The sequence below is a fragment of the Cryobacterium sp. CAN_C2 genome (genome assembly GCF_015751745.1).
In the GTDB taxonomy this organism is placed as follows: Bacteria; Actinomycetota; Actinomycetes; order Actinomycetales; family Microbacteriaceae; genus Cryobacterium.
Genome location: NZ_JADOUX010000013.1, coordinates 57,672 through 108,306, shown reverse-complemented (window position 1 = coordinate 108,306; position 50,635 = coordinate 57,672). Strand labels below are relative to the sequence as shown.

Genomic DNA, 50,635 nt, shown 5'->3' with positions numbered 1-50,635 from the left:
CGCCGGCACCGCGACAAGTTTTCTGCGCATCCTCACCCACCCGCACACGGGCATCGTGCTCGATGTCAGCGCAACCCCGTTCCGGGTGCCGGCCGCGTTGAAGAAATACCTGCAACTGCGAGATGGCACCTGCCGGTTTCCCGGCTGCAACCGCGCCGCCAGGCACAGCGACCTCGACCACACCCGTGATAAACAGTTCGGCGGCGCGACCAGTGCCACCAATTTGTTTCACCTCTGCCCGGCCAACCATAACCTCAAACACTTCAGCGCGTGGACCCCGACCGCACTGCCCGACGGCACCCTCCACTGGGTCAGCCCCGCCGGTAAGCACTACGCCACCGACCCCGCCACCCGCATCAGCCCACACCCCCAACAAACGGTGCCACCCGACTCAAACGCGCCACCGACGAACCCAGCTAGCCCGCCCGTGCGCGACCCGTGGAACTCTCCCTGCCACTTCGACGACCCCCACCCCCAACCGTTCTAAACGAGGCGGCGCCCCGATCACAGGTTGTTGGTCGCGAGCCAGCTGATCAGTACGCGCTGAAATTCGAGCGGATGCTCCACGCTCGGCAGATGGGCCGCGGCACGGAATGTGCATCCGCTCGCCTGCGGCAGTATCTCTAACAGGAATTCGTAGTGGGCCAGCGACGACGTGACGTCGAGCTCGCCCACGGTCACCAGCGCCGGAACGTCGATGTCACTGACCCTGTCGAATGCGGGCGGCTCAAGCGGAATCGAGATCGGGGCATCCATGGCGTGCACCACGTTGCGCAGGTTGAGTTCCTGCGCGAGGGTCAGAAAGGCCGAGTCGACATCGGCCGCCTTGCGGGTCGGTCCGACCGCCCAGAGCGCAACCTCGAGCCGGGCCAGCCGCGGCCATTGGTGGGCGGTGAACGCCGCATCCAGCTTGTCGAACAGGGCGTCCTCACGCTCGGTGAGCTCCACATCGGGAAACCCGCTCGGCCCTGACCCGATCGTGACCAGGCCGGCGACCCGCTCCGGGCTCTCCACGGCAAGGTCGATCGCGATCGTGCCGCCACGCGAGCACCCGATGAGGGTGGCGCGATCGACGCCGAGATGATCGAGCAGGGCCGTGGCATCCGCTCGGTTGGAGAATTCAACATTCTCGGTCGTCGTCTGGCCGAAACCGCGGGTGTCGAAGCGAATGACGTAATGATTCGCCGCGAGGGCCGCGACCTGGGGATCCCACATGCGCAGGGTCGCGATCCCGGCATGGATCAGCAACAGGGCTGGCGAGCCGGGGTCGCCCTGAGCCTCGTAGTAGAGGGAAGCGCCAGGAACGTCAAGTCGGGGCATGCAACGAGCGTAGCAACGCGGCGTACCCGCCCGAAAGAGCCGCGCGGGCCAACGGCCGGGCGAGGTCCTAGGCTGAGCATAATGGTCGGGGTTTTGGTTGGGTTTTCGATTATCGGATTTGTGATCCTGATCGGGTACTTCGTTGAGCGGTTCGGCATTATCGGGGAGGGCGCCGGTCGGGTGCTCAACCGCATGGCCTTCTTCGTCGCGACTCCCGCGTTGCTGTTCACCGTGCTCGCCCACGCGGATGTCTCGGTGCTGTTCTCCGAGTTCCTGGTCACCATCGTCTGCACCATCGCGGTGGGTGTCCTGCTCTACGTCGCCCTCGCCCGCCTGTTCTTTCGCACGCCGCTGGCCGATACGGTGCTCGGAGCGTCGAGCGCGACCTACGTCAACGCCAACAACATCGGGCTGCCCGTGGCTCTCTACGTGCTCGGCAGCGCCCAGTATGTGGCACCGGTGCTGCTGCTGCAGCTGGTGGTTCTGGCGCCGACCATTTTGGCGGTGCTCGATGTCACGACCCGCGGACGGGCCTCGTTCGTGGCGATCTTGACGCAGCCGTTTCGTAATCCGATGATTCTCGCCTCGCTCGCCGGGGTTCTTGTGGCGCTTTCCGGTACGACACTGCCGGACCCGGTGCTGGCGCCGTTCGAACTGATCGGCGGTGCGGCCATCCCCATGGTGCTGTTGTCGTTTGGCATGTCCCTGCACGGCCAACGCCTGCTCAAAGCCGGCACCGGGCGCAGACAGGTCGTGGCTGCCACCGTGATCAAGGTCGTGCTGATGCCGATCATCGCGTACCTGTTCGGGCATTTCATGTTCGACCTCGACGGCGCCGAGCTCTTCGCCGTGGTCGCCGTGTCGGCGTTGCCGACCGCTCAGAACATCTTCAACTTCGCATCACGCTACGACCGGGCTCTCGTCGTCACCCGGGACACCGTGTTGCTCACCACGATCACGTCGATGCCCGCTTTGCTCGTGATCGCCGCACTGCTTGCCTGACTCCAGAAAGGACCCCATGTCTGCTTCCAGCCCATTCACCGCACCCGAACCCACGAGTTTACCGATCCTGCACTCGACCGAGCGGTACTACCTGAACCGCGTCTATTGCGTGGGACGCAACTACGCCGAGCACGCCCGCGAGATGGGTGACGACCCCGACCGGGAGCCGCCGTTTTTCTTCACCAAGCCGGCTGACGCGGTGTTCGCCATCACCGAGGGTGTTGCCCCGCGCGGCGTTGCTCCGCACTTGGTTCCCTACCCGCCGGCGACCGACAACCTGCACTTCGAGATGGAACTTGTCGTCGCGATCGGCGTCGGTGGCGCCGACATTGCGGCAGCGGATGCCCTCACCCACGTTTTCGGCTACGGCGCCGGCGTTGACCTCACCCGGCGCGACCTACAGGACGCCGCCAAGGCCCTGCGTCGCCCCTGGGACCTCTCCAAAGGGTTCGATTTCTCTGGACCCTGCACCCCCCTCGTCGCCGCGAGCGCTATCGGCCATCCCACTGCGGCCCGCATCTGGCTCGACGTCGACGGCGAGACCCGCCAGGATGGCGACCTCGCGGATCAGATCTGGCCGGTGCCCGACGTGATCGCCGCTCTCTCTCGGTTCGTCACGCTGCGGCCCGGTGATCTCATTTTCACCGGCACGCCCGCAGGCGTCGGCCGGATCGAGCCAGAAAGCGTTGTCACCGCGGGCATCGACGGGGTCGCCGACCTCGCCTTTCGCGTGGCGTGATCTGAGGCCAGCGTCGGCTCAGGCTAGATCGGCAGCAGTGCGCCGAGGGCCGTCGTGGCATGACCGCGATGCTCGTCGAGTAGGCGAATGACGAGCTCGGCGTTGCCGGCGGCGAATGCGTCGACGATTGCCGCGTGCTCGTGTTCGACGCGCTCCCGGTTACCGGACTCTTCGTAGTAGAGCCGGCGGTAGGCCTCGGTTGAATCCCAGAGGGCCCGCAGAATGCGTTCGAGCCGGGGCAGCCCGGATTGGGTCACGAGCACGAAGTGAAATCGCCGGTTGGCTTCGTTCATGGCGAGCAGATCACCGGCCGCGTTGGCCCGTTCCACCTCGGCGCCGGCCGCGCGCAGATCGGCGAGCACCCGAGCGTTGCCGGCGGTGATCGTGGTGCGAACGGCCTCCGCCTCGAGCAGCTGGCGCAGTCGGTACACCTCGAGCAGATCGGCGAGCGACAGCTCAGTCACGCGGTAACCGCGATGTGGCTCGTGCACGACGTGCCCCTCGGATTCGAGCGTGTTCAGCGCTTCCCGCACCGGAACCCGGCTGACGCCGAGGCGTTCAGCCAGGTCTTCCTGCCGCAACGGCTGGCCGGGCACCAACTCGCCGACCGCGATCAGGCGCCGCAGCTCGCCGAGCACGAACGCAGGAACGGTCGGCGGCCGGGGGGTTCGCTCAGAAAATGGCATGCTCAATATCCTTTCTTCAGCAATCCAGGCGTCTCAGCGAAAGGCGGCGATGCCGGTGATGTGCTGACCGAGAATGAGGGTGTGCACCTCGTCGGTGCCCTCGTAGGTCCGCACGCTCTCCAGGTTGTTGGCGTGGCGCATCGGGGAATACTCGAGGGTGATGCCGTTGCCACCGAGCATTGCGCGCGCCTCGCGGCAGATGGCGATGGCTTCGCGGCAATTGTTCAGCTTGCCCACCGAGATCTGGTGCGGAGCGAGAGTGCCGGCGTCCTTGAGGCGGCCGAGCTGCAGCGCGAGCAGGGTGCCCTTGTTGATTTCGAGAGCCATGTTGACGAGCTTCTGCTGGGTCAGCTGGTAGCTGGCGAGCGGCTTGCCGAACTGCATCCGCTCTTGGGAGAATGCCAGCGCCGTGAGGTAGCTGTCGCGGGCTGCGCCCATGACGCCCCAGACGATGCCGTACCGGGCCTCATTGAGGCACTCGAACGGTCCGCGCAGGCCGCGCGCCTTCGGCAGCATGGCCGAATCGGGCAGGCGGAGCTCGGTCAGCTCAATCTCGCACTGAATGGAGGCACGCATCGAGAGCTTCTGCTCGATCGGCGTCGCGGCGAATCCTGGGGTGTTCGTGGGCACGACAAAGCCGCGGATCCCCTCATCCGTCATCGCCCAGATGATCGCGACCTGCGCGACCGATGCGAGGCCGATCCAGCGCTTGGTGCCGTTGATCACCCAATCGGTGCCGTCGCGGCGCGCGAAGGTGGTCATGCTCGCCGGGTCGGAGCCCGCGGTGGGCTCGGTCAGTCCGAAGCAGCCGATGACCTCACCGGCGGCCATGCGCGGCAGCCACTCGTTCTTCTGGTCCTCGGAGCCGTGCTTGTGGATGGCGCTCATCGCCAGCGATCCCTGCACGCTGACGAAGGTGCGTAGCCCGGAGTCGCCGGCTTCGAGTTCGAGCGCGGCGAGGCCGTACTCGACCGAGCTGCGCCCCGGGCAGCCGTAGCCCTGGAGGTGCATGCCGAGCAGGCCGAGCTTGGCCATCTGCGGAATGATTTCGAGCGGAAAGGCCGCCCTCTCGTACCATCCGGCGATGTTCGGCTTGATGGTCGTGTTGACGAAGGCGCGCACATCGTTGCGCAGGGCGATCTCGGTTTCGGTCAGTAGGGAATCGATGCCCACGAGGTCGGCAGCATCGGTGGGGTCGATTTCGGTCAGTTCGGCATTAGTGAGGACTGCAGTAGTCATGAGTCGTCTTTCGGTCAGTGGAGCGGATGATTACGGTCGGCTTTTCGAGATCAAGAAGGGTCGCGAGCTATCACGCGTCGAGAGCGCTCAGCGCGCCCTCTTTATTGAAGAACGTCGCACCGGTGTGCTCGCCGAGCAGGGGCGGCGGGCGCAGATAGCGCGCGGGGGTGTCGGAGAGCCCGATCGGGTTGGCGATTTGGCGGCTCACGCGGGAACCAGCGGCATCCGTGACCGGCACGATGGGGGCCAGGCCGAGTAGAGCGGCCAGATCGAGCGCCTCGGCGATCGAATTCACCTTTCCGGCGGGCACCCGCGCGGCCGACAGCCGGGCAGTCCACTCGACGGCCGGCCGCGTCTCGAGCTGTTCCTCGAGCATCGCCTTCAGCACAGCACGGTGCGCGAGGCGGCTTGCATTGCTGCCGAAGCGCGTGTCGGTCGCGAGTTCGGACACCCCGAGCACCTGAACGAGGGCACTGAACTGTTTGTCGGTGCCGACGGCGACCGCGATGGGGTCGTCCAGGGTGCGGAACGTCTCGTAGGGCGCGATGCTCGGGTGTGCGTTTCCGAGCCGCTTGGGGGCGACGCCGGTGGCGAGGGTGCTCGAGGCCTGGTTGACGAGCCCGGCGAGCAGAGAGGAGAGCAGGTTCACGTCGACCCGCTGGCCGCGGCCGGTCTCGTCGCGGGAGCGCAGCGCGGCGAGAATGCCGATGACCGCGTTCTGCCCGGTGAGAACGTCGACCAGAGCGACGCCGACCTTGCTCGGTTCGGAATCGGGGGAGCCGGTCACGCTCATGAGCCCGCCCACGGCCTGCACGAGCAGGTCGTAGCCGGGCAGTGCGGCGCCGCCGGTGCGGCCGAACCCGGTGATCGAGCAGTAGACCAGTTCAGGGCGCTCGGCTTTCAGCGTCGCGTAGTCCAGGCCGTACCGTTCCATGACTCCCGGGCGAAAATTCTCGATCACGACATCGGCACGCAGCGCGAGAGCGCGTGCCTCGGCCAGTCCGCGGTCGGTGCGCAGGTCACACACGACCGAGCGCTTATTACGGTTGACGCTGGCAAAGTAGCTGCCCATGCCGTTCTCGTCGACCGGTGGTACCCAAGCGCGGGTGTCATCGCCGAGCGGATGCTCAATCTTGATCACGTCGGCGCCGAAGTCCGCGAGTATCATCGTGGCAAATGGCCCCGCCAGCACGCGGGAGAAATCGGCGACACGGATGCCGTCGAGCGGCCCGGAACCGGGTGCCTCACTATCATTCCAACTCATCTGTATACTGTATCCAATTTGCTGGAGAAGCGGAAGAGCCAACTGCTCTCACCCGCCGTCTGTGGTCATCTGGTGCCTTTGTCTGCGCCCCCGTGGTCAGGGTTGGCCTCGGTTTTCAGCTCGCTACAGGGGCAAATGGTTAGTGTCTTTTGGCCACATGACCATATTTCTGCGAGACTGGCTCTTTGAGCTTGCCCGCATCCCGGGCATTCACGTCCTGTACGTCGGGCATCCCAACAAAGGAATCCCATTGACGGATCAAACTTTTCAGATAATTGCGATCGTTTTATATCTCGCTGGCATGGTCGCCATCGGGTACTTCGCCTTCCGGCAGACCAAAGATCTTGACGACTATATGCTCGCCGGCCGCGGCCTCAGACCCGGCACCGCCGCGCTGAGTGCCGGCGCTTCCGACATGTCGGGCTGGCTGCTGCTCGGTCTTCCGGGAGCCATCTACGTGTCCGGTCTCGTTGAGGCCTGGATCGCCATCGGCCTCACCATCGGCGCCTGGCTGAACTGGAAGTTCGTGGCACCGCGGCTGCGCTCGTACACCGAGGTCTCCAACAACTCGATCACCATCCCGAGCTTCTTCGAGAACCGACTCAAGGATACGTCGCGCCTGTTGCGCGTGGTCTCCGGCGTCATCATCCTGGTGTTCTTCACGTTCTACGTCTCTTCTGGCATGGTCGCCGGTGGTGTGTTCTTCGAGAACTCCTTCGGCTCCACATTCCTCACCGGCATGCTCATCGTCGGCGGCGTCACCCTGCTCTACACGCTTTTCGGCGGCTTCCTCGGCGCGACCCTCACCGACGTCGCCCAGGGAATCCTCATGCTCCTCGCGCTCGTCGCGGTGCCCCTCGTGGCCCTCGACGCGACCGGCGGAATCACTGCCACCCTCGACTCGATTCGCGCGTTCAAACCAGACCTGCTCTCCCTGACGGCGGGCGGATCCGTGCTGGGCGTCATCTCCGCAGCAGCCTGGGGCCTCGGCTATGTCGGCCAGCCGCACATCATCGTGCGTTTCATGGCCATGCGTACCCCGCAGGATGCCAAGGCCGGCCGCCGGATCGGCATCGGTTGGATGATCGTCACCGCCCTCGGTGCTGTTGCCACTGCCCTCATCGGCATCGCCTACTTCCAGCAGCACCCCGAGCTCACCCTGGCGAACCCGGAAACGGTATTCCTGCTGCTCTCGCAAACACTGTTCCACCCGTTTATCGCCGGCCTCGTGCTGGCCGCCGTGCTCGCCGCCATCATGAGTACCATCTCCTCGCAGCTGATCGTCTCATCCTCGGCGCTGGTCGAGGACCTGTATAAAATCGTGGGAAAGAAAGACGCTTCGTCCAAGCAGATGGTTATGCTCGGCCGTCTCGGCGTGCTGCTCGTCGCGGTCGTTGCCGGGCTCATCGCGCTGAACCGCGACGCGACCATCCTCGAGCTTGTCGGCTTCGCCTGGGCTGGTTTCGGTGCCGCGTTCGGACCGGTGGTCATTCTCTCCCTGTACTGGAAGAAGCTCTCCACCTGGGGCACGCTCGCCTCCATGGTCACCGGCGCCGTCGTCGTCTTCATCTGGGGTAACTCCCCGCTGAGCGGCATCATGTACGAGATCGTGCCCGGCTTCGCCGCCAGCCTGCTGGTTGCCGTCGTGGTCTCGCTGGCCACGTACAAGCCGAACACCGAGATCGACGCCGAATTCGACGCCGCTGCGGAACAGGCCCATGCGAACTACAAGGTTCCCGAAATGGTTTCCGCCTAAGAGACACCTCGCACGACGGACACCTCGCACACCAAGGGCACCTGCCCTCGGCCAGACGGCCAGGACGGGTGCCCTTGGTGTTGGTACGGGCTCAGCACAATCAGCGGGACCGGGGCTGTCTCTGCAACCAGGGGCGCAGCATCCGTGTCACCCAGGGCAGCACGAAGTAGGCCATCAGCGGCGTGAGAGCGAGGGTGGTCAGCAGTACCTTGAGGGCCGTCGCCAGATCGCTCCAGCCGGGCACGAGCCAGGTCACGAGCAGCGTGAAAATGAGGTTGACCGGAAAGAAACCTAGCCAAATGCTGATCGCCTGCTTCCACCGCGGCGGTGGCAGCAGTGCGGGGGTGCCGGGGGGCGCCTGCTGCACGGTGTCGAACCAGCCCTCGATGCCGGTGCGCTTCTCTACCCGGGCGTCGAGAACGAGGTCCGTGCCCGCTTCGAGCCACTCGGTGCGCTCGTCAGAATTCTCCCAGGCCTCCACACTGTCGCTGTTGGAGAAGCGATACAGCATGTTCCAGGTGGCGGAATCTTCGCTGTCGCGCACCCAGCCCGACCCGAGAAAGCCGGGATATGTGTGGGCGAGGTTGATGCCGAACTGCACCCACTCGCTCGCTTCGGTGAAACGCGCCGGATCGACCGTGCGGGTGATGGAAACGGTCACGGATTCTGACGCGGGCGGGGGTGGTACCGAAGCGTCGGGATCCGACTCTCGTGAAGTCATTGCCCCAGTATCCCTGATTGGCCTAGAAGATCATCGGGCGGTCGTCGTCATCGCCACCGAGGTCGAGGTCGACAAGCACCGGCACGTGGTCGCTCGGTGCGTCACCCTTGCGCTCGTTGCGGTGGATGCTGGCATCCGTCACCAGGTCGGCGAAGGCGGGCGACCCCAGGATGAAATCGATGCGCATACCTTCGTTGCGCGGAAACCGCAGCTGCTTGTAGTCCCAGAAGGTGAACCCCTCCGGCACGATCGGCCGCACGACATCGGCCATCCCGGCGTCCTCGAAGGCGTCAAACGCCGCACGTTCCTCGGGCGAGATGTGGGTCGACTGGCCGGGAACGAAACCCGGGTCGCCCATATCCTCGTCGCGGGGAGCGACGTTCCAGTCTCCCATCATGGCCAGAGCGAGCGCAGGGTGGGCGGTGAGCTCCTCGGCCGCGTGCGCCTTGAGGGCGTTCAGCCAGGCCAGCTTGTAGGCGTAGTGCGGGTCGTCGAGCGACCTCCCGTTCGGCACGTACAGACTCCACAGTCGCAGGTCGTTCACGGTCACCCCGAGCGCGCGCGCCTCGAGTGGCTGGTCGGGGCCAACCGCACCTTTTTGGAAGCCGGGCATATTCGGAAAAGCGGTGACGACATCCGTCATCGGTTCACGGCTGGCAAAAGCCACGCCATTCCACTGGCTCAGGCCGTGAATGGCGAGGTCGTAGCCAGCATCTTCGAACGCCTGCGACGGAAACTGCTCGGGCTTGCACTTGATCTCCTGCATGGCGAGAACGTCGATGTCCTCACGTTCCATCCAGTCGACGACTCGCCCGGATCGGGCACGAATAGAGTTGACGTTCCAGGTGGCAATGCGCATGCCTCCAGCCTATAAGGGGCGAAGCGGATGCCGCCTCCGCGGTATGGGGTGCGGCCTTCCTCGTGGTGCGATTGAATAGACGCAAACTGAATAGGTACAAAACACCGACAGGCAGGAAGTTCACAATGACGGAGTTGCAGATTGGCTACGCGGCCATGTTGGAGCAGTTCGCACCGGCTGAGGCGGTCGCACTCTCGGCCTACGCCGAGGAACACGGCTTCACCGGCGTCATGGCGGCCGATCACTTTCAACCGTGGGTTCCGGCCCAGGGGCAGTCCAGCTTCGTCTGGAGCGTGCTCGCGTCGATCGCCGAGCGCACAACGGGCGACTTCGGTCCCGGTGTTACCGCGCCCACGTTTCGCTGGCACCCGGCCATGGTCGCCCAGGCCTCCGCTACCCTCGCGTCGATGTATCCCGGCCGGCACTGGCTCGGACTCGGCTCCGGCGAGGCCCTGAACGAGCACATCGTGGGTGGCTACTGGCCTGAAGCGCCCGAGCGCATCAACCGCATGTTCGAGGCCATCGAGATCATCTCGAAGCTGTTCGCCGGCTCGATCGCCGGCAAGGACGTCAAACACTCCGGTCAGTTCTTCAAGCTCGAGTCAACCCGGCTGTGGACCATGCCCGAGGTTGCGCCCGAAATTCTGGTCGCCACCGCCGGTCCGGTCACCGCCAAGCGCGCCGGCCGGCTGGCCGACGGCCTGATCACGGTCGGCGCCCCGCTCGAGAAAATCTCGATGCTGTTCGGCAAATTCGATGACGGTGCCCGCGAGGCCGGCAAGGACCCGTCGATCATGCCCAAGGTGCTGCAGTTGCACATGAGCTGGGCCGAGACCTACGAAGAGGCCATGACCAACGCGCTGCACGAGTGGCCGAACGGTGGCATGAAGTTTCCCAAGGGCGACATCCGTTCGCCATTTGAGTTCGAACAGATGGCCAAGCTCGTGCGCCCGGAGGACTTCGAAGGTCGCATGATCATCTCGGCCGACCCTGACGAGCACCGCAAATACATTCAGAAGTTCGTCGACCTCGGCTTCGATCGCATCTACCTGCATAACGTGGGCCGCAATCAGAAACAGTGGATCGACGTCTTTGGCGCATCCGTTCTGCCGAAACTCGTTCGGTAGATGCCGCACGATTCGCTGCCCGACGCGGCGGCCGCCTCGCGCGGGACCACGGAATTGTTCGGCCTCACGGTGTTCACGCTCGGTGGTTTCGGTGAGATCAGGGCCGGTGATGACCTCGCCAGTCTGATCGCAGAGGCAGCACAGTCGCGTCTGCTTGACGGCGACATTGTGGTCGTGACCAGCAAGATCGTCTCTAAAGCCGAGGGGCGTGCCGTCGCGGCTGCAGACCGGGAGCAGGCGATCACCGACGAGACCGTGCGCGTCGTGGCGTCGCGCGCGTACCCCGGCGGGGTCACCCGCATCGTCGAAAACCGGCAGGGCCTGGTGATGGCGGCGGCCGGCGTCGACACGAGCAACGCGCCGGCGGGTGTGGTGTTGTTACTGCCGGTTGATCCGGATGCGTCGGCACGAGCCATCTGCGCTGCAGTGCGCGAGCGCACCGGGCTGCGGCTCGGCGTGCTGGTGACCGATACCGCCGGGCGCCCGTGGCGCGAAGGCCAGACCGATATCGCCATCGGCGCCGCCGGGCTGGCGGTGCTCGATGACCTGCGCGGCACGGCGGATGCCTCCGGTCGCCGCCTCGACGTCACCGTCGCCGCAGTCGCTGACGAGATCGCCGGCGCCGCCGACCTGGTCAAGGGCAAGACCAGTGGCAATCCGGTGGCCGTGGTGCGCGGACTCGACAGGCTGGTCGGTGAGCTGGATGCCGTCGGCGCTCGGGCGCTGCAGCGGCCAAGCGACACCGATATGTTTCGCCTCGGCACGGCAGAGGCCTATGCCGAGGGCTTCGCCGCCGGGCGTGCTGCGGCCGGGTTGGGCTAGATCGAGATGGTGAGGGCTTGGATCAGGCCGCTCTCGGCGTCGAGCTCGAACCGGTAGTTCAGGTCGACGCTGTGGCCCGGAAAGTTACCCGCAACGCGGTTGACGACGGTCGTCGCCGACTCGTCCTTCTCGGTGCGCAGCAGGGTGGTCGTGTACTCGAACGCGGTGGCGGTGCCGGCGAGCCAGGCAGCGATGGCCGCCTCGCCCGTGTAGGTTTTGCCGTCATCGACCACAACCGCGTTCTCGGTGAATGTCTGTCTGGCGGAGGCGGGCTTGGCGCTTGCACTGCGTTCGAGGTAGGTGGTAATCGCCATGGGCAGCGCGCGGGACTGTGCGATGAGGGGCTGTGCAGTGAGGGGCTGTGCAGTGAGGGGCTGTGCAGTGAGGGGCTGTGCGGTGAGTGAATCTGACATGGGACCTCCTGGGTCGTTAATCAAACGTAATCGGGTCGACGGATGTGTGCACTCGACCCTCAAGGCTACCGCGCGCTGGGTGCGCCCGGCGTTGCCCACGATTGCAGCGGGGTTGCAGCAGCCGCGCTGGTAGCGTTTTACCATGGACGAAACCCAGGGCGCCGTGAGCCGAATGGCGTCGCCGAACCCTGCCGCGCCGCGCTGGGCGGTCGTGGTGCCGGTCAAGGGGAGTCCGGGCGCCAAGAGCAGGCTGGGCGCTCTGCCCAAGCGGGCGGCACTCGCCGAGGCGTTCGCGCTCGACACGGTGGCGGCGCTCGTGGCGGCATTCGTTGTGGAGCGCGTGTTTGTGGTGACCGGTAGCACCCACCTCGGCGGACTGCTGGCGGGGCTCGGCGCGGTCATGGTGCCGGAGGCGCCGGGGGATGAAACGGGGCATGCCCGCTTGAACGCCGCGATCGCGCAGGGCATCGCTGCCGCTCGGCGCGCCTGTCCCGACGCGAATCTGGCAGTGATGACCGGGGATCTGCCCTCCCTGCGCCCGGCCGACGTCGAGACCGCGTTGTCGCTCGCCGCCTCACACCCGCGTTCGATGGTGCCCGACGCCGACGGTGTGGGAACGACGACCCTGTTAGCCCGCGCAGGGGTCACGTTCATGCCGCGCTTTGGACCCGGCTCCCGCGCCGCGCACGAGGCCGATGGACACATCGCGCTCGACCTCTCACCGACCTCGTCGATGCGCCGCGACGTCGACACCGCCGCCGATCTCGACGCTGCCCGGGCGCTCGGGCTGGGGCCGCACACGAGCGCGCTGCTGGCACTATCGAAGCGCTGACCCCGCAGTACTCAGCCTTCGGCGGCGAGGCGCAGCACGGCCGCGGCCATCGCGGTCGTGGCGGGCAGGTCGGTCATCCACAGCGGAGCAGCCGCAGAACGGATGCCGGCGGCCGCCAGCGCGGGCAGCGACGCGGCATCCGTTTCATCGATCAGCCACGCATCAAGTACTCCGCCTGAGCTCCGCGACCCATAGTGCACACCCACACCCAGCGCACTCGTCTCGACTCCAATTGTCGACAGGCACGCGTCGGCCATGCCTCGCACCGCCGCACCGCCGATGATCGGGGACACCCCGACGACCCGCGCAGACGTAGAACGCAGGGCCTCACGCACGCCCGGCACCGCCAGAATCGTACCGACCGACACGACCGGGTTCGACGGCGGCAGCACGACGAGGTCGGTCGTGCCGATGGCCTCGAGTACGCCCGGTGCGGCGACCGCTGACGCGAGCCCGCGCTGCTCGAACCCGGTCACGGCCACTCGGGCGCGGTACCGCACCCACCATTCCTCAAAATGGATACAGTCACCCGCAGCGTGCTCATCAGCATTCTCGGCGAGGCATGCGTGGGTTTCGATCGGCTGGTCACTCATCGGCAGAAGTCGAACGCCGGGCTGCCAGCGGCGGCAGAGAAACTCGGTGACCTCCGACAGGGTTGAGCCCGAGCGCAGAAGGTCGGTACGCACGATGTGCGTGGCGAGATCGAGGTCGCCGAGCGTGAACCACGACCAGCCGCGGCCATAGGCGGCGATCTCGGCCGAGGCCCGGCGGGTTTCGTCGGGGCGGCCCCAGCCCTGCTCCTCGTTGATGCCGCCGCCGAGGGTGTACATGATGGTGTCGAGGTCGGGGCAGATGCGCAGGCCGTCGAGCCACATGTCGTCGCCGGTGTTCGCAATGACCGTCACGGCTGCGTCGGGGGCGGCGACGGCGAGCTGGGCGAGCAGTCCGCGGGTGAAGCGAGCTCCGCCGACGCCGCCGGCCAGCACGGTCACGCTCTTCATGATTTGCCCGCCGATACGGCTGCCGCCGAGTACACGATGACCGGATGCCCGCCGCGTGGATGCTCCAGAATGAAGCAATCCACGCCATAGACGGCTCCGATGATCTCGGGGGTGAGTACCTCGGCGGGCGTGCCGACGGCCACGAGCTGGCCACCGTCGAGAAGGAGGATCTGGTCGCAATACGCCGCCGCGAGGTTCAGATCGTGCAGGGCCATGATCGCCGTCACCCCGAGCTCGCGCACCTGCCCGAGCAGCGAGAGCTGGGCACTCACGTCGAGATGGTTGGTCGGTTCGTCGAGCAGCAGCAGGCTCGGCTGCTGCGCCATGGCTCGCGCGATCTGCACGCGCTGCTGCTGTCCGCCGCTCAGCGTGTGCCAGGAACGATCGGCTAACGACGCCGCGCCGACCGCCTCGAGGGCGTCGAAAGCGACGGCGCGATCGTCGTCACCGCCGAACGAGCCCATCAGCTTGGTGCGATGTGGAATGCGCCCGAGGAGCACGACCTCGAGCACGGTCAGTTCCACGCTCGGCGACGCATTCTGTTCGAGCAGGGCGACGCGGCGGGCCGCTTCGCGCCGGGGCAGCGACCCGACCGAGACGCCGTCGAGGGTGACGGTGCCGGCATCCGCTTTGTCGATGCCGGCGACGAGCCGCAGCAGGGTGGACTTACCGGCGCCGTTCGGCCCGAGTAGGCCGGTGACACTGCCGGTCGGCAGCGACGCTGAGACGTCGCGCAGAATTCTGGTGCCGTCGATGGCGAACGACAGTTGGTCGAGGTCTACGCCCACAGGTGCGATTTCTTTCTCTTGATCAGCACAATAAACACCGGCACGCCGATGAACGCGGTGATGATGCCCACCGGCAGCTCGCGCGGGTCGAACACCGTGCGGGCGAGCGTGTCGGCGATGACCAGAAACAGTGCCCCGCAGACCGCCACGAGCGGCAGCAGCCGGCGGTGCCCGGGGCCGCTCACACCGCGCGCGAGGTGCGGCAGAATGAGCCCGACGAACCCGATCGCTCCACTGACGGCGACCATCGCGCCGGTCAGCAGCGCGACCGACCCGAGCAACGCCCAGCGGGTGCGATTGACGTTGATGCCGAGGCTCGCCGCCGAGGTATCGCCGAAGGCAAAGGCGTCCAGCCGGGTCGCCGACAGAAGGATGCCGGTGCAAACGACCAACACGGCCGTCGCTGCGATCGCGACGCTGCTCCAGGTGGCGCCGGCCACCGAGCCGAGCAGCCAGTTGAGAATCTCCCGGTAGGAATCGCCCTTGGCCGCCCAGAAGATGATGAATGAGGTCAGGGCGCCCGCGAGCTGCGCGATGGCGAGCCCCGCGAGTACGGCCCGCACCGGAGTGATCGTTCCGCCGACCCGGGCGATGCTGAGTGTTGCGACGAGGGCGAGCAGCGCGCCGAGAAAGGCGGCGAGGGGCAGGGCGAATCCGATGCCGAGAATGACGACGCCAACCGCACCGACGGATGCCCCGCTCGACAGCCCGAGCAGGTACGGGTCGGCGAGGGGGTTGCGTGTCACGCTCTGCATCACCGCGCCGCTCAGCGCGAGGCCGGTGCCCACCAGCGCGGCCGTGAGCACACGCGGTAGCCGCAACTGCCAGACGATCGAGTCGACCAGCACCGGAACCGGAGAGTCAGTCGGAATGCCGAGGTGAGCGCCGATACTGCCCGCTACCTGGGCCAGACTCACCGCCGCCGGCCCAATGGTCACCGCCACGCCACACACGAGAACGAGGGCAACCGTGGCAATCACGAACCACCCGACGTAACGCCCCCGGGTCACGAGTTCTCCCGATTGTCCCGCGAGATCGGGTACACGGTTGCTTCAACCGTGCTGAAGCAACCATGTACCCGCTCGGGCGGACAGGAGGTGGAGCTCACTCGTTCAGTTCGGCTAGTTGGGTGATGGTGGAGGCGGCAGCCTCGACGTTGCGAATGCCGGCCTCGGTGGCGGCGAACGGCAGAATGATATAGCGCTGGTTCTTCACGGCGTCGAGCACCCGGGTGGCCGGGTCCGATTCGAGCTGGGCGATTTTCGATGCGGCGGTGTTCCAGGTGGCGTCGACGAGCACAATGACGCTCGGGTTGGCCGCGATGATCGATTCCCAGCCCACCGAGGTCCAGGTGTCGCTCACGTCCGCGAAAATGTTGGTGAGCCCGGCGGCCTCCATGATCATTTCCGGCGAGCCGATGCCGGCGCCGACGTAGGGGGAGGTCGTGCCGCTTGAATACCAGAGCGCCGTCGTAGTTTGGGCAGTCGAGGGCGTCAAGCCGGCGAGGTCGTCCTGCAACGTCCTGACCAACTTGGTGGCGGCGGGCTCGGCGCCAAAGATTTTGCCGGCCTCGTCAATTTCGGTGAACACGGAATCGAAGGTGAGGGGGTTGGGCATGAAGTCGCCCTTGCAGGCGGCCGGTGACACGTAGCTGCCGACGCCGAGCGCCGCGAGGGCATTGCGGTCGCCCACTCCGTCGGCGCTGAAGTTGGATTCCCAACCGCCGTAGATGAAGTCGGGGTTCAGGCCAAGCACGGCCTCCTGGCCGGGAAGAAAGTCGCTGATCACGTTCAGGCCGGCGCCGGCCGGGGCGAGCGACTCGGGCAGCGGGCCGTCGAGAAAGGCCGAGCCGACAATGCGGTCGCCGAGGCCGAGGGCGAGCAAGAGCTCCGTCGCCGAGGACTTGATCGACACGATGCGTTTGGGCGCGGCCGTGACGGTGACGTTCGTGCCGCAATTGTCTACGGTGAGCGGGTAGCTCGCGCTCGCGGCGGGGGTCTCGGCCGGTGTGGCGAGGGGAGTCGCCGCGGCGGAGCATCCGCTCAGCACCAGGGTCGCGCAGGTCGTGGCGATGATCATAGATCGGCGCACGGTGATGGGATTCATGAGGTCTCTTTCGACTCTCGCAGGCGAGCGTTGCAGCGCCGTGAACGGCAGAGCGCGGGCGCAGACTGGCGGAATAGTGGTGGACCTCAGCCCAAATCCAGGCCAGCAGGGCCGGTCAAAGCAAACCGGTGGTCTCGCTCAACCCTAGGCCCCCACCAGCGCTACGACCAGCGCGCACCGACCGCGTGCACGGTCGAATCCAGCGGATGTGCCGCCGCGGCGAGTGCCTCCGCCACCGGTCTGACGTTGTCGGTCAGGGCGCCGGCGGTCACCCGAATGAACGCGGGGCCGCCCTCGGTCGCCAGAAACGGCGAGCCGCCGGCCACCCGAATACCGGAGGCGGCGAGGCGCACCATGGCGTCGCGCTCGTTCTGCACGGGTAGCCAGGTATTGATGCCGTCGGCCTGCACCACGTCGAGCCCAAAGGCGGTCAGAGCGTCGGCGAGGGCGCGCTGGCGGGCGAAGTAGATGCGGCGGGCCTCACTCACCTGCGCCATGCTCTCGCCGTTGGTGAGCAGATCGTGCAAAATCGTCTGCAGCATGCGGCTGGTCCAGCCCGGACCGAGCATGCGCCGCGACACAATCGGGTCGATGAGCGCGGCCGGACCGCCGAGCGCGGCCATGCGAAGGTCTGGTCCGTGCGACTTCGAGAAGCTGCGCACGTGCAAGGTGCGGCCCGGCAGCCAGAGGCCGAGACTCACATCGGGGGCGATGCTGATCTCGGCGGAGTGGTCGTCTTCGATGACGATGGTGTCGGCGCTCGCCGACGTGTTCCGCAGTAGGCGGGCCAGTTCCTCGGCCCGATTCGCGGTCATCGACGCGCCGGTGGGGTTCTGCGCGCGCGGCTGCAGAAGAACGGCGGCCGGCCCGAGCTTCAGCGCTGCGGCAAAGTCGGCTGGAATGATGCCGTGCTCGTCAACGGCCACTGGCAGGCGTTCCAAGCCGAGCTGGTCGAGCAGGTCGAAGAACGGCGGAAACGACGGGTTCTCCATGATGACCCGGTCGCCGAACCGGGTCACCGCGTCAAGGCTGCGCGAGATCGCGTCGAGGGCGCCGTCGACGATGGTGATCGTCTCGACCGGGTATGGCCACGATGCCCGCAGCGCCTTGAGCAGCTCCGGAATGATCGGCAGGTCCTGGTAGCTCGGGGTCACCGCGCGCTGCGATACCCGCGAGAGCGCCGGTCCGAGCGCCGGCAGCAGCAGCGGGTCGGGCGTGCCGCGCGAGAGGTCGAGGCGGGCCGGTCCGACCGTACCGATCATGGATTGGCTACGGGCCGGCAACCACTTGGGTGCGGCATCCTGCACGAAGGTACCGCCCCGACCGCGCGACACGATCAGGCCGACCGCCGAGAGCGCCTGCCAGGCGTGACTGACCGTGGCGGGGCTCACGCCGAGCTCACCGGCCAGCACCCGCACGGTGGGCAGGCGGTCGCCGGGTGTGAGCCGACCGGAGGCGATCAGCCGCCCGATGGCCGCGGCGATCCCCGCGGGGGTGCGCTGCTCAATTTCGTCAATAAAGTTCGGCATTGCTCTTGTCCCTGGCTGAGTTGGACGACAGGATGATTAATGCGTGCGTTACACAGAGAAACACATTTGAAATGTTTACGTCAAATAATAACAATACGGACAGCGCGGTTCGTAACGGCCCGACAATGGCCAGGGCAGACCGGTTTTTCACCGACAGCCGGTTGATTCCTTGGCTAACTCACAGTAAGTGGAAGGCACAGCATGAGTACGGTTCCCACTAACACCAACAGCAGCCACGTCGTTCGAACCGCTATCACCCAAGCCACCTGGACCGGCGACGAAGAATCCATGATTCACAAGCACGAGGGCTTCGTGCGCGCCGCAGCCGCTCAGGGCGTGCAGGTGATCTGCTTTCAGGAACTCTTTCACGGACCGTATTTCGGCATCGTGCAAGACGCCAAATACTACGACTATGCGCAGGCCGTGCCCGGCCCGATCGTCGAACGGTTTCAGAAGCTCGCCGCCGAGTACAAGATGGTCATCGTCGTGCCGATGTACGAAGAAGAACAGCCCGGCGTGCTGTACAACACCGCCGCGGTCATCGACGCCGACGGAACCTACCTCGGTAAGTACCGCAAGCATCACATCCCCCATCTGCCGCAATTCTGGGAAAAGTTCTACTTTCGCCCCGGCAACACCGACTACCCGGTCTTCGACACCACGTACGGCAAGATCGGCGTCTACATCTGCTACGACCGGCACTTTCCCGAGGGCTGGCGCGCGCTCGGCCTGAACGGCGCCGAGATCGTGTTCAACCCCTCGGCCACCAAACCCGGCCTGTCCAACCGCCTGTGGGAGCTCGAGCAGCCGGCCGCCGCGGTCGCCAACCAGTATTACGTCGGCGCGAACAACCGCATCGGTAACGAAAAAGCCGAATTCGGCGACGAGGCCGTGACGTTCTACGGCAGTTCCTATTTCGTCGACCCCAAGGGCAACTACGTGGGCGAAGTCGCCTCGACCGACAGCGAGGAGATTCTCGTGCGCGACCTCGACCTCGGCGTAATTCGCGAGGTACGCAACTCCTGGCAGTTCTACCGCGACCGTCGCCCCGACTCCTACGAGACCCTCGTCGCGCCCTAACAGGTCGCGCCCTAACAGCTCAGGCACGGGTTCGGCAGCATCCGCTACCCCCGGACAATTTCAGTGAAGAGGATGCCATGAAGACTTTGATCAAGAACGGCACCGTGGTCAACGCCACGGGTCGAGGGCTCGCCGACGTGCTCATCGACGGCGAAAAAATCGCGGCGGTGCTCGCACCCGGCTCGAATCTGCTCGGCTTCGATGTGGCGGGCAATGTTGACCGCGTCATCGACGCCGGCGGCAAGTACGTCATTCCCGGGGGCATCGACGCCCACACCCACATGGAGATGCCCTTCGGTGGTACCGAGGCCAGCGACACCTTCGAAACCGGCACCCGCGCGGCTGCCTGGGGCGGCACCACGAGCATTGTCGACTTCGTCGTGCAGTATGCCGGCGAGGACGTGCTCGAACGCTACGCCGCCTGGCAGCAGAAGGCCGCCGGCCAGTGTGCCATCGACTACGGCTTTCACCAGATCCTCTCCGATGTGCAAGACAGCTCGCTCACCGCGATGGACGAACTCATCGACGAAGGAGTCTCGAGTTTCAAACTGTTCATGGCCTACAAAGGCGTATTCCTCAGCGACGACGGCCAGATCGTCAAGGCCATGCAGCGCGCGGCCATGAACGGCAGCATGATCATGATGCACGCCGAAAACGGCAGCGTCATCGACCTACTCGTGCAGCAGGCGGTCGCCGCCGGCAACACGAGCCCGCTCTACCACGGACTCACCCGCCCGTGGCAGGCCGAAGAAGAGGCCACCCATCGGGCGATCATGCTCGCCAATCTCACCGGTGCACCCCTCTATATCGTGCATGTTTCGGCCAAGCAGGCCGTGCACCAGATTGCCGAGGCTCGAGACAACGGCCAGAACGTTTTCGGTGAGACCTGCCCGCAGTACCTCTATCTCTCGCTCGAGGACAACCTGGGCGCCCCCGGCTTCGAGGGCGCCAAGTGGGTCTGCTCGACGCCGCTGCGTGCGAAGGCTGAGGGTCACCAGCACCACATGTGGCAGAGCTTGCGCACGAACGACATTCAGATGGTCTCCACCGACCACTGCCCGTTCTGCATGAAGGGCCAGAAAGACATGGGCCTGACCGACTTCTCGAAGATTCCCAATGGTATCGGCTCGGTCGAACACCGCATGGACCTGCTCTACCAGGGTGTTGTCGACGGCAAGATCTCGCTCGAACGCTGGGTCGAGGTGTGCTCCACGACCCCGGCGCGCATGTTCGGCATGTACGGCCAGAAGGGCGTCATCCAGCCCGGCGCCGACGGCGACGTCGTGATCTACGACCCGAACGGGCACACCTCGATCGGGCTCGATAAGACCCATCACATGAACATGGACTACTCCGCCTGGGAGGGCTACGAGATCGACGGCCACGTCGACACCGTCATCTCCCGCGGCAAGGTCGTCGTCGACGACAACGCCTACCTCGGCGCCAAGGGTGACGGTCGCTTCATTAAGCGCGGCCTCAGCCAGTACCTGATCTAAGGGGATGGCATGGATTTCGGAGCAGTACTACAAACCAACCCGCCGTCGGCGCGCACCGTGCAACTGGCCAAACTGGCCGAGGCGCACGGGTTCAGCCACGTCTGGACCTTCGACTCGCACCTGCTTTGGCAGGAACCCTATGTGATCTACAGCCGCATCCTGGCCGAGACCAGCAAGATTATCGTCGGCCCCATGGTCACCAACCCGGCCACCCGCGACTGGACCGTGACGGCGTCGACCTACGCGACCCTGAACGAGATGTACGGCAACCGCACCATCTGCGGCATCGGTCGTGGCGACTCGGCGGTGCGCACCACCAACGGGGCGCCGAGCAACCTCAAGACCCTGCGCGAGTCGGTGCACGTCATTAGGGAACTGGCCAACTCTCGCTCCGTGGAATACAACGGCGCGACCGTGCAGTTTCCGTGGAGCACGGGGTCGACTCTCGACGTCTGGGTCGCCGCCTACGGCCCGCTCGCGCTCAAACTCGCCGGCGAAGTCGGGGACGGATTCATTCTGCAAATGGCCGACCTCGACGTCGCCGAATGGATGATCAACACCGTGCGCACCGCAGCCTCGAACGCCGGCCGCGACCCGGCATCGATCAAGTTCTGTGTCGCCGCGCCCATGTATATCGGCAACGACTGGGAGCACATGCGCGACCAGTGCCGCTGGTTCGGTGGCATGGTCGGCAACCACGTCGCCGACATCGTCGCCAAGTACGGCACGGATTCACAGGTGCCCAAAGCACTCACCGATTACATCAAGGGCCGTGAGGGCTACGACTACAACCAGCACGGCAAGGCCGGTAACGAGCATGCCGCGTTCGTGCCCGACGATATCGTCGACCGCTTCTGCCTGCTCGGCACTGCCAAAGACCACGTCGACAAGCTCGAGGCGCTCAAAGCACTCGGCGTCGACCAGTTCGCCGGCTACCTGCAGCACGACAATAAAGAAGAAACGCTGCGCGTCTATGGCGACACGATCATCCCGGCCATGGCCGAGCACGTCACGGCCACGAAGTAGCCACCGCCAGATGAACGGACGCCCCGCATGACCCCGTTGTCGCCGCCACTCCCGGAGCGGTTCGGCCTGCCTGCCCGCTGGCGGGGCGCGGTCTTCGGCGTTCTGGGCGTCGTGGTGCTCGCCCTGCTCTGGGAACTCTACACAGTGCTCGGGCCCGAGGATGGCGTCGTCATCGGCACCCTCACCGTGTTGCCCCGCACCAGCGACCTCGCCATGCCGCACCTGGCGACGATGTTTGCGCGCATCTTCGAACCGGTCACGGGCGCGGCGAGTGCTCGGCCGCTGTGGCAGGCCGTCGCGGCGGGGTCGCTGTTCACCCTCGGGATCGCCAGCGTCGGCTGGCTGGTTGGGGTCATCGTTGGCCTGGCGCTCGCCCTGCTCCTGCAGCGCTTTCGGCTGGCCGAGTCGGCGATTCTGCCGTGGATCATTTTGAGCCAGACCGTTCCCCTCATCGCCATCGCCCCGCTCGTGCGGCGCTGGGGCGCGCAGCTTCAGTTCGGCGAATTCACCTGGGAGAGCTGGATGTCGGTGGCACTGATCGCCTCCTACCTCGCGTTCTTCCCGGTGTCGATCGGCGCCCTGCGCGGACTTGGCTCGCCCGACGCCAACCACGTCGACCTCATGCACTGCTACGCGGTCGGCTGGTGGAAGACCCTGTGGCGGCTGCGCCTGCCGGCCAGTGTCGGCTACCTGCTGCCTGCGCTGCGGCTCGCCGCGGTCAGCGCCGTGGTCGGCAGCGTGGTCGCCGAGGTCTCCATCGGGCTGCGTGGCGGTATCGGCCGCCTGATCGTCGAGTACGCCGGTTCGGCCGGTGGCGACCCGGGAAAACCCTGGGCTCCCATCTTCGGGTCGATCCTGGTCGGCCTGGTCGCCGCCGGCTTCGTGGGCCTGATCGGCCTGTTCCTTCGTCGTTTTCGCAGGGGAGAGGTCTCGATATGACCGGCAGAAGCACGATCGACAGCACGATTAGCCCCGCCGGTAACAGTTCCGCCGTTGACGTGCGCGGCGTCAGCCGCATTTTCGCCGCCCGCAGGGGTCCTGGCGTCACCGCCCTCGACGACGTGAGCCTCGTGGTCGCGCCCGGCGAATTCGTCTCCCTGATCGGGCCGAGCGGCTGCGGCAAGAGCACCCTGCTGCGCCTCATCGCCGACCTCGACACACCGACTGCCGGCAGCGTAGAGGTCTTCGGCAAGCCGGCCAGGCAGGCCCGTATCGACCAGGACTACGGCATCGCGTTTCAGCAGGCCGGGCTGCTGCCGTGGCGCACCGTCGCCGGCAACATCGAGTTACCGCTCGAACTGCACGGTGTGGGCAAGGCGGCGCGGCGGGCACGGGCAGCCGAACTGATCGAACTGGTGGGCCTGGCCGACTTCGCCGGCCACTACCCCGACCAGCTCTCCGGCGGTATGCAGCAACGCGTCGCGATCGCTCGTTCCCTCGCCGAGAGCCCGAGCCTCCTGCTCATGGACGAACCGTTCGGCGCCCTCGACGAGATGACCCGTGAGCGGATGCAGAATGAGCTCGTGCGCATCTGCGCCGAAACCGAGGCGGCGGTCGTGTTCGTGACCCATTCCATTCCCGAGGCCGTTTTTCTCTCCAACCGTGTCGTCGTCATGTCACCGCGCCCCGGCCGCATCCGCTCGGTCGTCACCGTCGGACTTGGCGACAGGAGCCGCCGCGGCGAAGACCTGCGCGAAGATGAGGGCTTCTTTCAGGCGCTCAGCCAGGTGCGCGACCTGCTGCGCGGCGATGAGGCCGCGAGCACGCCGCAGGGTGCGCAGGGGGTGGAGACCCGATGAGAGGCAGCCCGATGAGAGGCAGCCCGCCGCGTCTGTTGCAGACGGTGCTCGCACCGATCGTCTTCGGCGTGGTCGTGGTGCTGCTCTGGCAGGCTGTTGTTACAGGGCTCGCGATCAAGGCGTTCATTCTGCCTGCCCCCCTCGCGATCGGCGCCGAATTCGGCTCCAACCTGCAGAACGTCGCCAACGGCATGGCGGTTACCGGGCGAAACGCCCTCGTCGGCCTGCTGATCGGGGCTGTCCTGGGCATCCTGCTGGCGATCCTGTCAGCCCTGGCCCGGGTCTTCGATGACATGGCCGCGCCCGTGGTCGGTGCCCTCTCGGTCGTGCCGATCGTCGCCCTCGCCCCGGTGCTGTACACCATGTTTGGGGCCGGAGCCGAGACCGCGCGGCAGCTCGTCGCAGCGCTCGCCGTGTTCGTGCCGGTGTACTTCACTACCCTCAAGGGCCTGCGCCAGGTGCGCCCGGTGCACCGCGACCTCATGCGCTCCTACGCCGTCTCAAGCGCCCAGGCGACCCGGGCGGTGACCCTCCCAACGGCGCTGCCGTTCGTGTTCACCGGGCTGCGCATCGCGTCGTCGCTCGCGGTCATCTCGGCGCTCATTGCCGAGTACTTCGGTGGTCCGGTCGGCGGTCTCGGCAAGTCCATCACCTCGGCGGCGGCGAGCAGCAATTATGGTCTGGCCTGGGCTTACGTGCTCGGCTCGATCATCCTCGGACTGGTGTTTTTCTGCGCGGCGCTCGGTGTCGAGAAGCTGGTCAGCAGGCGCACCGGCTAGGAAGCGCCGCCTAGACGTTCCATCGGCAGCAGCACCACCTTTCTCTGCATCAGCAATCAAGGAGGCAAACATGAAACACCGCACCACACGACTCGGCACCATCGCAACAGTCGCCGCGCTCGGCGCGCTGGTTCTCAGCGGATGCAGCACCTCCGGCGGCACAGGTGGCATGACCGACGCCGCTTCGGCCGGGCTCACCCCGATCACCCTGCAACTGCAGTGGGTAGCGCAGGCCCAGTTCGCGGGCTACTACGCCGCGGTCGACCAGGGCTATTACAAAGACGAAGGCCTCGACGTCACCATCGAAGAAGGTGGCCCCGACATCGTTCCGCAAGACGTGCTCGCGGCCGGCGACGTCGACTACGCCATCTCCTGGGTGCCCAAGGTGCTCGGCTCGATCGAACAGGGTGCCAACATCACCGACGTCGCGCAGATCTTCGAGCGCAGCGCCACCACGCAGATCTCCTTCACAAACAAGGACATCACCACGGCCGCCGACCTCACTGGCAAGAACGTGGGTAGCTGGGGCTTCGGCAACGAATGGGAGCTTTTCGCGGGCATGCAGCAGGCCGGTGTCGAGGTCGGCGATATCTCGCTGATTCAGCAAGCCTTCGACATGAACGCGTTCCTCTCGGGTGACATCGATGCGGCGCAGGCAATGACCTACAACGAGTACGCGCAGGTGCTGGAGACCGAAAACCCCGACACCGGTGAGCTCTACCAGCCCGAGGACCTCAACGTCATCGACTGGAACGACGAGGGCACCGCGATGCTCCAGGACGCCATCTGGGCCAACGCCGACAAGCTGGCGAGCGACCCGGACTACGCCGACAACACCGTGAAATTCATCAAGGCTTCGATCCGCGGCTGGATCTACGCGGCGAACAACGCCGAAGAGGCCGCCGGCATTGTTACCGCGGCCGGCTCCTCGCTCGGCCAGAGCCACCAGCTGTGGATGACCAACGAGGTCAGCAAGCTGATCTTTCCGTCCACCAACGGCGTCGGCCTGATCGACGAAGCCGCCTGGGCGAACACTGTCGATATTGCGATGAACACCAAGAACGAGACCGGAGCGACCATCATCACTGCAGAACCTCCGGCAACCGCGTTCTCGAACGAATACGTACAGAAAGCTCTCGACGAGCTGACCGCCGACGGTGTCGACGTGATGGGTGCCGATTGGGCCCCGATCGATGTCACCCTGAATAAGGGCGGCAACTAGCCGCACCGCCTGGCTCGCGACCGATTGGCTGGCCGGGCGGCGGTATCCGCTACCCGGTCACTCCACAATTTACCTAACGCACGACCTCTTCACCAGTACATCTAAACCGAAAGAAGCGATATTTGTGAACGACACCACGTTAGTAGGCACCGCGCAACTCGGACTGAACGAGAGCACCACCGAGCTCGATCGCGCGCACGTCTTCCACTCATGGTCTGCACAGGCGGCGTTGACGCCGCTCGTGGTCGCCGGCGGCCTCGGCTGTCGGGTGTGGGATCACGATGGGCGCAGCTACCTCGATTTCTCGAGTCAGCTGGTGAACGTGAATATCGGCCACCAGCATCCGGCCGTTATCAAGGCGATCACCGAACAAGCCCACACCCTGACCACCATTGCGCCGTCGACGGCCAACCTGTCCCGCGGCGAGGCGGCACGGCGCATCACCGACCGTGCCCCCGAGGGGTTCAACAAGGTCTTCTTCACCAATGGTGGAGCGGATGCGAATGAGAACGCCATCAGAATGGCCCGATTGCACACCGGTCGCGACAAGGTGTTCTCGCTGTACAAGTCGTACCACGGCAACACCGGTTCGGCGATCGTCGCGACCGGCGACTGGCGCCGCATCCCCAACGAATATGCTCGCGGACACGTGCACTTCTTCGGCCCGTACCTCTACCGCAGCGAATTCTGGGCGACCAGCGAGGCCGAGGAGTGCGCCCGCGCGCTGCACCACCTCGAACGCGTCATTCAGGGCGAGGGCGTGTCGTCTGTTGCCGCCATTCTGCTCGAGTCGATTCCCGGCACCGCCGGCATCATGATGCCGCCGGCCGGCTACCTGCCCGGCGTGCGCGCCCTCTGCGACAAGTACGGCATCGTGCTCATCCTCGACGAGGTCATGTGCGGCTTCGGCCGCACCGGCAACTGGTTCGCGTTCCAGGCCTACGACGTCGTGCCCGACCTGATCACCTTCGCCAAGGGCGTCAACTCCGGCTATGTGCCCACCGGGGGCGTGATCATCTCCGATGCCATTGCGGCGACCTTCGACGAGACCGTCTTTCCCGGCGGACTCACCTACAGCGGGCATCCGCTTGCCATGGCGTCGATCGTCGGCGCGCTCGATGCAATGCAGAGCGAGGGCATCGTCGAGAACGCCGCCCGCATCGGCCGCGACGTGCTCGAGCCGGGGCTTAAAGCACTGCAGGCCAAGCACCCGATCATCGGCGAGGTTCGCGGTGTCGGGGTGTTCTGGGCGGTTGAACTCGTCGCCGACCCCGAGACCCGTGAACCGGTGAGCGCCGCCGTCATGGCGCGCGTGAAGGCCGAGCTGCTCGGCCGCAACCTGCTGCCGTTCCTTATGGAAAACCGCATCCACGTGGTGCCCCCGTGTGTCGTTACCGACGCCGAGGTCGCCGAAGCCCTCGCCATCTACGACGAAGTGCTCAGCCTCGACCTGCTCTCCTAACCAACGGACCAACGAAAGGTTTCATCAGAATGACTGTCACCACCGCAGTATCGCTCCTCACTCACTGGGTCGACGGGGCACCGTTCGCCGGCACCTCCACCCGCACCTCCCCGGTGTACAACCCGGCTACCGGGCTCGTGACCAAGAACCTCACCCTGGCCACAGCAGCCGATCTCGACGCTGCCGTCGCGATCGCCCAGGCCGCGTTCCCCGAGTGGCGCGACACCAGCCAGGCCAAGCGCCAGACCATCATGTACAACTTTCGCGAGCTGCTCAATGCGCGCAAGGGTGACCTGGCTGACATCCTCACCGCCGAACACGGCAAGGTGACCTCGGATGCCCTCGGCGAGATCATTCGCGGGCTCGAGGTCGTCGAATTCGCCCTCGGCATGCCGCACCTGTCAAAGGGTGACTACTCCGAAAACGTCTCGACCGGCGTCGATGTCTACACGCTGCGTCAGCCGCTCGGCGTCGTCGGCATCATTAGCCCGTTCAACTTTCCGGCGATGGTTCCGCTGTGGTACTTTCCGATCGCGATTGCCGCCGGCAACACCGTCGTGCTCAAGCCGAGCGAGAAAGACCCATCGGCCGCTAACTGGCTCGCCGAGTTGTTCGCTGAGGCCGGCCTGCCCGCCGGCGTGTTCAACGTCGTCCACGGCGACAAAGAAGCCGTCGACGCTCTGCTGGTCAACCCCGATGTGCAGGCAATCTCGTTCGTCGGGTCGACTCCCATCGCCCGTTACATCTACGAAACAGCAGCCAAGCACGGCAAGCGTGTGCAGGCACTCGGCGGGGCCAAGAACCACATGCTCGTGCTGCCCGACGCTGACCTCGACCTGACAGCGGATGCCGCGGTCAACGCCGGATTCGGATCAGCCGGCGAGCGGTGCATGGCCATCAGCGTGATCGTCGCGGTTGAGCCCGTCGCCGATGAGCTCATCAAGAAGATCACCGAGCGTATGAGCGGCCTCAAGGTCGGCGACGGCACCCGCGGCTGCGACATGGGCCCGCTCATCACCGAGGTGCACCGCGACAAGGTGGCAAGCTACATCGACATCGCCACGGCGGATGGCGCCACCGTTGTGGTTGACGGTCGCGGCATCGAAGTCGACGGCGCTGCCGACGGTTTCTGGCTCGGGCCCACCCTGTTCGACAACGTCAGCGTTGATTCGGCCGTCTACATCGACGAGATCTTCGGCCCGGTGCTCTCCATAGTGCGCGTCGACAGCTACACCGAGGGCCTCGACCTCATCAACGCGAGCCCGTACGGCAACGGCACGGCGATCTTCACCAACGACGGCGGCGCCGCTCGCCGGTTCCAGAACGAGGTGCAGGTCGGTATGGTGGGCATCAACGTGCCGATCCCCGTTCCGGTGGCATACCACTCCTTCGGTGGCTGGAAGAACTCCCTGTTCGGTGACGCGAAGGCCTACGGTCCGGCCGGCATCAACTTCTTCACCCGCGAGAAGGCCGTGACGAGTCGTTGGCTCGACCCGAGCCACGGCGGCATCAACCTCGGGTTCCCGCAGAACCAGTAGGTTCAAACCGCGAGAGCGGGTAAACGGTTGCTTGTGCATGGTCGAGGCAACCGTGTGCTCGCTCTCGCGGCCCTATGGCTCGGTGTGGGATTGCTGTACCCGCGCAGCTTCGGCTTGGAGTTCCTCTATGACGGTGCGCACGGCAAGGCGTTCGGCGCGGTCAGGGCGCATGAGCGCAACGATCTGCCGCTCCGATTCGATGCCGCGCAGCGGTTTGAGCACGAGGCGGCCGGGCTGGCCGCCGCCGGAGGTGTAGCGCGGCACGAGCGCGATACCGAGCCCGGCAATCACGAACGATTCGATCAGGGCGAGGTCGGCGAAGCGCTGCGACATCGACAGGCGTGCACCGGCCTCCTGTTCGATCGCGTGCAGAATACGCTCGAACGGATAGCCGTCGGTCACGCCGATCCAGGTCTCCCCGACGAGATCGCGCGGGCCGACCCAGACGCGATCGGCGAGCGGATGCCCCACCGGCAGCCCCACATCGAGCGGCTCCGTCATGAGCGGAACGACCGTGAGGCCCCGGCCGGCCCAGGACAGCTGCCCGCTCATCGAGTGGGCAAGCACGATGTCGTACTCGGCCGTGAACGCGGGGAAGTCGCTCAGTTCGGGGTCTTCGTCGGCGCAGTTGAGCACGAGGTCGGCGCCGAGTTTCTTGATGACGCCGGGCAGCAGCATCTGGCCGGCGGTGGGAAAGGTGACGAGGCTCACTTCGCCGCTGGCCTGGTTGCGAAATTCGTCCCAGAGTGCGGTGGCCTTCGCGAGCGACACCGCGACATCCGTTGCACTGCGGGCCAGGGCGCGGCCCGCGTCGGTGAGTACGAGGCCGCGACCCTGCCGCTGGGTGAGGGGCAGGCCGGCTTCTCGTTCGAGCACCTTGAGCTGCTGGGAGACGGCCGAGGGGGTGCGGTGGGTGGCGAGGGCGACCGCCGTGACGCTACCGCGATCGGCGAGTTCGCGGAGGAGTTCGAGTCGCTGCACGTCCATGTAGAAAATCTACACGATGTATGCAGAACAATGCGATTGTGCTGCACGGTTGGGAGTGGTCAGATGGAAGAGTCATACACGAGCAATGTCGCCTCCGTGCCGGGCCACCCCACCTCCTTCGAAAGGCATCTCGTGTTCGTCCTCATCGCCATCCTGCTCGTCTCTGTTGCTTCTATCGCCGCCCTCGTCGTCGAGGTGCATCGCGATGGCTACCGTCAGACCGAGCGTCAGAACCTGGTTCGCATCTTCTAGCTCCTGCCCTCTCCTTCGCGCGATACCGGGTGGGATAGCGGGAACAGGCTCACCTGCTCCTCGCTGGAACATTCGGGTTTTTCGGGGACCACCGCGAAAAGTGCGCGGCGCCCACCCCGGAACACTCGCCGCCCCCGCCTACAACCCCGCCCCCGCCTCAGGCTCTCGCGACATTTGGCGGCCGGGGTGAGCGGCGTGGGCATGCCCTAAACTGGCAACCGTGACTGATACACGGCAGCAACTCATCGACTTCATCTCGGCCGAGGCCGTTTTTCACGGAGACTTCGTTCTCACCAGTGGCAAGAAGGCCACGTATTACGTGGACCTGCGCCGGGTGAGCCTCGATCACCGGGTTGCCCCGCTGATCGGCCAGGTCATGCTGGACCTTATTAAAAACGTGCCCGATGTCGTTGCTGTTGGCGGTATGACCATGGGCGCCGACCCGATCGCTGCCGCCGTCATGCACCAGGGCGCCGCCCGCGGCGCGAGCTACGACGCGTTCGTCGTGCGCAAGGAGCCAAAGGACCACGGCCGCGGCCGCCAGGTCGAGGGCCCCGACCTCGTCGGCAAGCGCGTGATCGTGCTCGAAGACACCTCGACGACCGGCGGATCCCCGCTCGCCGCCATCGAAGCCCTGCTCAGAGTCGGCGCCGAGATCGCCGGCGTCGCCGTCGTGGTCGACCGCAACACCGGCGCCCGCGAAGTGATCGAGGCCGCCGGCTACCCGTACTTCGCCGCGATCACCCTTGGGGACCTGGGGCTCAACTAGTGGCACCAGACGGCACCGCGGTGGTGAGCCGTCACCGATCAGGGCGCGGCGCTCCCGGAGTGACCCAGGCCGCCCTGATCTGGGCGGCCGTCGGGCTGCTCGCGCTCATCGTGCTCGTGGGGCTGTTCTATCTCGGCCAGCGACTCGTGGCCAGCCCGGTGCCGGTCGCTCCGCCCACTACCTCGGCGTCGGCCATCCCGACTCCGACCCCCACGCCTACCCCAGCGGCGGAGATTACTGCCGTGCAGCCCTCCGGTCTGCACGAGTGGAACACCCTGTTCGGTGGCGAGTGCCTCGAACCGTATGCCTCGGCGTGGGAGGAAGACTTCACAGTCGTCGATTGCGCCGCCGCGCACACCGCCCAGCTGGTCTACCGCGGCGACTTCGGCGGCGACGCGACCACGGTGTTTCCGGGCGAGGCCGCACTCGCCGCCCAGATAAACCTGCTGTGCACGACACCCGGCATCCTCGACCTGACCACGGCGGGCGCCTACCCGAACCTCCAGATGCAGGGCAGCTACCCGATCACCGAAGAACAGTGGACCGACGGCCCGCGCAACTACTACTGCTTCGTGAGCCGAGCCTCGGCCGAACCGCTCACCGCGAGCATCAGGGGTGCCGGCCCCGCCGCATGACCTCAGACGGACCCACAACAATGTGGGGGGTGCCGCCTCGTACGCCGCGCGTGCGGCTTTCGGCCGCGCGAGCGCGGCGAGCTAGATCTCGTCGCTCTCGATCGGTTCGGCGGCGAGTAACTCGTGCACACCGGCCACGATTTCGTCGGGGCGAAATGGGTAGCGATTGATCTCGGTCTCGTCGCTGATGCCGGTCAGCACCAGAATCGTGTGCAGCCCTGCCTCGATGCCCGCGACGATGTCGGTATCCATCCGGTCGCCGATCATGCCGGTGTTCTCCGAGTGTGCGCCGATCTTGTTCATCGCCGAGCGGAACATCATCGGGTTGGGCTTGCCGACGACATAGGGCGCCATGCCGGTGGCCTTCGAGATCAGCGCCGAAATCGCGCCGGTCGCCGGCGTCGGGCCGTCTTTGCTCGGCCCGGTCGCATCCGGATTCGTCGCGATGAACCGCGCCCCGGCCAAAATAAGTCGAATCGCCTTGGTGATCGCTTCAAAGGAATAGTTGCGCGTCTCGCCGACGACAACGTAGTCGGGGTTGGTCTCGGTCATGATGAACCCGGCCTCGTGCAGCGCGGTCGTGATGCCGACCTCACCGATCACGAAGGCGGTGCCGCCGGAGACCTGTGACTTCAGAAAGTCCGCCGTTGCGAGCGCCGAGGTCCAGATGCGGTCCTCGGGCACGCTCAGCCCGCTTGAGCGCAGCCGTGCACTCAGGTCACGCGGCGTGAAAATTGAGTTATTGGTGAGCACGAGAAATGGTGTGCCGGAGTCGGTCCACTGTTGCAACAGTTCTGCCGCCCCCGGGAGGGCCTGGTTCTCGTGCACGAGCACACCGTCCATGTCGGTGAGCCAGCATTCGATTTCGTCGCGTCGTGCCATCAGGCGCTCCTGTTCGTTGTGGGTTCCAGCCTAGCCGCGCGAAGTTTCGCCACGGTGACAAGATGCCTGACTCGGTGAGTATGCGATGAACGCGCACACTGAGAGGAGTACGGAGCGTCAGGGGGCACTCGCTGAATTTTTCTGGTGGCGCGGTTGAGGCGAACGTGATGTCAGCTGGCGCGCTGGCAATGTTGAGTACTCGGGCTCTTGGGCTGGCGAGCCTTCCTGATAGGCGGGCGGCATGGCGGGTCGTCTTCGAGGCGGATGCCGGTATTGCAGCGGCAGGAAAAGAGAAGAGCGTTTCGACGGGGTGGCCTGCGTGTCCCTCGATCTCTGCCTGTGTCGGGGATAGGTGGTCATCCGGTTCAGCCGCCCGGTCAGCGATTGCGCCGCTTTGGGCAACGCGTCAGGTCGGGTTGCCCCGGCCGGAAGGAAACGGCCCGGACGTGTGCAGGTAGGAGCTGGGCTTTGATCGCATCCAAAACTGAGGGTGCTTTTTGGTGTTCGTGCGCACACACCAGGGGGGTGCCCGCCATCAATACCCGCCATCAATACCCGCCATCAATAGCCCCGGGTTCGCCAGGACGGCATCTCTGGTCGCTTGATCATCCGGTCGCGAATGACGCTGATGACCCGGCGTTCTCCGTGGTGCGGCGAAGCTGACGTCTTCCCACATGTTTAGTGCGTTCTAAGGATTTCGAGGCTGAGAAGGTGCGGAACCCGCCGGTTCCGTGGCCACGGCACCGGTAACGACTGGTACATGAGGCGTTGGCACGACGTCGACCACATTTTTCAAGCTTGGCTACTCGCGTGGACCGTTGTCGTCGCACTACTTTGCGGCGACCTGATTGCCATTCATGTCATCCCTGTAGCAGTTGTCGCCGCGTTGATGATCGGCACCTAGCCCCGTCAACAGCGCAAAACAGCACACGGTCAGTACTGGAACAGTCGCCCCTTTTTGGCGATTGGATCAATTGACCCGCATATCGAGACAGAGAACAGCTGACGCATCCGCAGGATCGGTACGTAGCGGAACAGTGGTTGGCGCTCAGCGCTGGGTTTGGTGCTGGATAGGTGGCGGAAGATGGTGGCGCGGGAGTGGTTGCGTCCCTGCGGGTGACGCGCTCCCAGTCGACGGATGCCATTCGACGGATGCCAGTCTCCGCAGCCCCGCGTATTGGCAGGAGCCCCGCGCAGCGGCACGGCACGGCACGCCGCCAGCGACCCGACTGAACGTCCTCGGCACCGTGGGCCTTGACCGGGTCGTCCGCAGAAGAAATTGCACAGTTTTTCCCCAGTTTGAGTGCCTACTGTTAGCGCACCTAGGGGAGTATTGATGTTCAATCGTACGGTGGGGTTGGTCGTGGCCGCGATGGTGACCGGGGGCGCCGCCCTGCTCTGGATCGCTGTCAGCGTGGATACGCCGGAGGCCGGCCGGGTGCTGGGCGAGGAGATGTTCGGCATCTGGACCTTCCTCTACTCCCTAGATACACCCGCCCCTCGCGTGATCGTGGCGGCGATCGCCGTGGCGGTATTCTTCGCCGCGGGCCTCAACCTGCTGGAATGGCGCGTGACTAACCGGTCGCGCCGGTCCTCGAACGCCGCCAGGACTCCGCTTGCTCCCAAGATTGTGATGGCGGCGACACGGCATGTCTTCGCCGGCCCGGTGTCGTTCACCGTTCTAATTCCCGCCTACAACGAGGAGGCATCGCTGCCAGCCACCCTGACCTCGCTCTTGACCCAGTCTCACCGGCCGGAGCGGGTCATCGTGGTCGCTGACAATTGCACCGACAACACCGCGTCCATCGCCCGCAGCTTCGGCCTTGAGGTCTACGAGACTCAGGGCAACACCCAGAAGAAGGCTGGCGCGCTCAACCAGGTGCTCTCTATCATCCTCCCCGATCAGGGCGACAACGACATCATTATGGTGCTTGACGCGGACACGACACTGGACGCCGGCTTTCTTAAGAGCGGGGTCGCTCGCTTCGAGGGCGACCGGGCACTGATGGCGATCGGGGGTCTGTTCTACGGGGAACCCGGCGCGGGACTGCTCGGCCAGATGCAGCGCAACGAATATGTCCGTTACTCCTCACAATTGAATCGCCGCCGCGGCAAGGTGTTCGTGCTCACCGGAACAGCGTCGATGTTCCGGTCCCGGGCGCTGCGCGAGGTCGCGCGCAATCGCGGCGGCAGCATCCCGGGCACAGGGGGTGACGTTTACGACACCCACGCTCTGACCGAGGACAACGAGCTCACCATTGCGCTGAAGACGCTCGGCGCGCTCATCACCTCCCCGGCCGCGTGCACAGTGGTCACCGAGGTGATGCCCACCCTGCGCGCCCTGTGGGTGCAACGCCTGCGCTGGCAGCGCGGAGCCCTGGAGAACATCGGTGCCTACGGCATTACGCCGCCGACCCTGCGGTATTGGGCACAGCAACTCGGGATCGGGTACAGCGTCATCGCCCTGACCTCGTTCCTCTCCCTCATTCTGATCACCCTGCTCGCCCTGGATGTGTGGATCTGGTTCCCGTTCTGGCTGGGCCTGGGCGCCGTCTTCATGACCGAACGTGTGGTGTCGGCCTGGAACGGCGGTTGGCCGGCGCGGCTGCTGGCCGTGACCGTGGTACCGGAGCTGCTCTTCGACATGTTCCTCAACCTTGTCTACATCAAGGGGATCATCGACATCACCCGCGGCCGACAGGGCTCCTGGGGCCCCGGTGCTGACGCCCAGCCCGCCGTTGCCGGCGGGGAGCTACCTGACCGGAGCCAGATGTCGGGTGCGAGCTGATGCTGTTACCGGCGGGGATCCTGTTTCCCGAGTCGGTGCTGCAGTCCCCGTTCATCTCCGTTCTCGCTGCCTTCGTGGCGGTGAACACGGTCATATACGCGACGCTCGCGATCGCCAAGCTCGTGCCCATGGTGCGCCTCGGCGACCTCTTTCCCGGCCGTCCGCGCCGCTCCGAGACGCGCAGTATCTTTCCGCACTCCGTCCGCGCTGATGGCGCCCGGCAAGCACGGTTGCGCTGGACCAGACGCGGGGCACCGCGACCGGACTCGCGCGGCGTGCGCGAGATGTAGTTCCCACGCGGGTTGTGTGCAGGGCCGCTGAGCCGGGGCTCAGCGGGCTCATTCAAATCCTCCGACTTGGCGAAGGGACCTTCCGTGCTGAGCAGGATGGGCATGTGGTGGTCGGCACGCTCGCTCCACCAGATGCCTGACCCGGTGGCTTCGTCGAGAACACCCAACAACAAGACGGCGAGGCACCCGCCGGGCGGGGTGGTGGCGAAGTGTTTGGCTGAGCATGCCTCCCGTGGCTTCCCCGACGAGAGGGGGCAGGCCCGCCGCAACCTGCCGATAATCGCGGCCGTGGCATCCGCCCGCCGAAGGTGGCCGACGCTGTGGTATTCGGGAGCCTCCTCGACAACGCTGGTGCCGGCTCGAGAACCGATTCCCCAGGCTGCTGGCTTCGGTTTGACCACGATTAAGATCCGAGAAGATCCAGAGCGCGGATGAGCATGTGTGACGACATTTTGAACAATTCAGGCCGAGACGGTGACCCAGATCGACGCTGCCGCAGCCGGTGTGACCAGCCGGCTCTGGCCATCCGCTAACACGATGGTGAGTGGCGCCGCGAGGGTGAAGTCGGTGCCGGGCCCGATCAGATCGGCGGCGAGCTCGCGCAGCACGGCCGGGTCACGGTCGCTGATGCGCAGCACGGTTGCCCGGTGCCCCACCGTGGCCGCCGCCAACAGCATCGCCGGCGGCCGAACCACGGTTCCATCGGCGGCCGGAATCGGATCGCCGTGCGGATCGTGCGCCGGAAACCCGAGCCGGGCGTTGATGGCCTCGAGCAGGCGATCCGAAATGGAGTGCTCGAGAATCTCGGCCTCGTCGTGCACCTGATCCCAGTCGTAGCCCATGTCGCCGACCAACCAGGTCTCGATCAGGCGATGCCGCCGCACGACGGCGGTCGCGCGCAGCCGGCCGGCATCCGTCAGCGCCAGCGGCCCATACGGTATGTGGGTGATGAGCCCGTTCGCGGCGAGCTTTTTGACCATTTCGGTCACGGATGACGGTGCCACGCCGAGTCGCACCGCGAGCGCCGACGGGGTGATCAGGTCGCTCTGCCACTCGGTGTGGGAATAGATGGTCTTGAGGTAATCCTCGGCCGCGCCTGTCGTGTACGTCATATCTGTTTCAGGGTAGCCGGGTCAGGCGCCGGTGAACACGAGCACGAGCAGTACGACGTTGAGCGCGACCAGGGCCAGCGCGCAGATGACGCCCGCGGCGGTCGTGAACCACCGGTTGGTGAAGGTGCCGAGCAGGCCACGCTGGGCGGTGAGCCAGACCAGCGGAATCAGCGCGAACGGAATGCCGAACGACAGCACCACTTGGCTGAGCACGAGGGCCTGGGTCGGGTCGAATCCCACGCCGAGAATGAACAGTGCCGGAATCAGCGTGACCAGTCGGCGCAGCAGCAACGGAATGCGCACGTGCAACAGGCCGTGCATGATCTCGGCCCCGGCATACGCACCGACCGAGGTCGAGGCGAGGCCCGAGGCGAGCAGCCCAATGGCGAACGTTGTTGCGATCGCCAGTCCGAGCGTGTCCTTGAGCGCCGCGTAGGCACCCTGTAGGGTGTCGGTTCCGTCCACACCCTGCAAAGCGGATGCCGCGAGTAGCAGAATTGCCAGGTTCACCGTGCCGGCAATCGCCATGGCAATGGTGACGTCCCACTTCGTGGCCCAGAGCAGTCGGCGGGTGGCGACCACGCCCTGCCATTCCGGAAAGCGATCGCGGGTGAGCGAAGAATGCGCATAAATGGCGTGCGGCATGATCGTGGCCCCGAGAATCGAGGCGGCGAGGAGCACCGAGTTGGAGCCCTCGAACCGCGGCACCATTCCGGCGAGCACCCCGCCGGCCTCGGGCGGTGCGAAGAACACGCCGGCGGTGAATCCAACGGTGATGATGAGCATGAGGGCGATGATGACGCGTTCGAAAATGCGCGGTCCCCGGCGCGAATGCACCATGAGCACGATCATCGAGATGGTTCCGGTGATCACGCCGCCCCAGATGAGCGGCAGGTTGAACAAGAGGTTGAGGGCGACCGCCCCGCCGATGATCTCGGCGAGGTCGGTGGCCATCGCGACCAGTTCGGCCTGGATCCAATACAGCCGCCGGGCCGTGGGGCGTTTCATGCGCACCCCGAGAATCTCGGGCAGGCTCGCCCCGGTGACGATGCCGAGCTTGGCCGAGAGGTATTGGATGAGCCAGGCCATGACGTTCCCGGCCACGACCACCCAGACCAGCAGGTAGCCATAGCGGGCGCCGGCGGTCATGTTGCTCGCGACATTACCGGGGTCGAGGTAGGCGACCCCGGCGACGAGTGCCGGCCCGAGCAGCCAGAGCAGCCGGCTGGAGGCGACCGTGGTGGGAGCCTGCGAGAGCACGCGGTCGTGGACCGGGGCATCCGTTTTAGTCATACCGAAACCATAGCCAGAATTTAGGGGGACCGAAACCCCAATTTCGACCGCAAATTGCAGGATACGGTTAGGTAGTGACAGATCCAGCGCCAGCAGTAGATAACTCCACACCCGAGCGCTCGACCTACGGCGTCGGTCCGTGGCCGGGGGAGTGGCCGGGCGAGGACCGCTACGACGCTGACCTGCTCGAGCACGGCGACACCCGCAACGTGATCGACCGCTACCGCTACTGGAACATGGCCGCGATCGTGGCTGACCTGGACGAGCATCGACATCCGTTTCACGTGGCCATTGAGAACTGGCAGCACGACATGAATATCGGCTCGATCGTGCGCAGCGCCAACGCGTTCGGTGCCGACACCGTGCACATCATCGGCCGCCGACGGTGGAACAAGCGCGGCGCCATGGTCACCGACCGCTACCAGCACGTGCTGCACCACAACAATGTCGCCGCTTTCGTCGACTGGTGTGCCAATGAGTCGCTGCCCGTGATCGCGATCGATAACGTGCCGGGCAGCGTTATTATCGAAACCTTCAGCTTTCCGGAACGCTGCGTGCTTCTGTTCGGCCAGGAAGGCCCTGGATTGTCGGAGGAGGCCATTGCCGCCGCGGATTCCATCGTCGAAATCAGCCAGTTCGGTTCGACCCGGTCGATCAACGCCTCGGCCGCCGCGGCCGTGACCATGCATTCCTGGGTGGTCCAGCACCGGTTCTGACTTTTTTACGGTTTGAGCGCTCCTTCACGAATCTTTTCTGCATTCGGTTACGGTTTGGGGCTAGCGTGACGGTATGACTGCGATCACTGACGATCTTCCGGCCCGGCTCCTGCACGAGGAAAACGCCGGATGGCAGGCCATCCTGAGCGGCCACGGCGGCGCGTACTATCAGCGCGAAATGACCGACGACGGCCTGATGATCGTGCCCGGTGCGGTCATCACCCGCGATCAGGTCACCGCCTACTTTGACCAGGCGGCTCCGTGGGAGAGCTACGGCATTCACGAGCCCGCCATCATTCGCCTCGGCGAACATGCCGGCGTTGTCGTCTACCGGGCGATCGCCCGGCGCGGAGAGGTCGTGGCCGAGCTCAACATGTCGACGACGTACCTGTTCGTCAACGGTGGGTGGCGAGTCGCGGCCCGGCAGCAAAGCCCAGCCTGATTGGTCCCGTTTCGGGCTTCGGGCCCGGCGCTCGGGGCGACCGACCCGGGCTTGGTAGGATTGAGTGTGACCGGCGAAAATTTGATTTCAGAGCCCGAGACCCTTCTTCCCGCGGAACCGGAGGTGCTCGAGGCCCTGCGCCGAACCGTGAGGAGCGAGATCGCCGGCGTCGTGCGGGTGCATCCGACCTCATCGCTCGCCTGGGCCGAACTGGCAGATGCCACCCACGCCGAGGGTCGCATCCTCGAGTCGTACGCCTACGCCCGGGTCGGGTATCACCGCGGACTCGACGCCCTGCGCAAGGCCGGCTGGAGTGGCCACGGCCCCATTCCGTGGCACCACGAACCCAACCGCGGTGTGCTCCGCGCCCTGTTCGCACTGCGCCGCAGTGCCGAAGAGATCGGCGAGCCCGACGAAGTCTCCCGCCTCACGGCTTTTCTGACGGATGCCGATGCGAGCGCCATGTCGATTATCGCCACCCTGCACACCGGCAGCCCGGGTTTCGACCCAGCACCGCCCACCGAAGCCTTTGTTATTCGAGGAGAAGACTAAATGCCCGCGATCGTACTCATCGGAGCCCAGTGGGGCGACGAGGGCAAGGGTAAGGCCACGGACCTGCTCGGCAGTCGGGTTGACTACGTCGTCAAGTTCAATGGCGGCAACAACGCCGGACACACCGTCGTCGTCGGCGACGAGAAATATGCGCTGCACCTGCTGCCGTCGGGCATTCTGAGCCCCGGGGTCACCCCGGTCATCGCCAACGGCGTCGTCGTCGACGTCGAGGTGCTCTTTGAAGAGATCGATGCCCTCTCCGAGCGTGGAGTCGACGTCTCCCGGCTCAAGGTCAGCCTCAACGCGCACGTCATCACCGCGTACCACCGCACCCTCGACAAGGTCACCGAGCGTTTTCTCGGTAAGCGCCAGATCGGCACCACCGGGCGCGGCATCGGCCCGGCCTACGCCGACAAGATCAACCGTGTCGGCATCCGCGTGCAAGACCTGTTCGACGAGAACATTCTGCGCCAGAAGGTTGAGGGAGCCCTCGACCAGAAGAACCACATGCTGGTCAAGGTGTACAACCGCCGTGCCATCGAGGCCGAGGAGATCGTCACCGAGCTGCTCGGTTACGCCGAACGCCTGCGCCCGATGGTCACCGACACCGCGTTGCTGCTGCACCAGGCGCTGGACGCCGGCAAGACCGTGCTGTTCGAGGGCGGCCAGGCCACCATGCTCGACGTCGACCACGGCACCTACCCCTTCGTTACCTCATCGAACGCCACCTCGGGCGGCGCGGTGACCGGTTCCGGTATTGCCCCGAACCGCATCGACCGTGTCATCGGTGTGGTCAAGGCGTACACGACGCGCGTCGGCAGCGGCCCGTTCCCCACCGAACTCTTTGACGAGTCAGGTGAATACCTGCGTGCCAACGGCGTCGAGTTCGGCACGACCACGGGGCGCCCGCGCCGCTGCGGCTGGTACGACGCTCCGATCGCCCGCTACACCGCGCGCATCAACGGCGTCACCGACTTCGTGCTGACCAAGCTCGACGTGCTCACCGGTCTGGCCGAAATTCCGGTCTGCGTGGCCTACTCGGTCGACGGCGTGCGTGTCGAAGACGTGCCGGTCTCGCAGAGCGACTTTCACCACGCCGTTCCGATCTACGAAAACTTTCCCGGCTGGACCGAGGACATCACCGATGTTCGCACGTTCGAGGAGCTGCCGCACGCGGCGCAGAACTATGTGCTCGCCCTGGAGTCGATGAGCGGATCGCGCGTGTCGGCGATCGGTGTCGGCCCCGACCGCGAAGCCATCGTGGTGCGTCACGATCTGATCGACTGATCTGATCGACTGATCTGAATCACCGGCCGGGCCCCCAATGTGCCCGGCTCGCACATTTTGTGAACAATTCCTCACTTTGACCTGTCACACTAATCGAGTGAGCGCCGTAAGACCCCATTCCCTGACCCTGACCGGTCGTTTTGTGCAGTTACAACCGCTCGGTAGTGCGGTGCTGCCCGACCTTGCGCGCGCCATCGCACACCCCGACGTGTTCGCAGCCGGCTACGGCGGCGGCCCGGCCGCACTGCACCGTGATGTTGACGGCTTCATCAAGTGGGCGCACGACTACTTTCAGTGGGAAGGCCTGCCCTATGTGGTGCGACTGCTCGGCGGCCCAAACGACGGCGATGTCGTCGGCACGACCACGCTCGGCGACATCGATGTCGTCAACGAGTCGATCCACCTCGGCTGGACCGCGTACGATCCGCGCGTCTGGGGCACCGCCGTCAACGCCGAAACCAAACTGCTCGTACTCGGCACCGCCTTCGAGAACGGCTTCGGCCGGGTCAAAATTCAAGCGGATGCCATCAACACGCGTTCCCGCGCCACCATCCTCGGCATCGGCGCCACCTTCGAGGGCATCCTGCGCCGTGATCGTCCGCGCGCCGACGGCACCTGGCGGGACAGCGCCGTTTACTCGATCCTCGCCGACGAGTGGCCGGCCGTGCGCGCCGGGCTGCGGGCCCGCCTCGACGCATTCGAGGAGCGCTTCGTGACGTACCGGAGCCTGCGCCCGACGAGCCCGAGCGGTACCATCGTGGGTGGCGGCCCTCAGGGTGGCGGCCCTCAGGGTGATCGCCGTCCGTCCTCCGGGAGCGCGCCCCGGGCCCCGGGCGCAACGGGTACCACCGGAGCGGCGCCGGGCTCCGCAACGGACTCGGAGCGCAACGCCGGGGCCGACACCTCGCAGTAGGCGCCGCCAGGCATCTCGGCGCTTTCAGGCGTTGCGCTCCCGTGGGCCCGCACTCGGCAACGCCGCCTATAGGCTCGGAACGTGCCCCCTACGCCTGCCGCCGGCAAGACCCTCGTCACCGTGCAATTTCTTGGGATGGGGCTGATCTGGGGCTCCAGCTTTCTGTTCATGAAGATCGCCCTCGATGGCGTCAGCTTCGGCCAGATCGCCTGGTCGCGGCTCGTGCTCGGCGGCCTGACCCTGGGGCTGATCGTGCTGATGAATCGTCCGCGCATCAACAACGGGCCAGTGCTGCCGCAGGAGGGCGTGGTCTGGCTGCACTTCCTGGTGATTGCGATCAGCGGATGCGTCATTCCGCACCTGCTGTTCGCTTGGGCCGAACAGTACGTCTCATCGAGTCTGGCGAGCATTTACAACGCGGTCACCCCGATCATGACAGCGTTGATGGCGACCCTCGCCTTTCGGGTCGAGACGCTCGTGCGCGCGCAGGTCGCCGGAGTCGTGCTCGGCATCGTCGGCGTCGTCGTGATCATTGGCCCCTGGCAGTATTCCTCGCTCACCGGTGACCTGTGGGGACAGCTCGCCTGCCTCGGCGCTGCCGTCTGCTACGGCTTCACCTTCGGCTATACCCGCCGTTTTCTGAGTGGGCGGCCGATCGCAGCGTCGACGTTTGCCTTTCTCAACATCGGCATTGCGGGCGGAATCATGCTGCTGCTGACCCCGGTTCTGGCGTGGAGCCCGGTGCAGTTGACGCTGCCGATCGTGCTGGGCCTTCTCACGCTGGGCGCGCTCGGTACCGGCCTGGCCTACATTTGGAACATCAACGTGCTGCGCGCCTGGGGCCCGACCAATGCGTCCACGGTGACCTATGTGACGCCCGTGGTCGGCGTGGTGCTCGGGGTGCTCGTGCTGAGCGAAACGTTCTCCTGGCACGAACCGGCCGGGGCGCTCCTGGTGTTGCTCGGCATTCTGCTCACGCAGAAACGGTTGCGGCTGGGCTCGTTCGGATCGCGCGGCCGGGAGACGGCGGCATCCGTTTGAGGGCGCAACGGTCGTATGCATTATCGTAAAAGTATGGCCGTACACGAGGAATTACCCGCCGACGCCGACGCGGCTGCGATTGAGCAACTGCACAGCATTCGCGAAAGTATCGACAACATTGACGCCGCGCTCATTCACCTGCTGGCCGAACGATTCAAGTTCACCCAACAGGTTGGCCGGCTCAAGGCGGCCCACGGGCTGCCGGCCGCAGACCCGGCGCGCGAACTCATGCAGATCGACCGCCTGCGCGGCCTCGCCGAAGAGGCCCACCTCGACCCGGCCTTCGCCGAGAAGTTTTTGAATTTCATCATCGCCGAGGTGATTCACCACCACGTGAAGATTGCCGGTGGCGAGGCGGCGCAGCCCCCGACGCCGGCTACTGGAGCGGCGCCGACGGGTGCCGTATCGCACCCGGTGCCCCACCCACCGACCGCGCACGCGCCCAGCGCGGCCTTGTAGTCTCCACCCGATGACCTGGAACCCACTCTCGCTGCCCAACCAGGCCGGCAAGACGTTCGTGGTCACCGGAGCCAACGCCGGGCTCGGCTATTTCACGAGCGAGCAACTCGCCAACACGGGCGCCCACGTCGTGCTCGCCTGCCGCAATACTGTGAAAGCGGATGCCGCGGCGGCGGCCATCCGCGCCCGCGTGGCCGGGGCATCCGTTTCTGTGTTGCAGCTCGATGTGTCCGACCTGCAGTCGGTGCGAGACGTCAGCGAGACGCTGCGCGCTTTGCCGCGCCTCGATGGGCTGATCCTCAACGCCGGAATCGTGCACCCGTCTGCGGACCGCCAGGTGAGCCTCGACGGCAACGAGCTCATCTTCGCCACGAACTTTCTCGGCCACTTCGCGCTCACTGCGGGCACCCTCATGGCGTTGCGCCGCACGCCCGGCAGCAGGGTCGTGTCACTCGGTTCGATGATCTCGCGGCTGATGGACTCGTCGCTTGAGGACCTGCAGCTCGCCACGACGTACAACGGCTGGAAGGCCTACGCGCAGTCGAAGATCGCCATGCAGGTGTTCGGTTTCGAGCTCGACCGCCGCCTGCGCGCCGCCGGTGCAGGTACCGTGCAGTCGCTCGTGGCGCACCCCGGCTATTCCATCTCCGGTCTGACCCCCACGGTGCCGGGGATCAACGATCTCACGCCCGCCAAGCGGGTCATCGACGGCCTGCAACTGCTCGTCGGCGCGCAGGGCAAGCACCACGGCGCGTGGACGACCGTGCGTGCCGCGATCGACCCGGATGCCCACGGCGGCGACTACTTCGGCCCGCGATTCCTCACCCGCGGTGCACCAACGCTGCAGGCGACCACTGCCACGTCGCGTGATCGCGGCGTGGCAGCAAAGCTGTGGGAACGGGCCGAGACACTCATCGAGGAACCCTTCCTCTAGACCTGCTCACCACCGGGCTCGGCTACTTCCCCGGCTTCTGCTGGTCGTCGACGAGCACGGCCACGGTGCGGGCGGGCACGGTGATCGTGCCGGTGACCGCGTCCCAGGTCGTGGTCTTGACCACGGCATCCGTGCCCTTCGCCTGGGTGGGGCTGAGCGTGTACGTCTTGCCGGCCAGGTCCGCCAGACGGATGGTCTGCGGCTCCGGGCTCGCGTTGAACACCGTGAGCAGGCCGTCCAGCTTACGGTCCACGTCGGCGCCGACGGTGTCATCGATGCGCATAACGATGACCCCGGGGACCTGGGTCGGTCCACCCGCCGGGAACGACAGCTTCTGCGTGATCAGCTTTGCGTCACCGAGCCGGAACAGCTCGGTCGACTGCTTGAGCCGAAGCAGGTCCTGCGCCTGGTGTGACGCGGCCGTGATATCGGCCGGGGTCGGCACGAGCGCCGGGTCTTCCAGCAGAGGCCGCTGGATGTCCCACTTGTCCTTGTTCGCTGCCGCCGACGGCAGGCCCACCCCGAAGTTGTTCGTCTGCCCGGTCCAATCGATCCGGTTGAACCAGTCGCCCGAGTTGTAGCTGTCCCGATCGAGGGACTTGGAGCGCAGCAGGTCGGTGCCGGCGTGCCAGAGCGACGGCGACTGGGAGAGGGTCGCGGTAGCCAGGGAGAGGGTGTTCATCCGTACCCGGTCGGTCATGGCAGAGTCGGCCGGCATCTTGAGGGCGAGCAGGTCGAAGAGCGTCTCGTTGTCATGTGCGTCGACGTAGTTGATCACCTCGTCGGGCTGGTCGGCATAGCCGGCCGGGGAACCGTTGTAGTCGAGCTCGTCGCCGCGCTTCACGGAGCCGTCGCTGGTCACGAAGCTGAACTCCCGGAGGTTCGCGGCGAGTCCGAGCCGCACCAGGTCGCTCGCCTGAGCCAGCCTGGCAAGCGCCTGCGGAGTGGTGCCGTTAATTGCGGCCCCGTTCGGGTCAGTGCCGAGGCCGGTGCCGAAGCCCTGCTGCTGCACCGTTCCGCCGTCGACGGGGCTGCCGCCGTGCACGGCGTCGCGCAACCGGTCGTTGAACGTGCCGATGCCCGTTCCGCCGAGCTGGCCCTGGCTTGCCTGTTCGAACAGGGCGTTGTTCGCGACCTCGCCGAAGTTCCAGCCCTCGCCATAGAGGTAGATTGCTTTTCCGTCCACCCCGTCCTTTTTCAGCGTGAGCTGGTTCAGGGCCGCGCGAACGGCGAGCAGATTCTCCTTCGAGTGGTGACCCATCAGGTCGAACCGGAAACCGTCGACCCGGTACTCCCTGGCCCAGAGAACGACCGAGTCGACCATGAGCCGTTCTGCCAGCCGGTGCTCGGTGGCCACGTTCTGGCAGCAGGTCGAGGTCTCGACCGCGCCGAGCGGGTTGAGCCGGTGGTAGTAGCCGGGTACTACCTTGTCGAGCACGGACTTGGCGGTCTGGCCGCTCGCCGCGGTGTGGTTATAGACCTCGTCGAGCACGACCTGGAGACCGTCGTCGTGCAAGGCGCCGACCATGCTGCGGAACTCGGCCACTCTGGCCCCACCGCGCGGGTCTGCCGCGTAGGAGCCCTCCGGCGCCTGGAAGTGCAGCGGGTCGTAGCCCCAGTTGAAGCCGTCGGCGTCGGCCGTGGCCTGCACGCAGGCCTGCTGCTTCGTCGAGGCCGGTCCGAAGGATTCGAGATCGCAGGCCGGAACGGCCTGCTTGCTGCGGTCTTCCTCAATGGTGGCGATGTCGAAGGTCGGCAGGAGGTGCACGGTGTTGAGGCCGGCATCCGCCAGCTCGGCGAGGTGCCGGGTTCCGGCGCTGTCCACGCCGAACGCGCCGTAGGTTCCGCGGAGCGGCTCCGGCACGGTCTTGTCGGAGATCGAGAAGTCACGCACGTGCAGTTCGTAGATCGACCGGTCGACGGGGTTGTCGATTGTGGGCGACTCGGCCCGCTCCCATTTCTTGGGCCGGAAGTCCCGGTTCGCCAGATCGACGAACACCGACCGGGTCGAGTTGGTCGTCAGAGCCACCGAGTACGGGTCGGTGATCTGGTTCACCTCGATCCTGCCTGTGGTCGGCGCGAACACCGTGACCTCGAAGACGAAGGAGGCGTCGGCCCAGCTCTTCGCGCCGGTCGTCGTCCAGGTGCCGTCGGCCTGGCGTTTCAGGGCGACCCGCTCGGCTTCGGCGGCGTCGCCGGCGGTCCAGGCGAGCAGATCAACCTTCTGGGCGGTCGGCGCCCAGACCGCGACGGTCGGCCGCTTCTTCGACCAGGTGACACCGAGCGGACGGGAGGCGACGGCATCCGCGTAGAGGTCATCGAGCACGCCGGGCAGTTGCACCCCGGTGAGCGCGCTCAGCGCGCCGTCGGCGCCGGCCTGGCTGACCTGCAGCTGCGTGGTGAGCAGCCGCTCGATTTCGGTGCGGTCGGTGCCCACCGGGCGCAGCACGACGGAGTTCACCAGAGCGGGGAACGCCTTCTTCTGTGCGTCGGTCAGGCCCGTCTTGTCGTAGGCGAGCTTCACCGTGTCGCCGCCGGTCACGGCGCCGTCTGCGAGTGTCAGGGTCGAAGTCGGCGAGGAGTGGATTGCGTAGACCAGGTCGGCCGGATCAGCGTTCACCGGCAGCAGGTCGCGCGGCCAGGCCAGCGTCTTCTCGCCCAGCCAGTGGGCGCGCTGCTGACCGGTACCGGCGAGCGGCGGGTCGGTGGCCAGGACGGTGAGGACGTGGCTTGCCAGGTCGTAACTGAACGTGGTCTGCTTACCCTCGGTCACGCTGAAGCCGATGTTGGCGCCATTCGGCACGCCGTTTGCGCCGTAGTTCTCGGCCCAGTCAAGATTGTGCGCCACCTTGCCCTCATAGCTGCCGGTGGGCAGGGTGCTCGTGCTCCAGGTGAGGATGCCGTCGCCGTCGATGTCCTGCAGCCACGTGGCGAGGCAGTCGGGTTTCCAGTCGCCGGGGCACCCTGCCTCCTCCTGGAAGGAACCGGCCGCTACGACGATCGGGCCCTGCGCTGTGTTTTGGAAGAAGTTGCTGCGCGGGTCGAAGTAGAACGTGACCGGTCCGCCCGGGGCGGTGAAGGCGACGTTTGCGCCGTTCGGAACGCCGCCCGCACCGTAGTTGATGTCCCAAGAACCGTTGATCGCGATCTTGTATTCGTAGGCGCCGGCCGGCAGGTCGAAGGTGCCGGCGTAGATGCCGTCGGCGCGCTTGGTGAGCTTCGCAGCGTCGCAGCCGGGCTGCCAGTCGCCCGCACAGCCGATCTCCGAGTCGAGACTGCCGGCCACGGTGACCATGTCGATGGCGGGCGGCGGCGTGCCGGTGTCGGTGAGGGTGACGCTATTGCCCACCGACGCGAAGGTGGAGGCGGCTGCATGGTTGCCGGCGGCATCCGTGGTCACCGCGCGGTATTCGACCAGGGTGCCCGGTGCGAGTCCGGCAGTGTCGTGGAAAACCCGCGGGCTGGTGTCTTCAGCGGTACCGAGGGCCGTCCAGTCCGGGGAGCCGACTACGCGCCAGGCGAAGCCGGTCTCGGCCCAGGTGCTCTCGTCGACCGTGGCGGAGACCGGTGAGACTCCGGATACGCCGGCGCCGGCCGTCGGGACGGCGACCGAGATCGCGGCGGCCGCAGTCGGCGCCGTGACCGGTATATCGGCGACGAGCACGACCGAACCGAGCGCGGGTACGGTCACCGAGAGCTCACCGGTGGCGGTGGCGGTGGCGGGGGTGCCGGATCCGTAGAGCACGGAGAAGGCCGCGTTGTCGGTGAGGGCCGGCACCGTGACGGTTCTGGTGGCAGCCGAGTTGTTGACGGCGACGAGGTGCTCGATCTTTTCGGTGCGGTCGACCCGGCTGAAGGCGTAGATGCCGGCTCCGGTGTCGGTGTAACGCTCGATCTGCGCGCCGGTGGCCAGCGCCGGGTGATCCTTCCGGAGCGCAGAGAGGGCGCTGATGTGGGTATACAGCGGGGCGTCAGTGCCGAAGCGGTCGACCGACCCGGCCGTCTCCCCGGTGATCAGCGGCTGGTTCGTGTAGTCGGTGACCTTGCTGGCGAATAGGGACTGGCGGGCGTCCTTGTCGCCACCGACGCCGGCGAAGCCCTGCTCGTCGCCGTAGTAGACAACGGGCTGGCCGCGGGTCAGGTACAGGAGTTCGTGGGCGAGCTTATCTCGCTGCACCGGGGAGTCGGAGCTTTTCAGGAAGGAGCCGATCCGGCCCATGTCGTGGTTGCCGAGGAAGGTCGGCAGGGCGTAGGCGTTGGAGTCGGGAGTCGTGTAGCGGTCGTCGTTTGCGAACAGCTGACTGAGGCCCTTGGCCGAGTTGCCGGCCGCGAAGCTCGTGGCCTGCGACTGGAAGCCAAAATCGAGGACCGAGCTGAGGTCGGTCCCCCGCACGTAGGGAGAGGTCTTGGCGGCGTCCGCGTCGTACACCTCGCCGAACATGAAGAAGTCGGGCTTGCCCTTGGAGTGTGCGTAGTCGCGCACAGCGGTGGACCAGGTCTGCCAGAACTCGAGGTTGACATGCTTGACGGTGTCGATGCGGAAACCGTCGATGCCGAGGTCGATCCAGGTCTTGTAGACGTCGATGAAGCCGTTCACGACGGCCGGGTTCTCCGTCATCAGGTCGTCGAGGCCGGAGAAGTCACCGTCGAGCGCGCTCTCGCCCTCGAAGGTCGAGTCGCCGCGGTTGTGGTAGAGCGTGGGGTCGTTCAGCCAGGCCGGCACCTTGCGGTTGGTGTTGGACGGGGTCACGGCCGGCGTGTAGGGGAACGAGGTCGTGTCGAGCACGGGGAAGTCGGCCGTGCCGGCGTAGTCGGCCGGATCGAAGGCGACGCCGGCGGCGGTCGTGTACGGGCTGGTGGCCTTGTCGATGTAGCTGTATTTCTTCTCGGCGTAGTCGATCAGGTCTGCGGTGTGGTTGGTGATGATGTCGAAGTAGACCTTGATGCCGCGGGCGTGCGCGTCGGCGATGAGGGCCTCGAGTTCGGCGTTCGTGCCCAGGTGCGGGTCGATTCGGGTGAAGTCGGTGATCCAGTAGCCGTGGTACCCGGCCGAGGCGTTCGCCCCCTCACCCTGTACCGGGTTGTTCATGAACGACGGAGTGAGCCAGAGGGCGCTCGTGCCGAGCCCCTGGATGTAGTCGAGAGAGGAGCGGAGCCCCGCGAGGTCACCACCGTTGTAGAAACCCTTGTTGGTCGGATCGAAGCCCGAGACAAGCGGATCGGCGCCGAGGCCGGCGGTGTTGTTGGTCGGGTCGCCGTCTTTGAACCGGTCGGTCATCACGAAGTAGAACTGCTCGTCGCTGCCGGCTTCGCGGATGGGGGCGGCCGCGAGCGGGGCATCCGCTTCGGAGTACGGACCGGCGAGGGAGAGCGCTTCGAGACCGACCCGCTTCTTCGCGAGGTCGAAGGTGAACCGCAGGGTGCTCTGGCCCGCGAGGGTCAACGGGATGTTGTCACCGCCGCCGTCGAGTCCGTAAGCGACATCCCAGGTGTCGTTCAACGCCACCTTGTAGTCGTAACTGCCCGAAGGAAGGGTGAACTCTGCAGCCCAGACACCCTCGGTGCCCGTTGGGGCGAGCTCGGTGGCGGCGCAGTCTGGTTGCCAGTCCTCGCTGCAGCCGAGTTCGCTCTGCAAGCTTCCGACCAGGGCTACGGTCGGCGTTGCCGCCACCGTAGCGATCGGTGCGAAGACAAGACCGGAGACGATGATCGCCCCGGCACCGATCGTGGCCAGGATTCGGCGTGCAGCGGTGCGACTAGTCATCATTGACTCTCCCCGTTCGGCGCCGAGCGGCGCAAAGAACAACAGGTTCGACGCTACCGCGCGCAGCGCCAATTCTGCAAGCGTTTACATGTGTTTTGTCGGGGATCCGTCCGTTTCGACCGAATCGCCGAAAAGTGACCCTCAGTGGAGGGTAAGATCGCCCCCATCAGCCACTTTTCGACTTGCAAGCGCTTGCAGAGAGCCGATGCGTCCGCGCGGATACGACCCGTAGAGTCCGCGGCTGATCGCCCGGTTCATCACCACCACGAATCCCGTGCCGTCGCTGCGCTGAGGCACGACGTACACGGGGAGGGGTCCTTCGGTCGACTTTTCGGCACCTGTGTGCCCGGGTCGAGTTGGCTCTGGAGCTGGTCAGGCAGCCACCGAGCGCCGCCGGTTATGCAAACGCGGCGGGCAGCGTGGTGCGATGTCGCGCCCGCAGATCATCGATCGACACCGAGAACTGATCTTGAATCTCGAGCGCGCCGAGTTCGGCATCCGTTACGCCAATACGCAAAACCGGGTATTGGCGACCCTTGCACAGGCCGAGAAACTTCACGTCGTCTTCACGCGGAACCGACACGATCACGCGACCGGCCGACTCCGAGAACAGGGCAACGGATGCGTCGATGCCAGTGCGCTCGCAAATATCGCCCAGCCATACGCGAGCACCCACGCCGAAACGCATCACGGCCTCCGCGAGGGCCTGGGCCAGCCCACCCTCGCTCAGGTCGTGCGCGCTGTCGATGAGGGCTTCCTTCGATGCGGCGTGCAGCAGTCCGGCCAGGGCCACTTCGCCCTTGAGGTCAACAGCCGGCGGACGACCACCGAGGTGGTTGTGCACGACGCCGGCCCAGGCCGAACCGTCCAGCTCGAGCGCGGTCGTGCCGAGCAGGTAGATATTGTGCCCGTC

Annotated in this window: 48 protein-coding genes (1 of these 48 running past the window's edge); 30 read left to right on the top strand and 18 right to left on the bottom strand. The window is 65.9% G+C overall.

Translation table 11 applies throughout. From position 1 onward, the window contains the following. Positions 1–487 (top strand): HNH endonuclease signature motif containing protein (locus IWX77_RS11615; protein ID WP_196844672.1); only part of this gene is annotated, 487 nt, incomplete at its 5' end. 17 nt (positions 488–504) lie between these two features. Here IWX77_RS11615 and IWX77_RS11610 read toward each other — a convergent pair. Then, positions 505–1,320, bottom strand: coding sequence for an alpha/beta fold hydrolase (locus IWX77_RS11610; RefSeq protein ID WP_196844671.1), 816 nt, complete (start codon positions 1,318–1,320; stop codon positions 505–507). Positions 1,321–1,401: 81 nt separating this feature from the next. On the opposite strand from IWX77_RS11610, the gene IWX77_RS11605 reads away from it, so the two are divergent. Continuing rightward, positions 1,402–2,322, top strand: a complete 921-nt coding sequence (locus IWX77_RS11605; RefSeq protein WP_196844670.1) for an AEC family transporter — start codon at positions 1,402–1,404, stop codon at positions 2,320–2,322. A gap of 16 nt (positions 2,323–2,338) precedes the next feature. After that, entirely contained in the window at positions 2,339–3,061 is a 723-nt protein-coding gene (locus tag IWX77_RS11600; protein WP_196844669.1) for a fumarylacetoacetate hydrolase family protein, read from the top strand. A gap of 23 nt (positions 3,062–3,084) precedes the next feature. Here the strand turns inward: IWX77_RS11600 and IWX77_RS11595 are convergent, their stop codons facing one another. The 3 genes from IWX77_RS11595 to IWX77_RS11585 form a co-directional block, all read right to left on the bottom strand. Next, positions 3,085–3,747 (bottom strand): GntR family transcriptional regulator, encoded by a 663-nt coding sequence (locus IWX77_RS11595; protein ID WP_196844668.1) that lies wholly within the window; start codon positions 3,745–3,747, stop codon positions 3,085–3,087. 33 nt (positions 3,748–3,780) lie between these two features. Further along, complete coding sequence (locus tag IWX77_RS11590) at positions 3,781–4,986, bottom strand: acyl-CoA dehydrogenase family protein (RefSeq protein ID WP_196844667.1); 1,206 nt, start codon at positions 4,984–4,986, stop codon at positions 3,781–3,783. 70 nt (positions 4,987–5,056) lie between these two features. After that, the gene (locus IWX77_RS11585) at positions 5,057–6,250 is read right to left on the bottom strand and encodes a CaiB/BaiF CoA transferase family protein (RefSeq protein WP_196844666.1); all 1,194 of its coding nucleotides are present in this window, start codon (positions 6,248–6,250) and stop codon (positions 5,057–5,059) included. 250 nt (positions 6,251–6,500) lie between these two features. Here IWX77_RS11585 and putP point away from each other — a divergent pair, with 250 nt between their 5' ends. Next, positions 6,501–8,006: a sodium/proline symporter PutP gene (gene putP, locus IWX77_RS11580; protein WP_297413512.1), complete on the top strand. Its 1,506-nt coding sequence runs from the start codon at positions 6,501–6,503 to the stop codon at positions 8,004–8,006. 100 nt (positions 8,007–8,106) lie between these two features. Here putP and IWX77_RS11575 read toward each other — a convergent pair whose 3' ends face one another. Further along, positions 8,107–8,727 carry an antibiotic biosynthesis monooxygenase gene (locus IWX77_RS11575; RefSeq protein ID WP_196844664.1) on the bottom strand — a complete coding sequence of 207 codons (621 nt, stop codon included), beginning with the start codon at positions 8,725–8,727 and terminating at the stop codon, positions 8,107–8,109. Between the two features lie 22 nt (positions 8,728–8,749). Continuing rightward, positions 8,750–9,586 (bottom strand): exodeoxyribonuclease III, encoded by an 837-nt coding sequence (locus IWX77_RS11570; protein WP_196844663.1) that lies wholly within the window; start codon positions 9,584–9,586, stop codon positions 8,750–8,752. A 125-nt stretch (positions 9,587–9,711) separates the two neighbouring features. Here IWX77_RS11570 and IWX77_RS11565 point away from each other — a divergent pair, with 125 nt between their 5' ends. Together IWX77_RS11565 and IWX77_RS11560 are read left to right on the top strand one after the other, a co-directional pair. Then, positions 9,712–10,713: a TIGR03557 family F420-dependent LLM class oxidoreductase gene (locus IWX77_RS11565; RefSeq protein ID WP_196844662.1), complete on the top strand. Its 1,002-nt coding sequence runs from the start codon at positions 9,712–9,714 to the stop codon at positions 10,711–10,713. Then, positions 10,714–11,535, top strand: a complete 822-nt coding sequence (locus IWX77_RS11560) for a coenzyme F420-0:L-glutamate ligase (protein WP_196844661.1) — start codon at positions 10,714–10,716, stop codon at positions 11,533–11,535. On the opposite strand, the gene IWX77_RS11555 is transcribed toward IWX77_RS11560, so the two are convergent. Next, a complete protein-coding gene (locus IWX77_RS11555; RefSeq protein WP_196844660.1) occupies positions 11,532–11,948 on the bottom strand; it encodes a nuclear transport factor 2 family protein in 417 nt (138 codons plus the stop codon). The two genes, IWX77_RS11560 and IWX77_RS11555, sit on opposite strands and share 4 nt — an antisense overlap. A gap of 142 nt (positions 11,949–12,090) precedes the next feature. On the opposite strand from IWX77_RS11555, the gene cofC reads away from it, so the two are divergent. Next, on the top strand, positions 12,091–12,780 hold the full coding sequence (cofC, locus tag IWX77_RS11550) for a 2-phospho-L-lactate guanylyltransferase (RefSeq protein ID WP_297413447.1): 690 nt from the start codon (positions 12,091–12,093) through the stop codon (positions 12,778–12,780). Positions 12,781–12,791: 11 nt separating this feature from the next. On the opposite strand, the gene cofD is transcribed toward cofC, so the two are convergent. The 5 genes from cofD to IWX77_RS11525 form a co-directional block, all read right to left on the bottom strand. Then, positions 12,792–13,781, bottom strand: a complete 990-nt coding sequence (gene cofD, locus IWX77_RS11545; RefSeq protein ID WP_196844659.1) for a 2-phospho-L-lactate transferase — start codon at positions 13,779–13,781, stop codon at positions 12,792–12,794. Next, the gene (locus tag IWX77_RS11540; RefSeq protein ID WP_196844658.1) at positions 13,778–14,569 is read right to left on the bottom strand and encodes an ABC transporter ATP-binding protein; all 792 of its coding nucleotides are present in this window, start codon (positions 14,567–14,569) and stop codon (positions 13,778–13,780) included. Before IWX77_RS11540 ends, cofD begins: the two co-directional genes overlap by 4 nt. After that, on the bottom strand, positions 14,560–15,579 hold the full coding sequence (locus IWX77_RS11535; protein ID WP_196844657.1) for a putative F420-0 ABC transporter permease subunit: 1,020 nt from the start codon (positions 15,577–15,579) through the stop codon (positions 14,560–14,562). Before IWX77_RS11535 ends, IWX77_RS11540 begins: the two co-directional genes overlap by 10 nt. 94 nt (positions 15,580–15,673) lie before the next feature. Further along, positions 15,674–16,675, bottom strand: coding sequence for a putative F420-0 ABC transporter substrate-binding protein (locus tag IWX77_RS11530; protein ID WP_297413450.1), 1,002 nt, complete (start codon positions 16,673–16,675; stop codon positions 15,674–15,676). 161 nt (positions 16,676–16,836) lie between these two features. After that, positions 16,837–18,204: an aminotransferase-like domain-containing protein gene (locus IWX77_RS11525; RefSeq protein WP_196844656.1), complete on the bottom strand. Its 1,368-nt coding sequence runs from the start codon at positions 18,202–18,204 to the stop codon at positions 16,837–16,839. A 201-nt stretch (positions 18,205–18,405) separates the two neighbouring features. Here IWX77_RS11525 and IWX77_RS11520 point away from each other — a divergent pair, with 201 nt between their 5' ends. The 9 genes from IWX77_RS11520 (at position 18,406) to IWX77_RS11480 (ending at position 28,606) form a co-directional block, all read left to right on the top strand. Next, the gene (locus tag IWX77_RS11520) at positions 18,406–19,284 is read left to right on the top strand and encodes a nitrilase-related carbon-nitrogen hydrolase (protein WP_196844655.1); all 879 of its coding nucleotides are present in this window, start codon (positions 18,406–18,408) and stop codon (positions 19,282–19,284) included. 77 nt (positions 19,285–19,361) lie between these two features. Continuing rightward, positions 19,362–20,780, top strand: coding sequence for a dihydropyrimidinase (gene hydA, locus IWX77_RS11515; RefSeq protein ID WP_196844654.1), 1,419 nt, complete (start codon positions 19,362–19,364; stop codon positions 20,778–20,780). A gap of 9 nt (positions 20,781–20,789) precedes the next feature. Next, positions 20,790–21,806: a TIGR03842 family LLM class F420-dependent oxidoreductase gene (locus IWX77_RS11510; RefSeq protein WP_196844653.1), complete on the top strand. Its 1,017-nt coding sequence runs from the start codon at positions 20,790–20,792 to the stop codon at positions 21,804–21,806. Positions 21,807–21,833: 27 nt separating this feature from the next. Continuing rightward, complete coding sequence (locus tag IWX77_RS11505) at positions 21,834–22,745, top strand: ABC transporter permease (protein WP_196844652.1); 912 nt, start codon at positions 21,834–21,836, stop codon at positions 22,743–22,745. Continuing rightward, positions 22,742–23,605 carry an ABC transporter ATP-binding protein gene (locus tag IWX77_RS11500; RefSeq protein ID WP_196844651.1) on the top strand — a complete coding sequence of 288 codons (864 nt, stop codon included), beginning with the start codon at positions 22,742–22,744 and terminating at the stop codon, positions 23,603–23,605. Before IWX77_RS11505 ends, IWX77_RS11500 begins: the two co-directional genes overlap by 4 nt. Positions 23,606–23,616: 11 nt before the next feature. Then, positions 23,617–24,384 carry an ABC transporter permease gene (locus IWX77_RS11495; RefSeq protein ID WP_196844650.1) on the top strand — a complete coding sequence of 256 codons (768 nt, stop codon included), beginning with the start codon at positions 23,617–23,619 and terminating at the stop codon, positions 24,382–24,384. A gap of 70 nt (positions 24,385–24,454) precedes the next feature. Continuing rightward, positions 24,455–25,606, top strand: a complete 1,152-nt coding sequence (locus IWX77_RS11490; protein ID WP_196844649.1) for an ABC transporter substrate-binding protein — start codon at positions 24,455–24,457, stop codon at positions 25,604–25,606. Between the two features lie 124 nt (positions 25,607–25,730). Beyond that, the gene (locus tag IWX77_RS11485) at positions 25,731–27,068 is read left to right on the top strand and encodes an aspartate aminotransferase family protein (RefSeq protein WP_297413456.1); all 1,338 of its coding nucleotides are present in this window, start codon (positions 25,731–25,733) and stop codon (positions 27,066–27,068) included. A gap of 29 nt (positions 27,069–27,097) precedes the next feature. Continuing rightward, positions 27,098–28,606 (top strand): CoA-acylating methylmalonate-semialdehyde dehydrogenase, encoded by a 1,509-nt coding sequence (locus IWX77_RS11480; RefSeq protein WP_196844648.1) that lies wholly within the window; start codon positions 27,098–27,100, stop codon positions 28,604–28,606. Positions 28,607–28,678: 72 nt separating this feature from the next. Here IWX77_RS11480 and IWX77_RS11475 read toward each other — a convergent pair whose 3' ends face one another. After that, the gene (locus IWX77_RS11475) at positions 28,679–29,593 is read right to left on the bottom strand and encodes a LysR family transcriptional regulator (protein ID WP_196844647.1); all 915 of its coding nucleotides are present in this window, start codon (positions 29,591–29,593) and stop codon (positions 28,679–28,681) included. A 63-nt stretch (positions 29,594–29,656) separates the two neighbouring features. On the opposite strand from IWX77_RS11475, the gene IWX77_RS11470 reads away from it, so the two are divergent. The 3 genes from IWX77_RS11470 to IWX77_RS11460 all read left to right on the top strand — a co-directional run bounded on the left by IWX77_RS11470 (position 29,657) and on the right by IWX77_RS11460 (position 31,249). Continuing rightward, positions 29,657–29,845, top strand: coding sequence for a hypothetical protein (locus tag IWX77_RS11470; protein ID WP_196844646.1), 189 nt, complete (start codon positions 29,657–29,659; stop codon positions 29,843–29,845). 220 nt (positions 29,846–30,065) lie between these two features. Beyond that, positions 30,066–30,614 (top strand): orotate phosphoribosyltransferase, encoded by a 549-nt coding sequence (gene pyrE / locus IWX77_RS11465; RefSeq protein ID WP_196844645.1) that lies wholly within the window; start codon positions 30,066–30,068, stop codon positions 30,612–30,614. 59 nt (positions 30,615–30,673) lie between these two features. Beyond that, complete coding sequence (locus IWX77_RS11460; RefSeq protein WP_196844644.1) at positions 30,674–31,249, top strand: hypothetical protein; 576 nt, start codon at positions 30,674–30,676, stop codon at positions 31,247–31,249. Between the two features lie 81 nt (positions 31,250–31,330). Here the strand turns inward: IWX77_RS11460 and IWX77_RS11455 are convergent, their stop codons facing one another. Further along, complete coding sequence (locus tag IWX77_RS11455; protein ID WP_196844643.1) at positions 31,331–32,131, bottom strand: HAD-IIA family hydrolase; 801 nt, start codon at positions 32,129–32,131, stop codon at positions 31,331–31,333. Between the two features lie 760 nt (positions 32,132–32,891). Between IWX77_RS11455 and IWX77_RS11450 the strand changes: the two genes are divergently transcribed. From IWX77_RS11450 to IWX77_RS11440, 3 genes are all read left to right on the top strand, one after another. Further along, on the top strand, positions 32,892–33,035 hold the full coding sequence (locus IWX77_RS11450; protein WP_196844642.1) for a hypothetical protein: 144 nt from the start codon (positions 32,892–32,894) through the stop codon (positions 33,033–33,035). A gap of 432 nt (positions 33,036–33,467) precedes the next feature. Beyond that, complete coding sequence (locus tag IWX77_RS11445) at positions 33,468–34,919, top strand: glycosyltransferase family 2 protein (RefSeq protein ID WP_196844641.1); 1,452 nt, start codon at positions 33,468–33,470, stop codon at positions 34,917–34,919. Further along, positions 34,919–35,209, top strand: a complete 291-nt coding sequence (locus IWX77_RS11440; RefSeq protein WP_196844640.1) for a hypothetical protein — start codon at positions 34,919–34,921, stop codon at positions 35,207–35,209. The genes IWX77_RS11445 and IWX77_RS11440 overlap by 1 nt, the downstream gene beginning before the upstream one ends. Positions 35,210–35,670: 461 nt before the next feature. Here the strand turns inward: IWX77_RS11440 and IWX77_RS11435 are convergent, their stop codons facing one another. Then, complete coding sequence (locus tag IWX77_RS11435) at positions 35,671–36,321, bottom strand: metal-dependent transcriptional regulator (RefSeq protein WP_196844639.1); 651 nt, start codon at positions 36,319–36,321, stop codon at positions 35,671–35,673. A gap of 21 nt (positions 36,322–36,342) precedes the next feature. Next, positions 36,343–37,614: an Nramp family divalent metal transporter gene (locus IWX77_RS11430; protein WP_196844638.1), complete on the bottom strand. Its 1,272-nt coding sequence runs from the start codon at positions 37,612–37,614 to the stop codon at positions 36,343–36,345. A 74-nt stretch (positions 37,615–37,688) separates the two neighbouring features. Here IWX77_RS11430 and IWX77_RS11425 point away from each other — a divergent pair, with 74 nt between their 5' ends. The 8 genes from IWX77_RS11425 (at position 37,689) to IWX77_RS11390 (ending at position 43,958) form a co-directional block, all read left to right on the top strand. After that, positions 37,689–38,330, top strand: coding sequence for a TrmH family RNA methyltransferase (locus IWX77_RS11425; RefSeq protein WP_196844637.1), 642 nt, complete (start codon positions 37,689–37,691; stop codon positions 38,328–38,330). A gap of 73 nt (positions 38,331–38,403) precedes the next feature. Continuing rightward, entirely contained in the window at positions 38,404–38,772 is a 369-nt protein-coding gene (locus IWX77_RS11420; RefSeq protein ID WP_196844636.1) for a nuclear transport factor 2 family protein, read from the top strand. Positions 38,773–38,838: 66 nt separating this feature from the next. Then, positions 38,839–39,324, top strand: a complete 486-nt coding sequence (locus tag IWX77_RS11415; RefSeq protein ID WP_196844635.1) for a DUF3151 domain-containing protein — start codon at positions 38,839–38,841, stop codon at positions 39,322–39,324. Then, a complete protein-coding gene (locus IWX77_RS11410; RefSeq protein ID WP_196844634.1) occupies positions 39,325–40,611 on the top strand; it encodes an adenylosuccinate synthase in 1,287 nt (428 codons plus the stop codon). It abuts the gene before it with no gap. 97 nt (positions 40,612–40,708) lie between these two features. After that, a complete protein-coding gene (locus IWX77_RS11405; RefSeq protein WP_327012182.1) occupies positions 40,709–41,524 on the top strand; it encodes a GNAT family N-acetyltransferase in 816 nt (271 codons plus the stop codon). A gap of 135 nt (positions 41,525–41,659) precedes the next feature. After that, positions 41,660–42,565 (top strand): DMT family transporter, encoded by a 906-nt coding sequence (locus tag IWX77_RS11400; protein ID WP_196844676.1) that lies wholly within the window; start codon positions 41,660–41,662, stop codon positions 42,563–42,565. A gap of 33 nt (positions 42,566–42,598) precedes the next feature. Continuing rightward, positions 42,599–43,024 (top strand): chorismate mutase, encoded by a 426-nt coding sequence (locus tag IWX77_RS11395; protein WP_196844632.1) that lies wholly within the window; start codon positions 42,599–42,601, stop codon positions 43,022–43,024. 10 nt (positions 43,025–43,034) lie between these two features. Continuing rightward, positions 43,035–43,958, top strand: coding sequence for an SDR family NAD(P)-dependent oxidoreductase (locus IWX77_RS11390; RefSeq protein WP_196844631.1), 924 nt, complete (start codon positions 43,035–43,037; stop codon positions 43,956–43,958). A 22-nt stretch (positions 43,959–43,980) separates the two neighbouring features. Here the strand turns inward: IWX77_RS11390 and pulA are convergent, their stop codons facing one another. After that, the gene (gene pulA / locus IWX77_RS11385) at positions 43,981–49,725 is read right to left on the bottom strand and encodes a pullulanase-type alpha-1,6-glucosidase (RefSeq protein ID WP_196844630.1); all 5,745 of its coding nucleotides are present in this window, start codon (positions 49,723–49,725) and stop codon (positions 43,981–43,983) included. Between the two features lie 394 nt (positions 49,726–50,119). Beyond that, on the bottom strand, positions 50,120–50,635 hold the end of the coding sequence (purL, locus tag IWX77_RS11380; protein WP_196844629.1) for a phosphoribosylformylglycinamidine synthase subunit PurL. 1,791 nt of this gene lie beyond the right edge of the window; 516 of the gene's 2,307 nt are visible here — the last part of the coding sequence; its start codon lies beyond the right edge, outside the window — the gene reads right to left on this strand; the stop codon is at positions 50,120–50,122.

Excerpts from the sequence above, each read along its gene's own strand:
- IWX77_RS11610 (WP_196844671.1), bottom strand. The coding sequence starts at position 1,320 with ATGCCCCGACTTGACGTTCCTGGCGCTTCCCTCTACTACGAGGCTCAG.
- IWX77_RS11565 (WP_196844662.1), top strand. The coding sequence starts at position 9,712 with ATGACGGAGTTGCAGATTGGCTACGCGGCCATGTTGGAGCAGTTCGCA.
- IWX77_RS11475 (WP_196844647.1), bottom strand. The coding sequence starts at position 29,593 with ATGGACGTGCAGCGACTCGAACTCCTCCGCGAACTCGCCGATCGCGGT.
- IWX77_RS11495 (WP_196844650.1), top strand. The coding sequence starts at position 23,617 with ATGAGAGGCAGCCCGCCGCGTCTGTTGCAGACGGTGCTCGCACCGATC.
- IWX77_RS11410 (WP_196844634.1), top strand. The coding sequence starts at position 39,325 with ATGCCCGCGATCGTACTCATCGGAGCCCAGTGGGGCGACGAGGGCAAG.
- IWX77_RS11480 (WP_196844648.1), top strand. The coding sequence starts at position 27,098 with ATGACTGTCACCACCGCAGTATCGCTCCTCACTCACTGGGTCGACGGG.
- IWX77_RS11430 (WP_196844638.1), bottom strand. The coding sequence starts at position 37,614 with ATGACTAAAACGGATGCCCCGGTCCACGACCGCGTGCTCTCGCAGGCT.
- IWX77_RS11390 (WP_196844631.1), top strand. The coding sequence starts at position 43,035 with ATGACCTGGAACCCACTCTCGCTGCCCAACCAGGCCGGCAAGACGTTC.
- IWX77_RS11600 (WP_196844669.1), top strand. The coding sequence starts at position 2,339 with ATGTCTGCTTCCAGCCCATTCACCGCACCCGAACCCACGAGTTTACCG.
- IWX77_RS11520 (WP_196844655.1), top strand. The coding sequence starts at position 18,406 with ATGAGTACGGTTCCCACTAACACCAACAGCAGCCACGTCGTTCGAACC.
- IWX77_RS11555 (WP_196844660.1), bottom strand. The coding sequence starts at position 11,948 with ATGTCAGATTCACTCACCGCACAGCCCCTCACTGCACAGCCCCTCACT.
- IWX77_RS11505 (WP_196844652.1), top strand. The coding sequence starts at position 21,834 with ATGACCCCGTTGTCGCCGCCACTCCCGGAGCGGTTCGGCCTGCCTGCC.
- IWX77_RS11400 (WP_196844676.1), top strand. The coding sequence starts at position 41,660 with ATGGGGCTGATCTGGGGCTCCAGCTTTCTGTTCATGAAGATCGCCCTC.
- IWX77_RS11395 (WP_196844632.1), top strand. The coding sequence starts at position 42,599 with ATGGCCGTACACGAGGAATTACCCGCCGACGCCGACGCGGCTGCGATT.
- IWX77_RS11420 (WP_196844636.1), top strand. The coding sequence starts at position 38,404 with ATGACTGCGATCACTGACGATCTTCCGGCCCGGCTCCTGCACGAGGAA.
- IWX77_RS11455 (WP_196844643.1), bottom strand. The coding sequence starts at position 32,131 with ATGGCACGACGCGACGAAATCGAATGCTGGCTCACCGACATGGACGGT.
- cofD (WP_196844659.1), bottom strand. The coding sequence starts at position 13,781 with ATGAAGAGCGTGACCGTGCTGGCCGGCGGCGTCGGCGGAGCTCGCTTC.
- IWX77_RS11575 (WP_196844664.1), bottom strand. The coding sequence starts at position 8,727 with ATGACTTCACGAGAGTCGGATCCCGACGCTTCGGTACCACCCCCGCCC.
- IWX77_RS11590 (WP_196844667.1), bottom strand. The coding sequence starts at position 4,986 with ATGACTACTGCAGTCCTCACTAATGCCGAACTGACCGAAATCGACCCC.
- IWX77_RS11605 (WP_196844670.1), top strand. The coding sequence starts at position 1,402 with ATGGTCGGGGTTTTGGTTGGGTTTTCGATTATCGGATTTGTGATCCTG.
- IWX77_RS11490 (WP_196844649.1), top strand. The coding sequence starts at position 24,455 with ATGAAACACCGCACCACACGACTCGGCACCATCGCAACAGTCGCCGCG.
- IWX77_RS11595 (WP_196844668.1), bottom strand. The coding sequence starts at position 3,747 with ATGCCATTTTCTGAGCGAACCCCCCGGCCGCCGACCGTTCCTGCGTTC.
- IWX77_RS11470 (WP_196844646.1), top strand. The coding sequence starts at position 29,657 with ATGGAAGAGTCATACACGAGCAATGTCGCCTCCGTGCCGGGCCACCCC.
- IWX77_RS11525 (WP_196844656.1), bottom strand. The coding sequence starts at position 18,204 with ATGCCGAACTTTATTGACGAAATTGAGCAGCGCACCCCCGCGGGGATC.
- IWX77_RS11510 (WP_196844653.1), top strand. The coding sequence starts at position 20,790 with ATGGATTTCGGAGCAGTACTACAAACCAACCCGCCGTCGGCGCGCACC.
- IWX77_RS11560 (WP_196844661.1), top strand. The coding sequence starts at position 10,714 with ATGCCGCACGATTCGCTGCCCGACGCGGCGGCCGCCTCGCGCGGGACC.
- IWX77_RS11570 (WP_196844663.1), bottom strand. The coding sequence starts at position 9,586 with ATGCGCATTGCCACCTGGAACGTCAACTCTATTCGTGCCCGATCCGGG.
- IWX77_RS11500 (WP_196844651.1), top strand. The coding sequence starts at position 22,742 with ATGACCGGCAGAAGCACGATCGACAGCACGATTAGCCCCGCCGGTAAC.
- cofC (WP_297413447.1), top strand. The coding sequence starts at position 12,091 with ATGGACGAAACCCAGGGCGCCGTGAGCCGAATGGCGTCGCCGAACCCT.
- IWX77_RS11435 (WP_196844639.1), bottom strand. The coding sequence starts at position 36,321 with ATGACGTACACGACAGGCGCGGCCGAGGATTACCTCAAGACCATCTAT.
- IWX77_RS11530 (WP_297413450.1), bottom strand. The coding sequence starts at position 16,675 with ATGAATCCCATCACCGTGCGCCGATCTATGATCATCGCCACGACCTGC.
- hydA (WP_196844654.1), top strand. The coding sequence starts at position 19,362 with ATGAAGACTTTGATCAAGAACGGCACCGTGGTCAACGCCACGGGTCGA.
- IWX77_RS11450 (WP_196844642.1), top strand. The coding sequence starts at position 32,892 with ATGAGGCGTTGGCACGACGTCGACCACATTTTTCAAGCTTGGCTACTC.
- IWX77_RS11585 (WP_196844666.1), bottom strand. The coding sequence starts at position 6,250 with ATGAGTTGGAATGATAGTGAGGCACCCGGTTCCGGGCCGCTCGACGGC.
- IWX77_RS11445 (WP_196844641.1), top strand. The coding sequence starts at position 33,468 with ATGTTCAATCGTACGGTGGGGTTGGTCGTGGCCGCGATGGTGACCGGG.
- pulA (WP_196844630.1), bottom strand. The coding sequence starts at position 49,725 with ATGATGACTAGTCGCACCGCTGCACGCCGAATCCTGGCCACGATCGGT.
- IWX77_RS11440 (WP_196844640.1), top strand. The coding sequence starts at position 34,919 with ATGCTGTTACCGGCGGGGATCCTGTTTCCCGAGTCGGTGCTGCAGTCC.